Source organism: Novosphingobium resinovorum, from assembly GCF_001742225.1.
In the GTDB taxonomy this organism is placed as follows: domain Bacteria; phylum Pseudomonadota; class Alphaproteobacteria; order Sphingomonadales; family Sphingomonadaceae; genus Novosphingobium; species Novosphingobium resinovorum_A.
This window is the reverse complement of the sequence record NZ_CP017075.1, coordinates 3,358,566-3,413,573: the sequence shown is the minus strand read 5'-3', so window position 1 is coordinate 3,413,573 and position 55,008 is coordinate 3,358,566. Positions and strand designations below refer to the sequence as shown.

At 67.3% G+C, this 55,008-nt stretch carries 61 protein-coding genes (2 of these 61 running past the window's edge); 27 read left to right on the top strand and 34 right to left on the bottom strand.

The genetic code is table 11. The features are described from left to right. Positions 1-527 carry the 5' portion of an A/G-specific adenine glycosylase gene (locus BES08_RS15930; RefSeq protein WP_069708887.1) on the bottom strand. It extends 526 nt beyond the left edge of the window, so the window shows 527 of its 1,053 coding nt (coding positions 1-527); it begins with the start codon at positions 525-527; the stop codon falls past the left edge of the window. A gap of 29 nt (positions 528-556) precedes the next feature. Between BES08_RS15930 and BES08_RS15925 the strand changes: the two genes are divergently transcribed. The 6 genes from BES08_RS15925 (at position 557) to BES08_RS15900 (ending at position 6,918) form a co-directional block, all read left to right on the top strand. Then, complete coding sequence (locus BES08_RS15925; RefSeq protein WP_069708886.1) at positions 557-1,150, top strand: DUF721 domain-containing protein; 594 nt, start codon at positions 557-559, stop codon at positions 1,148-1,150. Beyond that, complete coding sequence (locus BES08_RS15920) at positions 1,150-1,887, top strand: thioredoxin domain-containing protein (RefSeq protein ID WP_069708885.1); 738 nt, start codon at positions 1,150-1,152, stop codon at positions 1,885-1,887. The genes BES08_RS15925 and BES08_RS15920 overlap by 1 nt, the downstream gene beginning before the upstream one ends. 189 nt (positions 1,888-2,076) lie before the next feature. Further along, a complete protein-coding gene (locus BES08_RS15915) occupies positions 2,077-2,838 on the top strand; it encodes a DsbA family protein (RefSeq protein WP_008832358.1) in 762 nt (253 codons plus the stop codon). A gap of 27 nt (positions 2,839-2,865) precedes the next feature. Further along, positions 2,866-6,306 carry an AAA family ATPase gene (locus BES08_RS15910; RefSeq protein WP_069708884.1) on the top strand — a complete coding sequence of 1,147 codons (3,441 nt, stop codon included), beginning with the start codon at positions 2,866-2,868 and terminating at the stop codon, positions 6,304-6,306. Between the two features lie 95 nt (positions 6,307-6,401). Beyond that, the gene (locus BES08_RS31870; RefSeq protein WP_197524395.1) at positions 6,402-6,674 is read left to right on the top strand and encodes a BrnT family toxin; all 273 of its coding nucleotides are present in this window, start codon (positions 6,402-6,404) and stop codon (positions 6,672-6,674) included. After that, entirely contained in the window at positions 6,637-6,918 is a 282-nt protein-coding gene (locus BES08_RS15900; RefSeq protein ID WP_069709299.1) for a BrnA antitoxin family protein, read from the top strand. Before BES08_RS31870 ends, BES08_RS15900 begins: the two co-directional genes overlap by 38 nt. On the opposite strand, the gene soxR is transcribed toward BES08_RS15900, so the two are convergent. Beyond that, positions 6,915-7,349, bottom strand: coding sequence for a redox-sensitive transcriptional activator SoxR (soxR, locus tag BES08_RS15895; RefSeq protein ID WP_069708882.1), 435 nt, complete (start codon positions 7,347-7,349; stop codon positions 6,915-6,917). The two genes, BES08_RS15900 and soxR, sit on opposite strands and share 4 nt — an antisense overlap. Positions 7,350-7,450: 101 nt before the next feature. Here soxR and BES08_RS15890 point away from each other — a divergent pair, with 101 nt between their 5' ends. After that, positions 7,451-7,822 carry a VOC family protein gene (locus BES08_RS15890; RefSeq protein ID WP_036525922.1) on the top strand — a complete coding sequence of 124 codons (372 nt, stop codon included), beginning with the start codon at positions 7,451-7,453 and terminating at the stop codon, positions 7,820-7,822. A gap of 4 nt (positions 7,823-7,826) precedes the next feature. Here BES08_RS15890 and ubiA read toward each other — a convergent pair whose 3' ends face one another. Beyond that, positions 7,827-8,741: a 4-hydroxybenzoate octaprenyltransferase gene (gene ubiA / locus BES08_RS15885; RefSeq protein WP_069708881.1), complete on the bottom strand. Its 915-nt coding sequence runs from the start codon at positions 8,739-8,741 to the stop codon at positions 7,827-7,829. A 130-nt stretch (positions 8,742-8,871) separates the two neighbouring features. Between ubiA and BES08_RS15880 the strand changes: the two genes are divergently transcribed. Both BES08_RS15880 and BES08_RS15875 read left to right on the top strand, forming a co-directional pair. Further along, complete coding sequence (locus BES08_RS15880; protein WP_069708880.1) at positions 8,872-9,618, top strand: 16S rRNA (uracil(1498)-N(3))-methyltransferase; 747 nt, start codon at positions 8,872-8,874, stop codon at positions 9,616-9,618. Between the two features lie 69 nt (positions 9,619-9,687). After that, entirely contained in the window at positions 9,688-11,061 is a 1,374-nt protein-coding gene (locus tag BES08_RS15875) for a glutamate--cysteine ligase (RefSeq protein ID WP_069708879.1), read from the top strand. A 179-nt stretch (positions 11,062-11,240) separates the two neighbouring features. On the opposite strand, the gene BES08_RS15870 is transcribed toward BES08_RS15875, so the two are convergent. The 5 genes from BES08_RS15870 to BES08_RS15850 form a co-directional block, all read right to left on the bottom strand. Next, complete coding sequence (locus BES08_RS15870) at positions 11,241-12,560, bottom strand: methyltransferase family protein (RefSeq protein ID WP_069708878.1); 1,320 nt, start codon at positions 12,558-12,560, stop codon at positions 11,241-11,243. 67 nt (positions 12,561-12,627) lie between these two features. After that, positions 12,628-13,989 carry an outer membrane protein assembly factor BamB family protein gene (locus tag BES08_RS15865; RefSeq protein ID WP_008828924.1) on the bottom strand — a complete coding sequence of 454 codons (1,362 nt, stop codon included), beginning with the start codon at positions 13,987-13,989 and terminating at the stop codon, positions 12,628-12,630. A 25-nt stretch (positions 13,990-14,014) separates the two neighbouring features. Beyond that, positions 14,015-14,803, bottom strand: a complete 789-nt coding sequence (locus tag BES08_RS15860; protein ID WP_069708877.1) for a tetratricopeptide repeat protein — start codon at positions 14,801-14,803, stop codon at positions 14,015-14,017. Positions 14,804-14,924: 121 nt separating this feature from the next. After that, entirely contained in the window at positions 14,925-16,052 is a 1,128-nt protein-coding gene (locus BES08_RS15855; RefSeq protein ID WP_069708876.1) for a glycosyltransferase family 4 protein, read from the bottom strand. A 14-nt stretch (positions 16,053-16,066) separates the two neighbouring features. Then, the gene (locus BES08_RS15850) at positions 16,067-16,945 is read right to left on the bottom strand and encodes an alpha/beta fold hydrolase (protein ID WP_008828927.1); all 879 of its coding nucleotides are present in this window, start codon (positions 16,943-16,945) and stop codon (positions 16,067-16,069) included. Positions 16,946-17,021: 76 nt separating this feature from the next. Here BES08_RS15850 and BES08_RS15845 point away from each other — a divergent pair, with 76 nt between their 5' ends. Then, entirely contained in the window at positions 17,022-18,419 is a 1,398-nt protein-coding gene (locus BES08_RS15845) for a protein adenylyltransferase SelO family protein (RefSeq protein WP_069708875.1), read from the top strand. A 113-nt stretch (positions 18,420-18,532) separates the two neighbouring features. Further along, on the top strand, positions 18,533-19,978 hold the full coding sequence (locus BES08_RS15840; protein ID WP_069708874.1) for a succinylglutamate-semialdehyde dehydrogenase: 1,446 nt from the start codon (positions 18,533-18,535) through the stop codon (positions 19,976-19,978). Between the two features lie 143 nt (positions 19,979-20,121). On the opposite strand, the gene BES08_RS15835 is transcribed toward BES08_RS15840, so the two are convergent. Together BES08_RS15835 and BES08_RS15830 are read right to left on the bottom strand one after the other, a co-directional pair. Further along, entirely contained in the window at positions 20,122-20,835 is a 714-nt protein-coding gene (locus tag BES08_RS15835) for a hypothetical protein (RefSeq protein ID WP_008828930.1), read from the bottom strand. A gap of 283 nt (positions 20,836-21,118) precedes the next feature. Then, on the bottom strand, positions 21,119-21,559 hold the full coding sequence (locus BES08_RS15830; RefSeq protein WP_008828931.1) for a glycine zipper 2TM domain-containing protein: 441 nt from the start codon (positions 21,557-21,559) through the stop codon (positions 21,119-21,121). Between the two features lie 221 nt (positions 21,560-21,780). Between BES08_RS15830 and rarD the strand changes: the two genes are divergently transcribed. After that, entirely contained in the window at positions 21,781-22,695 is a 915-nt protein-coding gene (gene rarD / locus BES08_RS15825) for an EamA family transporter RarD (protein ID WP_083274703.1), read from the top strand. 84 nt (positions 22,696-22,779) lie between these two features. Here the strand turns inward: rarD and BES08_RS15820 are convergent, their stop codons facing one another. Continuing rightward, positions 22,780-24,105, bottom strand: coding sequence for a dihydroorotase (locus BES08_RS15820; protein ID WP_069708873.1), 1,326 nt, complete (start codon positions 24,103-24,105; stop codon positions 22,780-22,782). Between the two features lie 91 nt (positions 24,106-24,196). After that, positions 24,197-24,718, bottom strand: a complete 522-nt coding sequence (locus tag BES08_RS15815) for a hypothetical protein (protein WP_231958055.1) — start codon at positions 24,716-24,718, stop codon at positions 24,197-24,199. 272 nt (positions 24,719-24,990) lie between these two features. Between BES08_RS15815 and rplU the strand changes: the two genes are divergently transcribed. The 4 genes from rplU to BES08_RS15795 all read left to right on the top strand — a co-directional run bounded on the left by rplU (position 24,991) and on the right by BES08_RS15795 (position 27,176). Next, positions 24,991-25,287 carry a 50S ribosomal protein L21 gene (gene rplU, locus BES08_RS15810; protein ID WP_008828935.1) on the top strand — a complete coding sequence of 99 codons (297 nt, stop codon included), beginning with the start codon at positions 24,991-24,993 and terminating at the stop codon, positions 25,285-25,287. Positions 25,288-25,311: 24 nt separating this feature from the next. Beyond that, positions 25,312-25,581: a 50S ribosomal protein L27 gene (gene rpmA / locus BES08_RS15805; protein ID WP_008828936.1), complete on the top strand. Its 270-nt coding sequence runs from the start codon at positions 25,312-25,314 to the stop codon at positions 25,579-25,581. A 282-nt stretch (positions 25,582-25,863) separates the two neighbouring features. After that, entirely contained in the window at positions 25,864-26,424 is a 561-nt protein-coding gene (locus tag BES08_RS15800; protein ID WP_069708872.1) for a GNAT family N-acetyltransferase, read from the top strand. Positions 26,425-26,612: 188 nt separating this feature from the next. Then, positions 26,613-27,176, top strand: coding sequence for a GNAT family N-acetyltransferase (locus BES08_RS15795; protein WP_008830645.1), 564 nt, complete (start codon positions 26,613-26,615; stop codon positions 27,174-27,176). Positions 27,177-27,198: 22 nt separating this feature from the next. Here BES08_RS15795 and ygfZ read toward each other — a convergent pair whose 3' ends face one another. Further along, positions 27,199-27,948, bottom strand: a complete 750-nt coding sequence (gene ygfZ / locus BES08_RS15790) for a CAF17-like 4Fe-4S cluster assembly/insertion protein YgfZ (RefSeq protein WP_008830644.1) — start codon at positions 27,946-27,948, stop codon at positions 27,199-27,201. 40 nt (positions 27,949-27,988) lie between these two features. Then, positions 27,989-28,903, bottom strand: coding sequence for a LysR family transcriptional regulator (locus BES08_RS15785; RefSeq protein ID WP_008830643.1), 915 nt, complete (start codon positions 28,901-28,903; stop codon positions 27,989-27,991). A 115-nt stretch (positions 28,904-29,018) separates the two neighbouring features. Between BES08_RS15785 and BES08_RS15780 the strand changes: the two genes are divergently transcribed. From BES08_RS15780 to BES08_RS15765, 4 genes are all read left to right on the top strand, one after another. Next, the gene (locus tag BES08_RS15780) at positions 29,019-29,717 is read left to right on the top strand and encodes a pirin family protein (RefSeq protein WP_008830642.1); all 699 of its coding nucleotides are present in this window, start codon (positions 29,019-29,021) and stop codon (positions 29,715-29,717) included. A gap of 84 nt (positions 29,718-29,801) precedes the next feature. Then, positions 29,802-30,380 carry a nitroreductase family protein gene (locus BES08_RS15775; RefSeq protein WP_008830641.1) on the top strand — a complete coding sequence of 193 codons (579 nt, stop codon included), beginning with the start codon at positions 29,802-29,804 and terminating at the stop codon, positions 30,378-30,380. 144 nt (positions 30,381-30,524) lie between these two features. Next, positions 30,525-30,857, top strand: coding sequence for a hypothetical protein (locus tag BES08_RS15770; protein WP_069708871.1), 333 nt, complete (start codon positions 30,525-30,527; stop codon positions 30,855-30,857). A 16-nt stretch (positions 30,858-30,873) separates the two neighbouring features. Next, positions 30,874-31,581, top strand: coding sequence for an HPP family protein (locus BES08_RS15765; RefSeq protein ID WP_008830639.1), 708 nt, complete (start codon positions 30,874-30,876; stop codon positions 31,579-31,581). Between the two features lie 109 nt (positions 31,582-31,690). On the opposite strand, the gene BES08_RS15760 is transcribed toward BES08_RS15765, so the two are convergent. From BES08_RS15760 to coxB, 15 genes are all read right to left on the bottom strand, one after another. Continuing rightward, positions 31,691-32,122 carry a hypothetical protein gene (locus BES08_RS15760; protein WP_069708870.1) on the bottom strand — a complete coding sequence of 144 codons (432 nt, stop codon included), beginning with the start codon at positions 32,120-32,122 and terminating at the stop codon, positions 31,691-31,693. 124 nt (positions 32,123-32,246) lie between these two features. After that, positions 32,247-32,687: a molybdenum cofactor biosynthesis protein MoaE gene (locus BES08_RS15755; protein ID WP_069708869.1), complete on the bottom strand. Its 441-nt coding sequence runs from the start codon at positions 32,685-32,687 to the stop codon at positions 32,247-32,249. 1 nt (position 32,688) lies between these two features. Further along, complete coding sequence (locus tag BES08_RS15750) at positions 32,689-32,943, bottom strand: MoaD/ThiS family protein (protein WP_069708868.1); 255 nt, start codon at positions 32,941-32,943, stop codon at positions 32,689-32,691. Position 32,944: 1 nt separating this feature from the next. Further along, a complete protein-coding gene (moaA, locus tag BES08_RS15745; RefSeq protein ID WP_069708867.1) occupies positions 32,945-33,964 on the bottom strand; it encodes a GTP 3',8-cyclase MoaA in 1,020 nt (339 codons plus the stop codon). Further along, the gene (locus tag BES08_RS15740; RefSeq protein WP_036529442.1) at positions 33,961-34,308 is read right to left on the bottom strand and encodes a Rossmann fold domain-containing protein; all 348 of its coding nucleotides are present in this window, start codon (positions 34,306-34,308) and stop codon (positions 33,961-33,963) included. Before BES08_RS15740 ends, moaA begins: the two co-directional genes overlap by 4 nt. Continuing rightward, positions 34,305-34,676 (bottom strand): dihydroneopterin aldolase, encoded by a 372-nt coding sequence (locus BES08_RS15735; protein ID WP_008830633.1) that lies wholly within the window; start codon positions 34,674-34,676, stop codon positions 34,305-34,307. Before BES08_RS15735 ends, BES08_RS15740 begins: the two co-directional genes overlap by 4 nt. 157 nt (positions 34,677-34,833) lie before the next feature. Further along, a complete protein-coding gene (locus BES08_RS15730; RefSeq protein ID WP_069708866.1) occupies positions 34,834-35,721 on the bottom strand; it encodes a class I SAM-dependent methyltransferase in 888 nt (295 codons plus the stop codon). Next, positions 35,721-37,124, bottom strand: a complete 1,404-nt coding sequence (gene thrC, locus BES08_RS15725; protein WP_008831557.1) for a threonine synthase — start codon at positions 37,122-37,124, stop codon at positions 35,721-35,723. The genes BES08_RS15730 and thrC overlap by 1 nt, the downstream gene beginning before the upstream one ends. 252 nt (positions 37,125-37,376) lie before the next feature. Then, entirely contained in the window at positions 37,377-37,931 is a 555-nt protein-coding gene (locus BES08_RS15720; RefSeq protein WP_069708865.1) for an SURF1 family cytochrome oxidase biogenesis protein, read from the bottom strand. 88 nt (positions 37,932-38,019) lie between these two features. After that, positions 38,020-38,841: a cytochrome c oxidase subunit 3 gene (locus BES08_RS15715; protein ID WP_008831555.1), complete on the bottom strand. Its 822-nt coding sequence runs from the start codon at positions 38,839-38,841 to the stop codon at positions 38,020-38,022. Positions 38,842-38,923: 82 nt separating this feature from the next. Beyond that, positions 38,924-39,511: a cytochrome c oxidase assembly protein gene (locus BES08_RS15710; protein ID WP_069708864.1), complete on the bottom strand. Its 588-nt coding sequence runs from the start codon at positions 39,509-39,511 to the stop codon at positions 38,924-38,926. Continuing rightward, entirely contained in the window at positions 39,511-39,636 is a 126-nt protein-coding gene (locus BES08_RS34505) for a cytochrome c oxidase system small membrane protein (RefSeq protein WP_256434530.1), read from the bottom strand. The genes BES08_RS15710 and BES08_RS34505 overlap by 1 nt, the downstream gene beginning before the upstream one ends. A gap of 9 nt (positions 39,637-39,645) precedes the next feature. Next, a complete protein-coding gene (locus BES08_RS15705) occupies positions 39,646-40,572 on the bottom strand; it encodes a heme o synthase (protein ID WP_069708863.1) in 927 nt (308 codons plus the stop codon). A 113-nt stretch (positions 40,573-40,685) separates the two neighbouring features. Next, a complete protein-coding gene (gene ctaD / locus BES08_RS15700) occupies positions 40,686-42,368 on the bottom strand; it encodes a cytochrome c oxidase subunit I (RefSeq protein ID WP_008831552.1) in 1,683 nt (560 codons plus the stop codon). 29 nt (positions 42,369-42,397) lie between these two features. Further along, complete coding sequence (gene coxB, locus BES08_RS15695) at positions 42,398-43,450, bottom strand: cytochrome c oxidase subunit II (RefSeq protein WP_069708862.1); 1,053 nt, start codon at positions 43,448-43,450, stop codon at positions 42,398-42,400. A gap of 210 nt (positions 43,451-43,660) precedes the next feature. Between coxB and pyrE the strand changes: the two genes are divergently transcribed. Genes pyrE through ruvX form a run of 6 tightly spaced genes read left to right on the top strand, consistent with a single transcriptional unit; the run spans position 43,661 to position 48,004 of the window. Then, complete coding sequence (gene pyrE, locus BES08_RS15690) at positions 43,661-44,242, top strand: orotate phosphoribosyltransferase (protein WP_008831550.1); 582 nt, start codon at positions 43,661-43,663, stop codon at positions 44,240-44,242. A 56-nt stretch (positions 44,243-44,298) separates the two neighbouring features. After that, entirely contained in the window at positions 44,299-45,039 is a 741-nt protein-coding gene (locus BES08_RS15685) for a pyridoxine 5'-phosphate synthase (RefSeq protein ID WP_008831549.1), read from the top strand. Positions 45,040-45,064: 25 nt separating this feature from the next. After that, a complete protein-coding gene (gene acpS, locus BES08_RS15680) occupies positions 45,065-45,469 on the top strand; it encodes a holo-ACP synthase (protein ID WP_069708861.1) in 405 nt (134 codons plus the stop codon). Positions 45,470-45,488: 19 nt separating this feature from the next. Further along, a complete protein-coding gene (gene lepB / locus BES08_RS15675; protein ID WP_008831547.1) occupies positions 45,489-46,409 on the top strand; it encodes a signal peptidase I in 921 nt (306 codons plus the stop codon). A gap of 6 nt (positions 46,410-46,415) precedes the next feature. Next, entirely contained in the window at positions 46,416-47,537 is a 1,122-nt protein-coding gene (locus BES08_RS15670) for a DUF3089 domain-containing protein (protein ID WP_069708860.1), read from the top strand. Next, entirely contained in the window at positions 47,513-48,004 is a 492-nt protein-coding gene (gene ruvX / locus BES08_RS15665) for a Holliday junction resolvase RuvX (RefSeq protein ID WP_069708859.1), read from the top strand. The genes BES08_RS15670 and ruvX overlap by 25 nt, the downstream gene beginning before the upstream one ends. A 237-nt stretch (positions 48,005-48,241) precedes the next feature. Here ruvX and BES08_RS15660 read toward each other — a convergent pair whose 3' ends face one another. The 4 genes from BES08_RS15660 to argH all read right to left on the bottom strand — a co-directional run bounded on the left by BES08_RS15660 (position 48,242) and on the right by argH (position 52,074). Next, positions 48,242-49,018, bottom strand: coding sequence for a precorrin-2 dehydrogenase/sirohydrochlorin ferrochelatase family protein (locus tag BES08_RS15660; protein WP_069708858.1), 777 nt, complete (start codon positions 49,016-49,018; stop codon positions 48,242-48,244). Positions 49,019-49,138: 120 nt separating this feature from the next. Next, positions 49,139-50,398: a diaminopimelate decarboxylase gene (lysA, locus tag BES08_RS15655; protein ID WP_069708857.1), complete on the bottom strand. Its 1,260-nt coding sequence runs from the start codon at positions 50,396-50,398 to the stop codon at positions 49,139-49,141. 10 nt (positions 50,399-50,408) lie between these two features. Continuing rightward, positions 50,409-50,693 (bottom strand): hypothetical protein, encoded by a 285-nt coding sequence (locus tag BES08_RS15650; RefSeq protein ID WP_008829988.1) that lies wholly within the window; start codon positions 50,691-50,693, stop codon positions 50,409-50,411. Between the two features lie 7 nt (positions 50,694-50,700). Next, positions 50,701-52,074 (bottom strand): argininosuccinate lyase, encoded by a 1,374-nt coding sequence (argH, locus tag BES08_RS15645; protein WP_069708856.1) that lies wholly within the window; start codon positions 52,072-52,074, stop codon positions 50,701-50,703. A 19-nt stretch (positions 52,075-52,093) separates the two neighbouring features. On the opposite strand from argH, the gene BES08_RS15640 reads away from it, so the two are divergent. Further along, positions 52,094-52,696: a TlpA family protein disulfide reductase gene (locus tag BES08_RS15640; RefSeq protein ID WP_036529461.1), complete on the top strand. Its 603-nt coding sequence runs from the start codon at positions 52,094-52,096 to the stop codon at positions 52,694-52,696. A 689-nt stretch (positions 52,697-53,385) separates the two neighbouring features. On the opposite strand, the gene BES08_RS15630 is transcribed toward BES08_RS15640, so the two are convergent. After that, positions 53,386-55,008: the 3' portion of a ribonucleoside-diphosphate reductase subunit alpha gene (locus tag BES08_RS15630; protein ID WP_236727469.1), read on the bottom strand. It continues 336 nt past the right edge of the window; the window shows 1,623 of its 1,959 coding nt (coding positions 337-1,959); its start codon lies beyond the right edge, outside the window; its stop codon occupies positions 53,386-53,388.

The following is a 55,008-nucleotide window of genomic DNA, read 5'->3' as shown; positions in this document are numbered from 1 at the left end:
GGCGTGATGGTGTCGGCCTTTGCGCGGATAGCGGGCCGTGAACCCGGCAGCGGCTCTTCGATCGCGAAGAGCCGCGAGACGACCCGCTCGACATTGGCATCGACGACCACCGCGCGCCGCCCGAAAGCGATCGCGGCGACGGCAGCGGCGGTATAAGCTCCCAGTCCCGGCAGAGCGCGCAAGCCTTCCTCGGTATCCGGAAACCGCCCGAGCCGCGCCACTTCACGCGCGCAGGCCAGCAGGTTTCGGGCGCGGGCGTAGTAGCCCAGCCCTGCCCATGCCGCCATGACCTCCTCGTCCGCAGCCGCCGCGAGCGCCTTCACGGTCGGCCAGCGCGTAGTGAAGGCGGCAAAGTAGTCCTTCACCGCCGCAACCGTCGTCTGCTGGAGCATCACTTCCGACAGCCAGACCCGGTACGGATCGGGCGCGGGCGTGCCCGGTGCGGCGCGCCACGGCAGGGTGCGCGCGTGCGCATCGTACCAGTCGAGCAGCATCGCCGCGATTGCAGTATCCGAACTGGCGTCCATGCCGCCACTATGGCATTGGATCGCGGGCAATGGAACGGAATAGCGGCAAATCCCCCGGTGAATCGAAGCCACGTCCCGCCAAGGGCAAGACGGGCCTCAAGCAGTTCGAGCGTATGCGCGGCGGACAGGCGCGGCAGATCTCGGACCTGATGCCCGAAGTCGGCCGCACCGCCTTCCGGCGCTTCGGCTTCGTGCAGTCGAGCGTGGTGTCCCGCTGGCCCGAGATCGTCGGCGCCCGCCACGCACGCGTCTGCTCGCCGGAATCGATCCGTTTCCCGCCCGGAGAGAAGAGCGACGGCATCCTCCAGCTGGTCGTCGTGCCCGCTCATTCGCCGATGATCCAGCACGTGATCCCCGAGATCATGGACCGGGTGAACCGCTTCTTCGGCTACCAGGCGGTAGCCAAGGTGAAAATCCGGCAAGGCGAGGTTAAGCCGCCGGTTGCCACGCAGCCGCGCCCGTCCGCGCCGCCTTCGCTGAAACCGGTGCCGTTCGAACTTGGGGAATCGCTGCGCGACATCGGCGACCCGGAGCTTCGCGCGGTGCTCGAATCGCTGGCACGCAGCATGGGCGCCGCCGAAAGCCAAAGTGCAAACAAGCCTGACAGTCAGGAAGACAAGTGATGACCAAGACCGTCTTTCGCGCCGTAGCGCTTGCCGCCTGCGCCGTTCTCAGCATGGCCGCCGCCCCCAAGGGCACCGCGCCCAGGAAAGGGCTGCCCGCCGCCTCGACGAACTGGGCCGCTGCCACCGCCGTCACCGCCGACGGCAGCCACCGGCTCGGCAATCCGGACGCGCCGCTCAAGCTGGTCGAATACGTCAGCTACACCTGCCCGCACTGTGCCCACTTCCACAAGGAAGCTGACCCGGTGCTGCGCCTGACCATGGTGCCCAAGGGCCAGATCTCGGTCACGGTGACCAACTTCCTGCGCAACCCGATCGACCTCACCGTGGCCATGCTGACCAACTGCGGCGATCCCAAGCGCTTCTTCGTGCGCCACAACGCCTTCTTCGCCTCGCAGGACAAATGGCTCGCCAAGGCCGAGGCGACCAACCGCGAACAGCAGCAGCGCTGGTATCAGGGCGATTTCCCCGCCCGCATGCGCGCCATGGCCAGCGATCTCGGCTTCTACGACCAGACCGCTTCGTGGGGCCTCAGCCGCGCGCAGACCGACCAGTGCTTCGCCAACACCGCGATGCTCGACAAGCTCAAGGGCCAGCAGGGCGAAGTGCAGGCGCTCGGCCTGCAGGGTACGCCCAGCTTCACCCTCAACGGCGACCTTCTCGACGGCCACGACTGGGCGACGGTGTCCAAGGCGATCACCGACAAGCAGGCCCAGCAGCGCGCGGGCAATATCTGATCCACGAGCCCACCCCCGGCCCCTCCCGCTTGCGGGAGGGGAGCGAGACTTGGCAGCTTGCTGCCTAGTCGCAGCGGGGTGGGCGTCCCAACACAACGCCGCACTTGTGGAATACCCCCGTCCACGCTTCGTTTTCCCCCCTCCATGGGCTAGCCCTGTGACAAATCCACACGAAGGATTCGCCTCCCGATGACTCGCACCCGTTTCCGCACCATCGCCCTCGGCCTCGTGGTCGCCCCGCTTGCCCTCGGCCTCGCCGCCTGCGGCAAGAAGGACGAGCCCACCGCCGGTGCCACCTCGGGCGCCCCGATCGCCAAGATCGCCGCGCCCGCAGGCAAGTCCTGGGCCGACACGATCGAGAAGACCGCCGAGGGCGGCTACCGCATGGGCAACCCGAACGCCCCGATCAAGCTGGTCGAATACGGCGCGCTCAGCTGCTCGCACTGCGCCCTGTTCGCGCAGCAGAGCTTCGAGCCACTGCGCGACGACTACGTCGCCAGCGGCCGCGTCAGCTACGAACTGCGCTACTTCATGCTCAACGCGCTGGACATTCCGGCCTCACTGCTGGCCGAATGCGGCTCGACCGAGGCGGTGATCCCGCTCAGCGAGCAGTTCTGGGCCTGGCAGCCCAAGATGTTCGAGAACATGCAGGCCGCCAGCAAGGAACGCCTCGCCCAGATCGATGCCTTGCCCAAGGAAAAGCAGCTCGCCGCCATCTCCGAGGTCGCCGGCATGACCGACTTCTTCGCCTCGCGCGGGATCGCCCGCGATCAGGCCGCCGCCTGCCTTGCCGACACCACCAAGGCCAAGGCGCTCGCCGACCAGACGCAGAAGGCGAGCGAGCAGTTCAACGTCACCGGCACCCCCACCTTCATCATCAACGGCAACAACGTCGGCTCGATGGAATGGGACAAGCTGGAGCCCAAGCTCAAGGAAGCAGGCGCGCGCTGACCGGCGTGATCGCCTGACCCGACCTCGATGCGCATCCACCGGCTAAAGCTCAGCGGCTTCAAGAGCTTCGTCGAGCCCGCCGAACTGCGCATCGACCCAGGGCTGACCGGCGTGGTCGGCCCCAACGGTTGCGGCAAGTCCAACCTGCTCGAAGCGATCCGCTGGGTCATGGGCGAAAGCTCGCCCAAGTCGATGCGCGGCGGCGGGATGGAGGACGTGATCTTCGCGGGCACGGACAAGCGCCCGCCCCGCGCCTTCGCCGAAGTCGTGCTGAAGGCGGAAACCGCGCCGAACGCCGAAGGCGTGCGCGACGAACTCGAAGTCGTCCGCCGCATCGAGCGCGGCGCGGGCAGCGCCTACCGCATCAACGGGCGGGACGTGCGCGCCAAGGACGTGGCGTTGATCTTCGCCGATGCCGCCACCGGCGCGCATAGCCCGGCGCTCGTCAGCCAGGGCCGCATCGCCGCAGTCATCGCCGCCAAGCCTGCCGAGCGGCGCGCCATGCTGGAAGAAGCCGCGGGCATCGCGGGCCTCCATGTCCGCCGCAAGGACGCGGAGCAGCGCCTGCGCGCCACCGAAGCCAATCTCGCCCGCCTCGACGACATCATGGCGGGCCTCGACAAGCAGGTCGGCACGCTCCGGCGCCAAGCGAAAGCGGCAGAGCGCTACAAGGCCCTGACCGACCAGATCCGCCTCGCCGAAGCCCGCGTCGTCTTCGCCCGCTGGCGCGAGGCCGCCGCCGCTGCCGATGCTGCTCGCAAGGAAGCGCAGGCCGCCGAGGAGCGCGTCGCCGTGGCGCAGGCGCTCGCGGTGGAAGCGCAAAGCCAGCAGGCCTCCGCCGCCGAAGCACTGGCGGAGGCCCGCGACGAACTCGCCGACCGCCGCGACGATGCCAATGCGCAAGGCCACCGCATGGCGACGCTGACCAGCCAGCTCGAAGCCGCCGAGCAGCGCCTCGCCGACCTCGACCGCCAGCGCACCCGGCTGGAAGAAGACCGCCACGACGCCGACCGCCTCACCCGGGACGCCGCCGAAGCCCTCGCCCGGCTGGAGCGCGAGTTGTCCGAGGGCGAAAAGCAGCTCGCCGCCGATGAGGCGCAGCGCCCGCGCTTCGCCAACATGGTCGATGGCGCCGAACAAGCCAGCCGCGCCGCCGAACTCGATCTCGCGCAGGCGACCGCGAAGCAAGCAGGCGTCGAGGCCGAATGGCGCATCGCCGAAGCCGAACTGACGCAGGCGAAGGCGCGGCAGGCCCGCGTGGCGCAGGACGTCGCCCGGATCGAGGCGCAAGTCGCCGCCCTGCCCGACCTCGGCGACCTCGAAACCGCCATCGCTGCCGCGCGTGCCAAGGCAGAGGAGGCCAGCGCCGTCCTCGCCCGCTCGCGCGAGGGGCTGGAGGACATGCAGGCGCGCAAGACCGCGCTACAGGCCGACCGCGACGCCGCTGCCTCGGCGCTGGCAGGCGCGCGCGCCGACCTCACGGGCATCGAGCGCGAACACGCCGCCCTCGTCCGCGACCGCGAGGCGCGGGCCAAGGGCGCCAAGGCCGCGCATGGCCTGCCCGTCGCCATCGACGCGGTGCGCGCCGCGCCCGGCTACGAACGCGCCGTCGCCGCCGTGCTCGGCCGCGACGCCAAGGCCCCGCTGGGCGTAGTGCCGAATGCCGACGGCCGCTTCTGGACCGGCGCGGAGGCCCCCGCTCCGGTCGCCGACAGCCTCGCCGCGCATGTCGCGCAGTGCCCGCCCGAACTCGCGGCCCGCCTCGCGCTGGTCCATGTGGTCGAGACGGACGACGCGCGCGCGCTGAAACCCGGCGAATGGCTCGTCACGCGCGCGGGCGTGCTGCGCCGCTGGGACGGCTTCGTCGCGCGCGGCGAAGGCGCGGCCGAAGCCGCAAGGCTGGAAGCGGAGAACCGCTTCGCCGAACTCGACGCCAAGCTGCCCCCCTTGCGCGCGGCCGTCACCGCCGCCGAAGCACGGCAGGCCGCCGTGCAGCAGGAATTGGCCGACCTCTCCTCCCGCGTGATTTCTGCCGAACGCGCCATCGCCTCGGCGGCCGAGGCCGAGCGCAGCGCCTTGCGCGCCGTCGATCAGGCCGAGGATGCCCGCGCTCGCCAGCAGGCCCGCCGCGCCGAACTCGACGCCACGCTCGCCGAAACCGCCGACCAGCGCAGCGGGGTGGCCGCCGAAGTCGCCGCCGCAGAGGCGAAGCGCACCGCGCTACCCGATCCCGCCACCGGCCGCGCCGAACTGCAGGCCGCACAAGCCCGCAACGGCGAGGCCCGCTCGGCCCTGCAGCACGCGATGGCGGCGCTGGCGGGCCACGATCAGGCCCTTGCCGTCGCGCGGGAGCGCACCACCACCCAGCGCGCGGACATTCGCGGCTGGCAGGCGCGCTCGGGCGATGCCGCGAACCGCCTCGCGCAGATGGCCGGACGGCTGGAGGAGATCGAGACCGAACGCGCGATCATGGCCGCCAAGCCCCCCTCGCTGATGACCCAGATCGAACAGGGCGAGGCGATCCGCGTGCGCCTGGGCGATGAACTCGCCAAGGCCGAAGCTGCCGTGAACGCCGCCACCGAAGCCGCGAAACGCGCCGACACCGCGCTCTCCGCCGCGCAGGAAACCCTCGCCGCCGCGCGCGAAGGCCGCGCCGGAGCCTCTGCCCGCGCCGAGCACGAGGACCAGCGCCGCACCGAAATGAACCGCCTCTCGGGCGAGCGCTTCCAGTGCCCGCCCCCGGTCCTGCCCGAACGCTTCGCCTTCGCCCCCACCGAAGTGGCCGGCGCCGAGGCCGAAGGCAGCGGCATGGACCGCCTTGTCGCCGAGCGCGAGCGCATCGGCCCGGTCAACCTCGTCGCCGCCGACGAACTCGCCGAAGCCGAGGCGCAGCTCGGCCTCTCGGTCAGCGAGAAGGCCGAACTGACCGAAGCGGTGAACCGGTTGCGCGGCTCGATCGGCAACCTCAACCGCGAGGGCCGCGAACGCCTGCGCGCCGCCTTCGAGGCGGTGGACGGCCATTTCCGCCGCCTGTTCCAGCAGCTGTTCCAGGGCGGGCAGGCGCACCTCGCGCTCGTCGATTCGGACGATCCGCTGGAGGCGGGCCTCGAAATCTACGCCCAGCCGCCGGGCAAGCGGCTGCAGTCGCTCACCCTGCTTTCGGGCGGCGAACAGGCGCTGACGGCGGTGGCGCTGATCTTCGGCCTGTTCCTGACCAATCCCGCGCCGATCTGCGTGCTGGACGAAGTCGACGCCCCGCTCGACGACGCCAATATCGAGCGCTTCTGCGACCTCCTCGAAGCGATGACGAAGGAGACCGACACCCGCTACCTCGTCGTCACCCACAATGCGGTGACGATGAGCCGCATGCACCGTCTGTTCGGCGTGACGATGGTGGAAAAGGGCATCTCCCGTCTCGTCAGCGTGGACCTCGGCGGCGCGGAGGAACTGCTGGCGGCGGCGGTGTGAGGTTGACCGGCATGGTTTTTGTAGTTACTTTAATTTAACTGGCCCATCGTAGCCGATCCAACGATCACCGTCCGCAGACGCTGGAGATGCGGTCATTGCGGATTGAATATGACGAGGCGAAGCGCCGGAAGATTCTGGCTGAACGCGGAATCGACATTGCCGATGCGCATAGGGTCTTTGCAGATACGCATGTTCAGGTTCTGGACGATCGCAAGGACTACGGAGAGACCCGCTATCGCGTCTTCGGGTTTCTCCATGGTCGCCGCGTATCGCTGGTCTGGACACCGCGCGACGGCAACCGTCGGATCATCACGATAAGGCATGCGCATCATGGAGAACATCAAGCCCGCTTCCGAACCCTGGATTGACCCGGACGACGACGACGTCGAATGGACCGAGGAAATGTTCCGCATGGCCGCCATCTACAAGGGCGACCAGCTGATCCGCCCGGCCTCGGGCTCGCTCAAGTCGATCGGCCGCCCACTCGCCGCCAATCCCAAGAAGCAGGTCACGCTGCGGCTCGATCCCGATGTGGTCGAGGCGTTTCGCGCCACCGGCAAGGGCTGGCAGTCGCGCATCAACGCCGAACTGCGCAAGGCGCTCGGGATCTAGCCCAGCACGAAGCGCGGCCCCGGCCCTTGCGCCCCCGCGACGTCATCGGCGTTGTAGAGACGGCATTTCGTCAGGCTGAGGCAGCCGCAGCCGATGCATTCGTCCAGCTTGCGGCGAGTCAGTTCGAGCAACGCGATCTTTTCGTCGATCGACGTGCGCATCGAGCGGCTGATGCGCTCCCAGTCGGCCAATGTCGGCGTGCGGCCGTGCGGCAGGTCGGCCAGTTCGCGCTCGATCTCGGCCAGCGCGAGGCCCAGCTTCTGCGCGATCAGGATGAAACTGACGCGGCGAATGTCGGAGCGCAGGAAACGCCGCTGGTTGCCCGAGGTGCGCAGCGCCTGCAGCAGCCCCTTCTCCTCGTAGAAACGCAGTGCCGATACCGCGACGCCGGTACGCCGCGCCAGTTCGCCGATGGTGATGAAGCGGTCCACGACCAGATCGATATCCTTTCGAAAGTGCTTGATCTCAAGTTAGGTTGAGGTTGCACTTTTGCCAAGCCGGCTGATTCGCCGGTGACGCAGGAGAAAGAAGAATGGCCCAGGGCCGCCTCGAACATGCCAACCTCACCGTCAGCGACATCGAGCGTTCGTCCGCCTTGCTGCAGGACCTGCTCGGCTGGCACGAACGCTGGCGGGGGCCCGCCATCAACGGCGGCGAGACGATCCACGTCGGCGGGGATTTCAGTTACATCGCCGTCTATACCGACCGCCGGGAGCGCGGCCGCTATGGCAAGGGCGCGCCGCTGAACCACGTGGGGCTGGTGGTCGACGATCTCGACGCGGCCGAACAGGTGGTGCTTGCCGCAGGCCTCGAACCCTTCAACCACGCCGATTACGATCCGGGCCGCCGGTTCTACTTCTTCGACTGGGACGGGATCGAATTCGAGCTGGTCAGCTACGCGTAGGCAATCAGATCACCCCGGCGTTGCCGACCACCCAGCAGGCCAGCGCCATCACCAGCCCGGCATCGCGGTTGGAGCGGAAGCGAGCGAGCGCGTTCTCGCCGTCCGCCGGGTCCAGCGTCATGACCTGGAAGCCGAGGTGCAGCGCCATCGGCACCAGCGCGACGAGCGCCACCCAGTCCGGCCGCATCACCCAGAACGCCAGCGCCCACAGCGCCAGCGCGAGCGCATAGAAACCGCCGACCCCGCCCTTCACCCGCGCGCCGAGGCGCCGGGCGGAGGAACGGATGCCGACGATCGCGTCGTCCTCAATGTCCTGAATCGCGTAGATCGTATCGTAGCCGATGCACCACACGATCGAGCCGAGGTAGAGCGCCGCCAGCGCCTCCAGATGATCGCTGCGGATCTCGATCCAGCCGACCAGCGCCCCCCAGGTGAAGACCATGCCCAGCCACGCCTGCGGCCACCACGTAATGCGCTTCATGAACGGATAGGCGGCGACGAGGCCGACGCTGCCCAGAGCCACCAGCTGCGCGGGCGGGCGCAGCTGGAACAGCACGACCAGCCCCACGGCGCATAGCATCAGCAGCCAGGTCCAGGCCGCGCCCTTGCTGACGCGGCCGCTCGCGACCGGGCGCTGCGCGGTGCGGGCGACGCGGCGGTCGAGGTCGGCATCGACGATGTCGTTGAGCACGCAGCCCGCTCCGCGCATCGCGATCGAGCCGAGCAGCAGCCATGCGATCAGGCTCCAGCGGCTTTCGCCACCTGCCAGTAGAACGCCCCAGACGCAGGGCCAGAACAGCAGCCACCAGCCGATCGGCCGGTCGAATCGCGCCAGCATCGCGAAGTCGCGAAACGGCTGCGGCAGCATCGACACGAGCCCGCGATGCTGGCTGTCAGGGACGAGCGAAGGTTCGAGCATCGCGCGATGAGTAGTGCATCGCGCGCGTCCTGTCATGCCCGAACGTGTCTGGTGAACACAGCTTGCCCACCGTTGCATCCTCTTCGCCGAGGCGCGAAAAGGGCGCGTCAGCCTGAGGAACCCGTTGAAGATGCCCGCAACCCCCGCCTGGCCGCCCCGCTCCGCGCCGCGCCTGTTCGTCCCCGGACCGCTCGAAGATGGTGGGCAGATCGCGCTGGAGGGCCAGCAGGCGCACTATCTGGGCAAGGTCATGCGAGTCGGCGCGGGCGACGCGGTGATCGCCTGCGACGACGCGACCGGCGAATGGGCCTGCGAGGTGGTTTCCGCCGGAAAGCGCGACGTCGTGCTCTCGGTCCGCATGAAGCTGCGCGAGCGCGAGGACGTGCCGGACTTCGTGCTCTGCGCCGCGCTGCTCAAGAAGCCGAACTTCGATCTGGTGCTGGAAAAGGCCACCGAACTGGGGGTCGCCGCCGTACAGCCGGTCGTCACCCGGCGCTGCGTGGCCGACAAGCTCAACCCCGAGCGTGCGCTCACCATCGTCACCGAGGCGGCCGAGCAATGCGCCCGCACCGCCCTGCCCCGCGTCGAGGAACCCACCCGGCTCGATGCCCTGCTGCGCGACTGGCCCGAGGACCGCGCCCTGTTCTTCGCCGACGAACAGGGCGGCGCCCCCGCAGCCGCCGCCTTCGCCGCGCACAAAGGCCCGGCCGCGCTCCTCGTCGGCCCCGAAGGCGGCTTCGACGATACCGAGCGCGATCTCGTCCGCGCCCATCCCCAGGCGCGCGCGATCACTCTGGGGCCGCGCATCCTGCGGGCCGAAACCGCCTGCATTTCCGCCATCGGGCTATGGATGGCGGTGTCCGGAGATTGGACATGACAGGAATGTTAGACTGACCGGTACAAAAAGTTCTGGCGCGGCGCCGAAGGGCACACTAATTCCGCGCCCATGAGCACTCGTGAGGTTTCGGATCGCGAAGATCCGGTTATCGAAAACCTGTCCCAACTCGCCGAGCCGATGGCCGCAGGCGAAAAGCCGCGCGAGGCGTGGCGCATCGGCACCGAGCACGAGAAATTCGTCTACGACACCGCCGACCACCACGCGCCTTCGTACACCGAAAAGGGCGGCATCCGCGACCTGCTGGGCGAACTGACCCAGTTCGGCTGGACGCCGATCGAGGAAGGCGGAAACGTCATCGCACTCAAGGGCGCGGACGGCAACGTCAGCCTCGAACCGGCGGGCCAACTGGAACTGTCAGGCGCACCGCTCGAAAACCTGCACCAGACCTGCGCCGAGACCGGTCGCCACCTCTCCGAAGTGAAGCAGGTCGGCGAAAAGCTGGGCAAGGCCTACCTCGGCCTCGGCATGTGGCCCGACAAGACGCGCGAAGAACTGCCGATCATGCCCAAGGGGCGCTACGGCATCATGCTGAACCACATGCCGCGCGTGGGCTCGATGGGCCTCGACATGATGTTGCGGACCTGCACCATCCAGGTGAACCTCGACTATTCGAGCGAAGCCGACATGGTGCAGAAGTTCCGCACTTCGCTGGCCCTCCAGCCGCTGGCGACGGCGCTGTTCGCGAACTCGCCCTTCACCGAGGGCAAACCCAACGGCTACCTCTCGTACCGCAGCCATATCTGGTCGGACACCGATCCGCACCGCACCGGCATGCTGCCCTTCGTGTTCGAGGACGGCTTCGGCTACGAACGCTATGTCGAGTACATGCTGGACGTGCCGATGTACTTCGTGTTCCGCGACGGCAAGTACATCGACGCCGCCGGCCTCTCCTTCCGCGACTTCCTCAAGGGCGAGCTTTCGGTACTCCCCGGCGAGAAGCCGCGCCTGTCGGACTGGCAGGACCACCTCTCCACCGCCTTCCCCGAAGTGCGCCTGAAGTCCTTCCTCGAAATGCGCGGTGCCGATGGCGGACCGTGGGGACGCATCTGCGCCCTGCCCGCGCTGTGGGTGGGCCTGCTCTACGATCAGGGCGCGCTCGATGCGGCGTGGGATCTGGTCAAGGACTGGGACATGGAAGGCCGTGAAGCGCTGCGCTCTGCCGCGCCGAAGCTGGGGCTGGACGCGCCGATCCCAGGCGGCGGGACATTGCGCGACATCGCGGGCGAAGTGGTCGATATCGCTCGCTCGGGCCTCGCTGCACGAGGCCGCCTGAACTCGGCGGGAGACAACGAAACGGGCTATCTCGAACCGCTGGCGGAGATCGTGAAGACCGGCAAGGTTCCGGCCGAGCGGCTGCTCGACCTGTATAATGGCGAATGGGGCGGGGATCTTTCCAAGGTTTACGCGCTCAAGACGTTTTAAGGAAGGAAAGGCAGGGGTTTACCACCCCCTGCACCCTGTATACCGTCGAGGTCACGCGCGCGGCATCGTCATGCAAGACTGTGGGCCGGGAGACAAATAGCCTGCGGCGCCATGTGGGACTGACAGGTCTGCACGCACCACGACGACGGTATGGGGGTCTGGGGCGATGGCCCCAGGACTTACTTGAACTTAAGCTTCTGCCCGATCTTCCCAAAAGTCCGGGTGATGAACGCATTCTCCCCCATCCAGTCGTAATATTCCCGATACTTAGGGTCTTCCGCCAGCAGGTGCGCTTCCTCAGTCCGAGCGCGCCAATAATAGATGCCGCTCACCACGCCCAGCAGCACGGTGTTGCGGATCGCGTCGGTCCATGATCCGTTCGTCACGAGGAACGGCAGCGTCGAAGTCCACCAGAACAGGTTCTTCGACAGGTAGGCCGGGTGGCGCGTGAAGCGGTAGGGGCCGTTCGTCAGCACGCCGCGATAAGTCAGGTTGGAAAAGCGCAGGCCGAAGGCGAAGGTCGCCCAGGCGTAGATCGCGGTCAGCACGACCATCATCGCCGCCCAGCCCCACAGGAGGACGTCGTAAGCCGCCATCCAGTGCGCCCAGCCGCCGGTGTTGACTTCGTAACCGAGGACGTCGGCGTTACCCATCGTGCCCCACACGAAGGGCGGGTAGCACATCAGTGCGGCTACCCAGCCCGCCAGCAAAGGGTTGCCGCTGCGGATGTGGGCGTCGAGCGGGCGGAAGGTGAAGAGGTAGCCGACTGTGCCGATCTGCACGTCTACGAGGAACAGCCCTTCGATCAGCAGAGAGCCCAAGTCCACGGGTTTGTGCGCGATTGCGCCGAAATCCGCCTCTACCACGCGGGCGAAGCCGCCGGGCAGGATCGAGATCATGAAGGCTCCGAAGAAGCCCTTGATCGCCCAGGCGCGCCAGTGCTTCTTCACCTCTTCGGCGCTCCATGGCTCGCGGCCGATCAGCATCGCGCCGAAGTGCCAGGAGGCGTCGCGCGGCTCGACCATGACCCGGTCGAGCCAGAGGACATAGGGCACCGAGAGGACGAACAAGGGTGCCACAACGGCACTCAACACGTCCATAGCGAACAGATACTGCCCCTCCCAGTACCATCGGCACAGGAAGTAGAAGCAGCCTATCAGCGCCCATGTGATCCACAGCCCGGTCAGCTTGGTGATCGAGATGTCGAGCGTTTCGGAGAGCGGGCGACGCTGCGACCAGTCGATGCCGGTGGAGGGGCGCAAGTGCACCTTGTCGACCAGCAGCGACCATGCGGTCATGGCGACGCCGGTGAAGGCCAGCGTGGCGAGCGAGGCGTAAGGGCCGCTCATCGGCTCGCGCGGGGCCTGCAGGCCGAGCAGATCGACGACCGAGCCCCAGTTGCGGCAGAACAGGATCCACAGGACCAGCGCGACGAGGCCGGAGAGGCCCACGCCTGCGGAAACGTCGCTGGCCGGGCGGCGGGTGGATGCGGTGCTCATGGCCGCAGGGCGTAGAGGGAATTGGTTAAGGGGGCGCAAATCTCATGCGATCTGCGCCCCGCCTGATTCAACGGAAGGCGGTGATACGGCCCGAATCGTCGAGGACGTAGAGCGTCTGGTTCGCCACGACAGGCGCCAGCGAAATCGGATCGCTGAGTTCGGTGAATGGCGTCATCGTGCCGCTCGACGGATCGATGGTGGCCACGAGCCCGCGCGAGTTGCCGACCCACAGCTTGCTGCCCGCCAGCACCGGACCGACCCAGAAGATCGGATTCTTGCGCTTCTTGGCGTTCTTGTAGCGCTGCAGTTCGGTCAGCCAGCGGACCTTGCCGGTGCCGCGCGCGATGGCGAGGATTTCGGCGTGGTCGTCCAGCGTGAAGACCCAGTCACCCGCGACTGACGGGGTCGAGATGCCCGCGAGGTTGAGTTCCCAGATGCGCTGGCCGGTGACCAGTTCGTAAGCGGCCATGCGCCCGCCCTGACCCAGAGCATAGACGCGGCCGCGATCGATGATCGGGTCGGCATCGACGTCGGTGAGGCTACCCACTTCGGTCGAGATCGAAGTGCGCGAAAGCGCGTCCGACCAGACCTGACGGCCGTTCTCGTAACGGTAGGCCACCAGTTCGCCCGACGAGTAACCCGCGATCACCGTGCCCTGCCCAAGCGCGGGCGAGGCGACGCCGAACACGCCCGACTGGGTCAGCGAGGCGGATTCCTGCCAGATGGTAGCGCCGTCCGCCGCGTTGAGGACGACGATCTGGTTGTCCTGCGTCATCACGAAGATCTGGTTGAACCCGACCGTCGGCGAACCGCGCAGCGGGCCGGCGGGCTTCTTGGTCCAGAGCTGGCTGCCGTCGGCGGCGTTGAGCGCCGCGACTTCGCCAAGACCGGTGGTGACGTAGAGCTTGTCGCCGTCGAAAGTGACGCCGCCGCCGAAAACCGACTTCGCGTTACTGCCGCTGACCGAGAAGCTCTTGGTCCACAGCTTCGCGCCGCTCTGGGCGTCGAAGGCGTGGACCGTGCCTTCGGTATCCATCGCGTACAGTTTGCCGCCGCCGATGACCGGGGCCGCCGCGAGGCGCGCGCGGGGGCTCGAACCGGCGATCTGCGCGGTCCACACCTTGGTCGGGTTATCCGCCAGCGCGAGGTGGCCGTACGCCTTGTTCGGGGTGTTGCCGCCCTGTGCCCAGGTCGCGTTGACTTCGGCCGGGGGCAGGATCACCGAGACTGCGCCGAGCGTGGTATCGACCTTGGCGCCGCTTTCGATGCGCGACAGGATCGGCACACGGTTGCCCACGGTCGGGGTCTTGGCCGGGCCTTTGCCGCCGCCGAACATCTTGCAGCCGGACAGGCCCGCGACGAGTGCGAGGGCGATCAGCGGCACGACCTTCTTCGCGCGCGAAGACGACGTGTTGCGGGCTGCGTTCATGCGAATGTCCTCACGTGTCATGTTCTCAGTTCGCCACTTCGGCGGGCTGGACGATCTTGGCTATCGGCTTGTCGAGCGGCTCGCCCTTTTCGTTCACCACGTCGTCCACGGCATCGACGCCGAGCACGGCGGCAAGCTGGCGGGCGCGGCTGCGCAGGCCGTCCTCGACGCTTTCGTCCTTGGCGATCGCGGCGAACAGCGGACCGGCCTGGTCCTGCTTGTTCTGCTTCAGGTAGGCCATGCCGACGAGTTCGCCCGCGGGACCGAACCACGGATTGCCGGGCGCGGCCATCGGCTTGAGGCGGCTGACGACGTCCTCGGGCTTCATCGCGTCGAAGTCGGCGCCGACTTCCCGCACGGAGGCGAGGTCGCGCAGCACCTGCGGTGCCTTGCCGTCGGCCGAAATCTCACGATAGAGCTTGAGCGCATCGGCCTTCTTCTCCTGACGCAGCGCGATCCCCGCGAGCATCAGACGGGCCGACACGACTGTCGCGTCCGAAGAATCGGCACCGGCGATCGGCGCCAGCTTGGCCTTGGCGGCGTCGAGATTCTCCGACTGCAGGGCGTCGAGCGCCTGTACGTAAGCCTCCGAACGCGCCTCGCGCTCCTGGGTCTGGCGGTGCTGCCAGTAGATCCAGCCCGCGAAGGCAAGCAGGGCGATGATGATGACGGCGATCAGCGGCTTGCCGTAGCGGCTCATGAAGCCTTCGAGCTGGTCCTGGCGCACGGCGTCGTCGACTTCACGCAGGAAAACGTCCTGCTGGGCGGCGTTACGCGCTGCGGCGGCGGAATTGGTGTCGGGGGGCAGAGCCAAGATAGGGCGCTTTCTAGCGAAAAACGGGACGGTTGCGGGGCTGTTTAGCGGATGGGTGGGGCTTTTCAACGGGGATGTCGGTGCCCGTCCCGCGGTGAAGCGCCGCTGAATGAGCGCGGCGTCACGGAAAGTCGCTTTTGCCCATCGCCGCGCCATAGGTCGAGGCATAACTGCGAATCATCGAGTTTTCATCGTATTGGGCCTGAGCAAGCGCGCGGTTGGCCGCGCCGATGCGCGCGCGCAGCCCTTCATCCGCCGCGAGTTCCGCCAAAGCCCGGCCGAGCGCGGCGTCGTCTCCGGGCGGGGTGATGAAGCTGCGGTTTTCCGCCGGCACCATCGCCGCCACGTCCCCCACCGCGGGCGAGGCGACCGCGAGCCCGGCCGCCATCGCCTCCAGAATGGAGATGGGAAACTGCTCGCTGTCGGAGGACAGCGCGAAGAGATCGAACAGCCCCACCGCGCGCGAGGGATCGGGGACGAAGCCCGGCAGATGCACCCTGTCGGCCACGCCGGATTCCCGCGCTTGCTGCGCGATTCTTTCGCGGTCCGGCCCTTCACCGAGGATCACCAGCTGCCATTCGGGCGGCAGCGTGGCGAAAGCACGGACCAGCCGGGGCAGGTTCTTGACCGCGCGCAGGCCCGCCAGAGTGCCGACCCACTTCGCGCCAGCAGGCTTGGGCAGCCCCGGAATCGCATCGGGCAGGGGCGGCGCGAGGTAAGCGGCGGTGCGGATGCCGTTGATGATCAGCTTCACGCGCGGGCGCGGCTGCGCCCAGTCGCCGAGCGCGATTTCCTCCAGCCGCTGCGAAGGCACCACCAGCGCCGAAGCCCGCGCCAGCGCCACGCGGCGAAACCAGTTGCGCGAGGGCTTGAGGCCACCAGCCTCGTCCTCGTTGAAGCCGTCCTCGTGATGGACCAGCGGCGGCAGGCCCAGCACGCCGCCCCAGACCCGGTGCGCCAGCACCGCGTCCATCGCCCCCCAGTTGTACGTGAGGACGAGGTCGAAATGCTTCATGGCGCGGGCGATGCGCAGCAGGCGAAGCGGTGCCGGGCGGCCCTGCAGGCTGGGAAAATCACTCGGAAAATCGACCGTGAGCGCCGGGTCGAGTGCGACTTTCGCCCCATATGCGCCCGGCTGCGCGGAGACGATGGTATGCGCGACGCCCGGGCCGAAGACGTTCATCAGCCTTGCCGCGCGCAGTTCCTTGCCGCCTGCCGCGAAGCTCGAATGGAGGTGGAGGAGGCGCAAGGCCGGTCTCTGGCTCAGGCCGCTCTGGCCAGCAGCCGCTCGATCGCGGCAACCGATTCGGGCTCGTCGAGCGTCGGGGCGTGGCCGACGTGGGGCAAGGTCAGCCCCTCTGCATTCGGCGAGCGGCGCAGCATGTCGTCCAGCGTCTGGGCAGAGAGCAGGTCGGACAGTCCACCGCGCACCACCAGCACCGGCACTTGCGCCAGCGCGTCCCACACCGCCCACAAGTCCGGCTGGGCATTGACGTCGAGCGCGAGGAAGGGCTCGGCGATCTTCATGTCGTAGTCGAAGACGATGCGCCCGTTACCGCCGACCGTCATCAGCCGCTTGGCCATGCCGATCCAGAAATCCAGCGGCTGTCCGGGATGCGCGGCGCCCTGCACTTCCTCCAGTCCGCGCGCGGCGTGGACCCAGGTGGGCCAGGTGCGTCCCTGCCCGACGTAGTCCTTGATCCGCGCAAGGCCCGCCGGTTTCAGCCACGGGCCGACGTCGTTGACCACGGCGGCGGCGATCCGGTCGGGGATGATGCTCGCCAGCCCCATCGCCATCAGGCCGCCCAGCGAGGTGCCGATGACCACGAAGCGCTCCAGCCCCTCCTGCTCGATCAGGGCGAGGACGTCCTCGCCGTACTGGACCGGCGTGTAGGTAGCCGAATCCTTCGCATATTCGCTGTCGCCCCGGCCGCGCAGGTCAGGGCAGATCACGCGCCGTCCCCTAATGGGATTGGCAGCGAGGCGCGGGGCCAGCACGTCGAAGTCGCGCGCGTTGCGGGTCAGGCCATGGAGGCACAGCACCGGCAGGCCGGTTTCACCCTCTGCTGGACCGGGATAATCGCGGAAATGGAGCTTGAGACCGTCGCGGCTCGACCAGAAGCGATCTTCGAAAACCTTCATGCGCGGGCGGCGACCTCATCAGATTCAACAAAATACCCGGCTTGCTAGCGGGCCGGGCGGTCCCCACTATCGCCCGATGCCAAGCGATCCGCAACCCGCGCCCTATCTTCCCGATCCGCGAATCGAAACGATCGCCCAATGGATCGGCGACCCGGTCCATGCCGCCGCGTTCCCCCGCCATCAATTGCGCTGGCGCAATGACCGCTGGGCGGCCGCGGTGGGCCTCGACGGTTTCGACGAGGCGCGCTGGACCGCGCATTTCGGGCACTTCCAGCCGCTTCCCGGCAATCTGCCGCAGCCGCTGGCGCTGCGCTATCACGGCCACCAGTTCCGCAACTACAACCCCGACCTCGGCGACGGGCGCGGCTTCCTCTTCGCGCAGATGCGCGATGGAGCGGGTCGGTTGCTCGACCTCGGGACCAAGGGTTCGGGCCAGACGCCTTGGAGCCGCGACGGCGACGGCAGGCTGACCCTGAAGGGCGCGGTGCGCGAAATCCTTGCCACCGAGATGCTGGAGGCGCTGGGCGTGAACACCAGCAAGACCTTTTCCGTCGTCGAGACCGGCGAGGAACTGTGGCGCGGCGACGAGCCCTCCCCCACCCGCTCGGCCGTGCTGGTGCGCCTGTCGCACGGACACATCCGCATCGGCAGCTTCCAGCGCCTCTACGTGCTGGAGGAGACCGCGCATCTGGCCGCACTGGTCGACTACAGCCTCGAAACCTACCCCGGCAGCCTTCCGCCCGAGGACGCTCCGGGACGCGACGAACCCGCAGTGATCCTGCTTCACCAGGTCGTCGAGCGGCTTGCCGACCTTGCCGCCGCGTGGATGGTGGCGGGCTTCGTCCACGGCGTGCTCAACACCGACAACATGAACATCTCGGGCGAGAGCTTCGACTATGGCCCGTGGCGCTGGGCGCCGCGCTGGGACCCGCGCTTCACCGCCGCCTACTTCGACCGCACCGGCCTCTACGCCTTCGGCCGCCAGCCCGAAGCGCTGCTCTGGAACTGCCAGCAACTCGCCATCGCGCTGCGCCCGCTGGCCGAAACCGCGCCGCTGGTCGCCGCGCTCGAGCGGTTCGGGCCGCTCTACCAGCAGGCGCTGTGCCGCCGCTTCACCTGGCGCCTCGGCATCGAATCGCGGGGGGTGGAGGCCGACACGGCGCTGGTTCAGGCCGCCGAGCGCAGCATGGTCGAGAGCGGCCTGCCGCCTGAGCAGTTCTTCTTCCTCCATCGCGGTGGCCGCAATGCCGGTGCCGACGACTTCGGCGCGCTGCTGTCCGGCTATGCCCCCGCCGCCGCGACGGCAGATCCGTTCTGGCAGGAAAGCGCCCCTCCGGGCGTGCTCATCGACGAGGTCGAACGCATCTGGGCCGCGATCGACACGCATGACGACTGGAGCGAACTGGACGCCAAAGTCGCGCAGATTCGCAGGCTGGGCGAACAACTTGGGAAGGCACCGTTTACACCCCAATGATTTACGCCAAGGTAGGAATACCTGTGCGATTGGGATGAAATGTCGAACCCTATAAGCTAACGGGTCATTAGCCGTATTTCTGCAGCCGCACCGCGTTGGGACCAGATGATTTCGTGACCGCACAACTCCAGAGGGCCGATAGCCGGCCCGATACCAGGGCGGAGATCGTCTCCCACGAACCTGCCACCGGGGCGGAAGTCTGGCGCGGCCCGGTGGCCGACGTGGACGAGACGGTCGCGCGTGCGCGGCGCGCGTGGCCCTCGTGGGCGGCCCAACCGCTCTCCACCCGCATGGAACTGCTGCGGCGATTCGCCAACGAAGTGCGCAAGGATGCCGAGGCGCTCGCCACCTGCATCGCCCGCGAAGTCGGCAAGCCCTTGTGGGAAGCCCGCGCCGAGGTCGATTCGGTGATCGCCAAGGTCGAGGTCTCGATCCGCTCCTACGCCGAGCGGACGGCCCAGCGTCGCCTCGATTCGGCGCTGCAGGGGGCGATGGCGGTGCGCCACAAGCCGCATGGCGTGCTGGTGGTGCTCAGCCCTTTCAATTACCCCGCGCACCTCGCCAACGCGCACATCGTACCCGCGCTGATCGCGGGCAACGCGGTGATCTTCAAGCCGAGCGAACGCGCACCCGCGACCGGCGAGATGCTGACCCGCTGCTTCCACCGCGCGGGCGTTCCGGCCGCCGCGATCCAGTTCGCCCCCGGCGGCCCGGCCGAAGGTGCAGCTTACGTGGCGCACGAGGGGATCGACGGCGTCCTGTTCACCGGATCGGCCGCCAACGGCATCGCCATCAACCGCAGGCTGGCGGCCCGGCCGGACCGCATGGTGGCGCTGGAGATGGGCGGCAACAACGCGATGGTCGTGTGGGACACACCCAAGCTGACCGACGCCGCCGCGATCGTCGTCCAGTCCGCCTTTGCCACCAGCGGCCAGCGCTGCACCGCCGCGCGCCGCCTGATCGTGAAGGACACGATGTACGACGCGCTGATGGCCGAGGTGAAGGCGCTCGCCGACCGCCTGATCGTCGGCGCGCCCTTCGACGAGCCCGCGCCCTTCATGGGACCGGTGATCGACAATGCCGCCGCCGACGGGTTGACCGAGAGCTTCCTCTACCTGCTCAGTCACGGCGGCCGGGCGATCAAGCACCTCGTCCGCACGCACGAGACCGCGCCCTTCCTCAGCCCCGCGATCATCGACGTGACCGCGATGGCCGAGCGCCCCGACGTCGAGCTGTTCGGGCCGATCCTGCAGGTGGTCCGGGTGTCGGACTTCGACCAGGCGATCGCGCAGGCCAATGCCTCGCGCTATGGCCTCGCCGCATCGCTGGTGGGGGGCACGCCGCAGGAGTACAACCGCTTCTGGGCCAACGTGCGCGCCGGGATCGTCAACTGGAACCGGCCGACGATCGGCCCCAGCCATGCAGCGCCGATGGGCGGGGTGGGGCTTTCGGGCAATCACCGGCCGACCGGGTTCTATGCGGCGGATTACTGCGCCTATCCGGTCGCTTCGGGCGAGATGGAACAACCGCGCGCGGTGATCGGTGTGGGGTTGCGGTAGGGGTTTGGGCTTTGGGCCCACCCCGTCCGGCTAATTCGCTTCGCTCATAAGCCTGCCGGCCCTCCCGCAAGCGGGAGGGCGTGCCGTTGCTTCTCCCCGCCCGCTTGCGGGAGGGGTCGGGGGTGGGCCTTCCCCTTCTAAAATCACTTCCCGCTGGTAACGAGGTCAACTTCGGTCAGCCCGCTGTCCAGCTTGCGCGCGTAGACCACGTAAGCCTTGCCGCCCTTGCTACCGCCTAGCACGCTGTCTCCACCGTCGATCTTGTACTCCGCGCCGTACCCCGCCCCCAGCGCCTTCGTATAATAAAAGCTCACTACGTCGCTGACGCTCACCGGCGTCGCGAAGTTGACCACGCGCAGCGCGCAGCCCTGACCGTCGATCCCGGCCGCTTCCTGCACCGCCCCGCGCGGATAGACCGGCAGTTCGGCGGGCAGCTTGGCCGCCCAGGTGTTGGAATACTGCACCTTGGCCGAGCAGTCCGCCTTGGCGACCTTCGCCTCCGCAGCGACTTGCGCGGCAGTGGCAGCCCCGGCAGCGAGCGCCGCGCCCCCGCCCTGCGCCGGACTAGGGGCGGGCTTGAGCGCGCCGCCGGCAAGCTGCGCCGCCTGCTTCTTGGCGGCGGCGATGGCCTCGGGCGTGCGGTCCTGCGCGGGGACGGTGATCCGGCGCCCTTCGGCGGAGACAGCCGCGCCCTGATCGCCCGCCATCTCGGGATCGACCATAATCTGGTCGCCGAGCGCGCCATTGAGCGCCGGATCGGTATCGGCCGGGTCCGGCTGCTTGTCGCCCGAGCCGCAGCCTGCAAGCATCATCGTGCCCATCAGGCTCAGAACGGTCATTCGGGCCAGAGTCTTCATCGTCGCGGTTCCTTCGGGTGCGGCAGCAAGGTCCTGCTACGCGCAATAGCTTAGGAAAACGCGAAAAGTCGCAAAGGTGCCAGCGGTGGAATCCCCTCGTCCCATTTCGGGATGGTCGGTGCGCCTTGCATTACAAACGCGGCACCGGCCCGCTGGGCATTTTCCAAACGAACGACGAGGGCGCCCGCACGAATGCGGACGCCCTCCCGCCCGAGCTGTTCAGGCCCGGACGGTTCCCCCGCAAGTCGCCGTACGTGCGGGGAAAGCTGTTCTGTCGAATGCCTTAGCGGCAGCGCGATCCGCCGCGATCGACCTCGCGGCCGAGCAGGGCACCGGCGGCCGCACCGAGCACGGTGCCGACAGTCCGGTCGCGGCCGCCGTCGATCTCGCGGCCCAGCAGCGCGCCGCCCGCACCGCCGATCAACAGGCCGGTGGTGCCGTTGCCCCGGCGGCAGTAGTAACGGCCGTCGTTGCCGCGCCACGAGCTGCGGCGATAGTCGTCGCGATAACGGTCGTCACGATAGCGATAGCTGTCACGGTTGCCGTAGCCGCGGCGATAATCCTCGCGCGAGTAACGATAGCGGTCGCGGCCATGCTCGTAGGTCTGCTCGCCCGGCGCGGTGAAACCGTTGCCGTAAGGGGCGATGGCGGCCGAAGCAGGCAGTGCGACGGTCAAGCTGGCAGCGGCTGCGGCGATGGCCGAGGCCTTGAAGAATGCGTTCATCTCAACTCTCCTCTTCTAAGGAAGCGAACCGGCCATCCGAGTCGATCCGCCTTACACATTCATCTTTAAGCCTTCGATTCTGAACGAACCGCAACGCGCCTGTCAGGATTTGATTTTGCGACGAGCCGTTGGCGCACAGGCGATGGAGCGAGTGGTTGCCCCCGTTCCGGCGCCCTTCTAAGGGGCATGCACGGCGGATACCCCCGACCGCCGGGAGAGATATGCAGCCGATGCCCGAGACAATGCCCCGCCAAATGCCCCGGCACTCGCCTTCCGTTTCCGGTCTGCTTCCGGCATTCGGCGCCTACGGCATCTGGTGCCTGTTCCCGCTCTACTTCGCGCTGTTGAAGGACGTCGCGCCGTTCGAGGTGGTCGTCTGGCGCCTGATGTGCACGCTGCCGTTCTGCCTCATCGCGGTCGCCGTGTTGCGGCAAGGCCCGGCACTGCGGGCGGCGCTGACCAACCCGCGCACCCTCGCCACGCTGGCGCTGAGCGGGTTCCTGATCGGCGCGAACTGGCTCATCTATGTCGTCGCGATCATGGAGGGCCACGTGCTCGCGGCTAGCCTAGGCTATTACATCAATCCGCTGATGAACATCCTTGCGGCGACGGTCTTCCTCAAGGAGAAGCTGACGCGGCGACAGTGGATCGCCGTGGCCCTCGCGACGATCGGCGTGGCGCTGCTGGCGAAGGGCGCTCTCGATACCTTGTGGATCAGCCTGATGCTGGCGCTGAGCTTCGCGTGCTACGGCCTGGCCCGCAAGCTCGCGCCGGTGGCCGCGCTGCCGGGCCTGACGGTGGAGACGCTGGTGCTGTTCGTGCCCGCGCTCGCCCTGATGTGGTGGCAGATGCAGGCGCCGGGCGGGCTGGCGATGGGCTCCTCGACGCGGATCAGCCTGCTGCTGCTCTGCGCCGGGCCGCTGACCGCGATCCCGCTGATGCTCTTCGCCACCGCCGCGCGCGCCCTGCCCTTCTCGGTGCTGGGCTTCATCCAGTTCGTGACGCCGACCGGGTTGTTCCTGATGAGCGTGTTCATCTTCCACGAGCCGCTGAGGCCGATCCAGCTGGTCTGCTTCGCCTTCATCTGGGCGGCCGTCGGCGTATTCTGCTGGGACATCCTGTCTCGCAGGAACTGATTGGCGGGGGCTTCGACAAGCTCAGCCTGAGCGGGGCCGGGAAGTTTTCACCACCCCCCGCTCACCCTGATCTTGTCGAAGGGCTCAGAGTGCCCCGGCGAACCGCAGCGCTTCGCCCTGTGCCTCGTTGGCGAGCTGGCCTTCCCACATCGCCGAGTGCCCGCGCACGATGGTGCCGACGACGCGGCCTTCCAGTTCCATCCCGGCGAAAGGCGTCCAGCCGCAGCGGCTCTCGCCCCATTCCTCGGTCACCGTGAAAGTGCCCTTGCGGTCGACCACGGTGAAGTCCGCGTCATAGCCCACCGCAATGCGGCCCTTGCCGACGAGACCGAACACGCGCTGCACCCCCGAAGAGGTCATGTCGATCAGCCGCTCCAGCGTCATGCGCCCCTTGGCGACATGGTCGAGCATCAGCGGCAGCAGGGTCTGTACGCCCGGCATCCCCGAGGGGCTGTTCGGATAGGTCTTGGCCTTTTCCTCGCGCGTGTGCGGCGCGTGGTCGGAGCCGATCACGTCGGGCACGCCCGCGCGCAGCCAGTGCCACAGCCCGTCGCGGTGCGCGGCCGAGCGGATCGGCGGGTTCATCTGCGCGAAGGTGCCGATCCTGGGATAGGCATCCTCGGCCGCCAGGGTCAGGTGCTGCGGGGTCACTTCGCAGGTCGCGACATCGCGGTGCTGCGCGATCAGTTCCAGCTCGGCCGGAGTGGTGATGTGAAGGATGTGGATCGGGCGGCGCGCCTCGCGGGCGAGGCGCAGGATGCGCTTCGTCGCCAGCATCGCGCTTTCGTCGTCACGCCATACCGGGTGGCTGGAGGGGTCGCCCTCCACCCGCAGGTCCTTGCGCGCGTTCATCCGCGCCTCGTCCTCGGCATGGATGGCGACGCGGCGACGGCCGTGGGCCAGCACGCGGGCGAGTTGCTCGTCCTCGGCCACCAGCAGGCTGCCGGTCGAGGCGCCCATGAAGATCTTGACGCCCGCCGTACCGGGAATGCGCTCGAGGTCTGCCAGCGCGACCGCATTGTCGGCCGTGGCGCCTACGTAGAACGCGTGATCGCAGTACATCCGGTGATGCGCGCGCTTCAGCTTGTCGAGAACGCGCTCCTCTGTATCGGTATTGGGATTGGTGTTGGGCATCTCGAACACCGCCGTGATGCCGCCCATCACCGCCGCGCGGCTGCCGGTCTCAAGGTCTTCCTTGTGTTCCAGCCCCGGCTCGCGGAAGTGGACCTGGCTGTCGATGACGCCGGGCAGCACGTCGAGCCCGGTGCAGTCGATCCGCTTCGCTGCGTCCGGGTAAGAGCCGACGCCGAGGATCTTGCCGTCACGCACCGCGACGTCGGCAACCACCGGGCCGCTCGGCGTATGGACGGTGCCGCCGGAAAGGACGAGTTCGGGTGCGGTTGCAGTCATCTGGGACGGCCTTTCTGCGGCAATTTCACGAAGAAGGCCGACCTAGGCCCCTCTCCCGCCGCTTTCAAGGCAATCCCGTCGAGGCGGCCGGTCAGGTCCTGAGGCGGCCCGCCAGCCCCGCCAGCACCTTGTCCTGCGCATCGAGCAGCGCGGCGACTTGCGCGCGGGCGTCGGCGATGGCCTTGACCTCGGGCGTTTCCTCGACCGGCGCCTTGTCGCGCGCGTCGGCATAAAGAACGTCGAGTTCGGCGAGCGCGGTCATGCCCGAGGAGCGGCTCGATTCGAGCTTTGCCAGGGCGACGCTGGCAACGCTCCACGAATCGCTGCCGGTGGAACCTGCCGCGGCACTCGCCCGCTCGGCGGCGGGGCGATTGGACTGGAACTGACGATCCGCCTGCTCCGCGATTTTCACGAGGCCGGCAAGGCGCGTGACGAGATCGGCGCTCGCTGGGGGCAGCGCCGGAGCAGCCTGCCCCGAATCTCCGGGCGCGGCGCTGGCGGTGCCGCTGACGCGCTCGACGTCGCGCTGCGCCAGCGAGGGATAGCCACCGGAAGACGAGCAAGCCGTCATGGCGAGGGAAAGAACGCCGCACAGGATGGCGGGGGCGGTCAAACGGACTTTCGCGCAGATCATCAGGCTGCCATAGCACGGCCGACGCGAAGCGGGAGAGGCTTTGGACCGCCGAAACGGCCCCAGTCACCACCAAGTCCTTGGTTGACACGAATCGGCCCATACCCTAACGGCACCCATCTTTCCGGCACCTCGCATCACGCGGGGCGGTCGGCACGTCGCCCGAAAAGTTCCATGGTCCTTCGGGACCTGAGCGGCCGGGGCAGGTTTGTTTCGGCTCGTTTCGGGCATTTTTGAGATTAGGTAAGGGCACCATGTTCGCAGTTGTGCGCACGGGCGGCAAGCAGTACCGGGTTGCCGCCGGAGACAAGATCGCGGTCGAGAAGCTGGCTGGTGAAGCCGGTGACAAGATCACCCTGGGTGACATCCTGCTCGCAGGCAAGGACGGCGAAGTCGCGGACATCGCGAACGTGACCGTCGCCGCCGAGATCATCGCCCAGGCGAAGAGCGAGAAGGTCGTGGTGTTCAAGAAGCGCCGCCGCCACAACTATCGCCGCAAGGCCGGCCACCGCCAGCAGATGACCCTGCTGCGCATCGTGTCCGTCGGCTGACCCCAGAATTCGGAGTAACCAGCAATGGCACATAAGAAAGCAGGCGGTTCGTCGCGTAACGGTCGCGACTCCGCAGGACGCCGCCTCGGCGTCAAGAAGTTCGGCGGTCAGGAAGTGATCGGCGGCAACATCATCGTCCGTCAGCGCGGCACCCGCGTGTACCCGGGCGTAAACGTCGGTCTTGGCAAGGACCACACCCTGTTCGCTCTCGCGGAAGGCCGCGTGCGCTTCCACGACGGCAAGCAGGGCCGCAAGTACGTCTCGGTAGACGTCATGGCGGAAGCCGCCGAGTAATCGGATGGTCTCTGTAAGGGCCATCCTGACGGGATGGCCCCGCTGATTCTCCCAGGAGAATCAGCAGAATGAGGGAGAGGGCCCCGCCCGTCTCCCTCTTTTCGTATCTCCCTCCAGCGTGTCCGGGAACCGACACGGCGACTTCGGGTTGCACCGCGCACGGTGCGGCGGCGATGGCGCGCGTCCCCTCGGATCTGTTGCGATTACCGCCTTGTAACCACGGGCGTAATTGCAGTGTCACGCCGGCCCGCTAAGCGCGCGCCGGGGGTTGGAGTAACGAAGATGTTCATTCGCAGCGAAAGGCTGTTCCTGCGCCCTGCCTGGCCGGAGGATCGCGACGAGCTGATGACCCGGATCGGCCATGAAGCCGTCGTGAGCAACCTCGCCCGCGTGCCCTGGCCCTATACGGCCGAGGACGCCCGCGCCTTCGTCGAAAAGCCGCAGGATCACCGCCTTCCCAGCTTCCTCGTCACCGCACCCGGTGCCGAAGGTGCCCGTATCGTCGGCGGCTGCGGCCTGTCGATGCTCGATGGCGAGGTCAACCTCGGCTACTGGATCACGCCCGACGAACAGGGGCGCGGCTATGCGACCGAGGCCGCCCGCACCCTGTTGTCGCTGACGCGCGCGCTTGGCCACGACCGCGTCGTGGCGCACCACTTCGTCGACAATGCCGCATCGGGCCGGGTGCTCGAGAAGGTCGGTTTCAGCCGCACAGGCCGTGTCGCCGAGCGTTTCAGCCGCGCACGGGGCTATGCCAGTCCCTCGCGCGAGCACGAGATCGTGTTCGAGAGCCCGGCCGATTGCGGCGGCGGCGATTCGATGAATCGCCGATGCGCGGCCTGATCCCTCCCATTAACCACTGAAAACGGCGCTAGGGGTAATCCCCTGGCGCCGTTGTCATATCCGGTTAACCGGCGCCTGCGACGATTTCATCGCTGATCGCGAAGGATTCGCACCAAACTGCGTGCATCTGCGCCGACTTGCGTGCATGATCCGAGTCGCAGGGCACTAGCACGACGGAGAACCGTGGAATGTTCGTCCGCACGGAGAGGTTGTTTTTGAGACCGGCATGGCCGGAAGACTTCGACGATCTTGTCGAGGCTCTTTCGGACGATGACGTTCAGCGCACTGTCGGCGTGGCTCCTTTGCCCCGTTCGGCGGAGGAACTGCGCATCTATCTGGACCGGCCGCGAGATCCGCGCCTTCCCCATTTCTTCATGTATCTGCGCGCGCCCGGCGGGCCGCAACTGGTCGGAAGTATAGGGTTGGGTCGGAGCGACAGCGCGCTCGGCGCCAAGGAGATCGAGGTCGGCTACTGGATCGTCCCGAGATATCGGGGTCGCGGCTATGCCGGAGAGGCCTTGCGCGCGGTGGTGAACCAGGCGCGCTCGCTCGGCCATCTGCGGGTCATCGCCAGCCACTTCGCCGACAGCCGGGGCACGCAGCAGGTGCTGGAAAGCGCCGGCTTCCACGATACCGGGCAGGTACGGTCGCGCTACAGCGCCTCGCGGGCGATGGAGCATCCGGCGCGCATCTACGTCGCCGATCTCGACCGGCGCCTGAGCCCGCGCATGGAGATGGCCGGAGCCGCCTGACAGGCTGCTCCGGTGCGTTGCCTCAGGCTTCTGCGGCAATCCACTTGGGCATGACGTCGGCCGGGATGTCCTCCACCCGCAAGTGGTCCACCGCGAGCCCCAGTTCGGGGTAGGCGGCGCGGCGGCGCTTCTCGTCCGAACGGGCCAGTGGCACCACCACGAGGCGGCGGTTGACCTTCTGGCGCCAGTTCATGCGCGCGGTGTTCTCCTGCCCGACGTAGCAGCCCTTGGTGAAGCTGACGCCGTGCAGGTCCGCCGCGTTGCATTCGAGCCAGAGCGTTTCGCCATCGCCCAGTTCCGCGCGGCCTTCGGGCACCCGCAGCGCCAGACGGTGGGCGCGCCAGGCGGCGTCTGCGCCGGTCTCTTCCTCGGCCGGATCGGTGGCATCGACCACCGCGACCCAGCGCTCGCCAAGGGCATGGAGGCGCGGGTCCGGCGCGGCGCCGTCGCCCGTGTGCGGCCGCCAGTGCACGGCGAGCCGGTCGTCGCGGGCAATGTCGATCGCCTTGCGCAGCCGGTACATCGACAGGCGCTTCACCAGCGCGTCGGCGACCTCGGCCTCGCAGTCGATGAGCAGCCCCTTGCCGCCCGGCCAGACGATGAAGTCGAACAGCGCCTTGCCCTGCGGCGTCAGCAGCCCCGTCCAGACCGGCAGGGTTCCGGCCACGTCCGAGGTCACGAGCCCCTGCAGGAAATCGACGACGTTCTCATTCGAATCGGGGCGCGGGGACAGCCGGATCACGGCGCGGTCGAACAGGCGGGTAGCGGTCATGCGCCCTAAGTGGAGCAGCCCGAACCGCCCCGCAAGACCCTCACTTGGTCGATGGACATTTCGCGAGACGTTCGCGCATTTCGTCGAGCACCCAGACGGCGGCCGGGCCGGGCCGGCTGTCCTTGCGCCACAGCGCCACGAGCGCGTAATCCAGCGCGGACCGCTCGGGCAGCTTCAGTTCCACGAGGGTGCCTGCCTCCAGGTCCGCCCTCACGGCATGGCGCGGCATCGAGCCCCAGCCGATGCCCTCCTTGAGCAGCGCATGTTTGGCGCCGAGGTCCGCCAGACGCCACGAGCGCGGGCTGAACACGGAGAAATCGCGCCCCTCCGTCAGCGGCGAACGGTCGGTCAGGACAAGTTGCAGGTGCTTGCGCGTCTCGCCCGGCTCGATCCGCTCGAACTTGGCGAGGGCGTGGTCGGGGGCGGCGACGGGAACCATCTCGACCGAGCCGATCGTCTCGCGCTCGATCTCCGCAAGGTCCATGATGTCCGGCCCGGCGATACCCAGCGTTGCGCGCCCGTCGAGCACCAGCGCGGCGACAGCGCCCAGCGCCTCAATGTGGAGGCGCAGCGGAACCGTCGGAAAACGCACCTGAAAGTCGCGCAACAGGCGGGCGAGCACGTTGCCCGGCACCATCACGTCCACCGCCAGCGACAGCTCCGCCTCCAGCCCCTGCCGCAGACTGCGGACCTTGGCGAGCAGGGCGTCGACGTCGTCGGAGATCGCGTGCGCCTCGGACAACAGCGCACGACCGGCCTCGGTCAGCTGCGGACGGCGCGAGCCTTCGCGGTCGAACAGGCGCACGTCGAGCTGGCTTTCGAGCTGGGCGATGGCGTAGCTGACCACCGAAATCGCGCGCCCAAGTCGCCTGGCGGCTGCATTGAAACTGCCCTCTTCCACCACGGCCAGAAAGCACCGCAAGTGATCGAGACTGGGCGGAACGACGTCGACCATTCAACTTTCCTGAATAATTCAGCCGAGTTTATCACAATTTCGCGATAGCCACGCAAGGGCTACATGGCACTCAACAGGGCCTTAACGGCACCTAACGCATACAAAGGAGTGCCCCATGATCGAACTGCGTCCCTTCGAGAGCATCGGCGCCGCCAATCACGGATGGCTCGATGCCCGCCACCATTTCTCCTTCGCCGACTACCATGATCCGGCGCGCACCAACTGGGGGCGCCTGCGGGTCTGGAACGACGACACCATCGCCGCCAGGTCCGGCTTCCCGCCGCACCCGCACCGCGACATGGAGATCGTCACTTATGTCCGCACCGGCGCGATCACGCACAAGGACAGCCTGGGCAACACCGGCCGCACCGGCGCGGGCGACGTCCAGGTGATGAGCGCCGGCACCGGCATCCAGCACTCGGAGTACAACCTCGAGGACGAGGCGACGACGCTGTTCCAGATCTGGATCATCCCAGACCGCCGCGGCGAGCAGCCGAGCTGGGGCGCCCGTCCTTTCCCCAAGGAGGACCGTTCGGGCCAGTTCGTGACCTTGGCAAGCGGCATCGCCGGGGACGACGACGCCCTCCACATCAACGCCGAGGCGCGCGTGCTGGGCGCGACGGTGAAGGCGGGCGACACGGTGACTTACGCCACCGACGCCGCGCGCCACAGCTACCTCGTCCCCGCCACCGGCCGCATCCGGGTCGGTGACGTGGAAGCCAATGCCCGCGACGGCGTGGCCATCACCGGGCTCGACACGATCACCGTGACCGCTCTCGAAGACGCGGAACTGGTGCTGGTGGACGCAGCCTGACATAGCGCAGGGGGGTGATTCGAAAGGATTGCCCCCCTGCTTGCGCACTCTCCCTAAGCCCTTAGCAGACAAGGACATATTTCGATGACCGGACGTATCGCCAATCCCAAGATCGAGAAGCTCATCGTCGACCGCTGGAGCCCCCGCGCCTTCGACGGCAGCGAGATGCCGCAGGAAGACCTCGACGCGATCCTCGAAGCCGGTGGCTGGGCGCCCTCGGCCTACAACGTGCAGCCCTGGACCTTCCTCTACGCCAAGAAGGGCGACGCGAACTGGGACCTGTTCCTGTCGGGCCTGATCGACTTCAACGCCGGCTGGGCCAAGGAAGCCTCGGCGATCGTCTATGTCGTCTCCGACAAGTTCTCGCGCTCGGACAAGGGCACTTTCGAGAACCACAGCCACAGCTTCGACGCCGGCGCCGCCTGGGTGCTCGCCGCGATCCAGGCGCAGGCGCTGGGCTACCACACCCACGGCATGACCGGCCTGAAGTTCGGCGAGGCCGAAGCCGCGCTCGGCATCCCGGAAGACCATCGCCTCGAAGCCGCCTTCGCCATCGGCAAGCAGGGTGACAAGTCGGTCCTGCCCGACTTCCTGCAGGAGCGCGAAGTCGCCAGCGACCGCAAGCCGCTGGCCGAGATCGCCAAGGCCGGCAAGTTCGCCTGATCCTTTCGGCGCCCGCACCCCTCCCCCCTCCAGTGCGGGCGCTCATCGGCCCGGTCCTCCCAACGGAGGGCCGGGCTTTTTGATTCGCCCAATGATCTTCCAGCCGCCCTGAAATCGCCTTGATCGCACGGCCTCCTGCTCTCCATGCCGATCGCCGACCTCCCGCCCGAACCGCCCGCGATCGCAGCGCCGCTGTTCGACCTTGCGCAGATGCCGCAGGACGGGACGGTCGATCTCCATGCCGTCAAGCCGCGCTGCCCGGTCGGCCGCCCCGGAGAAATCGTCGTCTGCGCGACCAACCCGGAAAAGGAGCGCCTGCGTCCGCTTCCCGATACTTACGAAACGCCGGACGGCCTGCCCCGCGCGCAGATGGGCCTGAGCGAAAACTCCTCGCTCGGCGTCGAGCTTGATTCGGCGACGCTGGGCAGCGGCCAAGTCAGCAACCGGGCGATGGTGCGCTACAAGCTGAAGTTCTGATAGCCCGCCTATCGCAATGCGAGGCAAATCCGGGCTCGTCACCCGCACCGCTCTGCGCCATAGCGCCGCCATGGTCCGGCACATTCATTCCCTGCGCCTCCACGCCCTCGGCCGTCTGGGCTGGGCGCGCGGCGCGATCGGCGCGGCGCTGGGGATCGCGCTTTCCGGCTTCGCGACATGGGCCCTGCTCGGCGGCCATCAGGCCCACGCCCTGCCCTTCCTCGTCGCGCCGCTGGGCGCCTCGGCGGTGCTGGTGTTCTGCGTTCCGGCGAGCCCTCTCGCGCAGCCGTGGTCGGTGATCGGCGGAGACCTGCTCTCGGCCGCGATCGGCATTTCGATCGGGCACCTGATCGGCAATCCGTGGCTGGGCGGGAGCATCGCGGTGGGGCTTGCCATCGCGGCGATGTCGGTGGCCCGCTGCCTCCATCCGCCGGGCGGTGCCTGCGCCCTGCTCTGCGCGCTCGGCGCGGGCGGGCAGGTGCCGTGGGACGCGACGCTGATGATCCCGATCGGCGCCAACGTGCTGGTGCTGTGCAGCTTCGGCTGGCTTTACAACAACTTCACCGGTCATGCCTGGCCGCATGTCGCGCCGCCCCCGCCGGTTCCCGTCTCCACGCGTGAGGACGTCGTCGCGGTGCTGGAGGAATGGGACGAAGTACTCGACGTGGACGTCGATGATCTCGACGCCTTCGTGCAGGCGGTGCTGCGACGCCGGGCGTCCTGACGCGAAAAGTCCCACCCCCCGGCCAGAAGGGTGGGACTCCCCGAACGTTCCGACGCAGTCTGCCTGAAGGGCTCCCAGCCCGGTGAACCAGATTCAGGCAGGCCCCGCGTCAGGTGAAGGCGACGATGATCGCGACCGCCAGGCCCCAGCACAGGATCAGCACGGGTAGCGTGAGAACCTGGACGGCCGCTTCGCCCGCCGTGAGCCTTCCGTTCAGAGTGTCGATGCCGCGTGCGGCAAGCTGGCCCCATGTTGGCGCGGCGGCATCGTTGTGGGGTTTCATCTTCACCCAGTACCCGGCCAGCCCGAACGCCATGAGGACGAACCCGGCGAAGATGCCCATCGGGATGGCCAGTTCCGGGTTCATGAACGTGGCGGCCATGACACCGATGAAGGCGAGGTAGAGCGCGACCGTGGCGACATAGAAGCCGGTCGGCAGGCCGAAGCTGCGGTCAACTCCAAAATGCATTGGCGTGCGGGCGGGAACGGCCGTGACCGTAGCCAGACCCTGAAGCTGCTGCCGGGTAAGACGTTGGGACATGATGCTGATCTCCTTGGGTGATCGGCATATGCGCGCCTTCGCGCCATGATTCGTTGATGCGGGTCAAAACCCCCGCCGGAGAGAAGAAATTTCGTCGTCCTGGACTTTATCCGGGACGACGGGGTCACCAGCGCGCGATATCCTCGAAGTCCTGCTCCCGCGGTTCGATCCAGCGCCATTGGCCGCCGGTCTTCTCGCGCTTCCAGAACCACGATTCGCTCTTGAGGTGGTCCATCGCGAAGTCCGCCGCCGCAAAGGCATCGCGCCGGTGCCGGGCAGCGGCGGCAACAAGCACGATCGGCTCGGCCGGGAGCATCACCCCGCTGCGGTGGATCACCAGCAGCCCGTCAAGCGCCCAGCGCCCGCGCACGCGCGTCGCCAGATCTTGCATCGCGGGCAGCGTCAGCGGGTTATAGTGCCGCAGTTCCAGCGCCTCGCAGCCCGCGCCCTCACGCACTTGCCCAAGGAAGCTGACGATCCCGCCCGCTTGCGGGTGCGCGGCGGTGAAGGCGCTCAGTTCCGCTGCCGGATCGAAGCCGGACGTCAGCAGGCGAACGTCGGACATGTCAGCCACCCGAAACCGGCGGCAGGAAGGCCAGTTCGTCGCCATCCGCCAGCACCACGCCGCCCTTTTCGGCGATCAGCGCGCCGTTGAGCGCCACTTTCACCCGGACACCGGCGACGGTCTCGACCAGTTCGGGCGCGCAATGCTCGGAGAGGTGAGCGAGCAGCCCCGCCCAGCCGAGCGGCACATCGACGCTGATGCCATCCGTCCCCGCCAGCTCCTCAAGCCGTCCGAGGAACACCAGTTTCGCGCTCATATCACCCACCCGTCATCGACATGTGACGCGCCAGCGCAGGCGCCTCGCCGCGTCCGTCGATCGCGAAGTGATGGCGCTCAGGCTTGATCCGCATCGCCGTGTCCAGCGCCGCCGACAAGGCGCCTTGCGGATCGTCCGAACGCAGCGCCGCGCGCAGGTCCACCTGCTCGTTGCCGCCGAGGCAGGCATAGAGCTGCCCCGTCGCGGTGACGCGGATGCGGTTGCAGCCCTCGCAGAAGTTGTTTGTCAGCGGGGTGATCAGGCCGAGCCGTCCGCCGGTTTCCGCGACGTCCCAGTAACGCGCCGGGCCGCCGGTGCGGTGCCCGCTCGGCGCAAGCGTCCAGCGCCGGGCCAGATCCTCCTGCACCGCGACGAGCGGCAGGTAGTGGTCGAAGCGGTCTTCCTCCACTTCGCCCAGCGGCATGACCTCGATCAGCGTCGCCTCGAAGCCCTGCCCGTGCGCCCAGGCGACGATATCGGCGATCTCGTGCTCGTTGATGCCCTTGAGCGCCACCGTGTTGAGCTTGACCTTCAGGCCCGACGCCTTCGCCGCCGCCAGCCCCTCCAGCACCTGCGGCAGCGAATCGCGCCGGGTCAGCCGCGCGAAAGCCTCGCGGTCGAGGGTATCGAGCGAGACGTTGATCCGCCGCACCCCCGCCGCGCGCAGATCGTCGGCGAATTCGGCAAGGCGGGTGCCATTGGTGGTGAGGGTCAACTCTTCCAGCCCACCCTGCCCGTCAGCCGCGCCGATCCGGCGGCCGAGCGCCCGGACGAGGTCGATCATGTCGCGCCGGACCAGCGGTTCGCCGCCGGTCAGCCGCAATTTGGTGATACCGCGTGCGATGAAGCCGAGGGCAAGGTCGTGCATCTCGTCGAGCGTCAGCACGTCCTTCTTGGGAAGGAACGTCATCCGCTCCGGCATGCAGTAGGCGCAGCGCAAGTCGCAGCGGTCGGTCACCGACAGGCGCAGGTACGTGATCCTGCGCTGGAACTGGTCGACGAGGGGCTGCGACGTGCTCATTCGGACGGATATAGCACTCCGCCCGCGCCCTTGCCATTGAGCGGTAGTAATTGTCCCGTCACACCGCCTGCACCATCGAGCCAGCGTTGCGCCGCCGCCACAGCCTCCCGCTCATCGCTCTCTACCGCATTGACCCGCGAAGGTGCGAAGCGGCGGGCAAGGCCCTGCACGGCGGCAAGGCGCCAGGCGCGGTGCTCGTGATTCGCGGGCAGGAAAACCAGCGTCAGCGGATCGGCGCCGCCCGACAGCGTCGCCTCGATCCCGGGCAGCAGGCGGGCATGGAAATCGGCCGCAGCCTCGAGCGCGTCGTCCGACAGCGGCCCGAGATGGAGCAACTCGTTCAACGACGTTCCCGCGTCAGGGTCATGCCGATCAGTTCGTTGACCTCGGTGAGCGCCAGCTTGACGATCTTCACCGTCACCGCCTCGACCCGCTCGTCCTGCAGGAACAGCGTCTCACAGACGTGGTCGGCGACCGCCTCGATCAGCTTGAAATGGACACCCTGCGGCAGCGCTTCGGACGCCGCGAACTTGAGGTCCATGTAGTTCTTGCTCGCCGTCAGCGGCGTGTCAGGGGCGTAGTGGTCCGCAGGCCGCAGCTTCACCGTGATGGTGAAACGCAGGGGCTGCGGCTTGCCGGTTTCCTCCGAGTAGATGCCGGTGAGGACATCCTGCTCGAAATCGGCGACTTCAAGGATCAGCGAATCGGCCATGATGTGGGCGCCTTTAGGGGATGGCGGCGCGGATGGGAATGCCCACCCCGTCCGGCTAGGCCCTGCGGGCCAAGCCTCCCGGCCCTCCCGCATGCAGGAGGGCGCAGGGCTGTGCTCTCATTCCCCTCCCGCCTGCGGGAGGGGGCAGGGGTGGGCCTTACGCCGGGTTCGACCAGCGCGCGAAGATCGCGGTCGGCAGCAACCGCCCCTCGCCATCTTCCCGCACCGACAGGTCGCCATGCTCGATCTTCCCGGGAAGTCCGGCGAACAGCTCGTCCATCAGCCCGGCCAGCGCCAGCGAAGACATGCGCACCGCATAGACCGTCAGGAACAGGAACCGGCTGTCGGCATCGAGCAGCTTGCGGCAATCGGCGAGAAGCCCCGGAAGGTGCTCTTCCAGACGCCAGGTCTCGCCGGTGGGGCCGCGCCCGAACTTGGGCGGGTCGAGGATGATGCCGTCGTAACGCTTCTCACGCCGGACTTCGCGCGCGGCGAACTTGGCCGCGTCGTCGATCATCCAGCGCACCGGGCGGTCCTGCAGCCCCGCCAGAGCGGCGTTCTCGCGCGCCTGCGCGACGGACTTCTTGGACGCATCCACATGCGTCACCGGGCCATGGGCCGACAGCGCAAGAGTGCCGACGCCGGTATAGCCGAACAGGTTCATCGTGCTGGCATCGGTGCGCCCGGCCAGCATCCCGCGCATCCAGTCCCACACCGGCGCCATGTCCGGGAAGAAGCCGAGATGACGGAACGGGGTGCACTGCGCGGTGAACGAAACTTCGTTCCACGCCAGCGGCCAGCCATCGCGCGGCACGGCCTTGTCGAACTGCCAGCGGCCACCGCCGTCCTCGTCCGAACCAGGCACGAACTCGCCATGGGCGTCCCAATGCTCGCTCCGCGGAGTCCACATCGCCTGCGGTTCGGGGCGCACGAAGCGGTAGTCGCCGTAGCGCTCCAGCTTGCGTCCGTGGCCCGAATCGACGAGGCCGTAATCCGCCCAACCCTCTCCGGCGAGGATCAGCGGCTCTGTGACAAGCTCAGCCATCAGACTTTCGGGCTGGCGTGCGCCGCCACGAATTCGGTCACGGCCTCGAAGGTGCCGGGCAGCGTTTCGTACTTTTCCTCACGCTCGAACAGGTCGCCCACGCGGGTCGGCAGGGTCGGGCGCTGGCCGGTGGCGCGCTCGACGGCCTCGGGGAACTTGGCGGGGTGCGCGGTCGCCAGCGTGACGACCGGCACGCTCGCGTCGATGCCCGCCGTGCGCGCGGCGAAAAGACCGCAGGCGGTGTGCGGGTCGATCAGTTCGCCGGTCGCCTCGTAAGCCCAGCGGATGGTCGATGCCATTTCGTCCGCATCGGCGCGCGCCGACGAGAACAGCGCCGATGCGCCCTCACGCTGCGCGTTGGTCAGCTGCATCGCCTTGGTAGCCTCGAACCCGGCCATCTGCTCGGCCAGAGCCTTGCCGTCGCGGCCGCCGAGGTCGAACAGCAGGCGCTCGAAGTTCGAGGACACCTGAATGTCCATCGACGGCGCGGCGGTCGGCGTCACCGTCCCCTGCGAGTAATCACCCTCGGCCAACGCGCGGTGGAGAATGTCGTTCACGTTGGTCGCGACGATCAGCCTCTCGACCGGCAGACCCATCTGCGCCGCCACATAGCCCGCGAAAACGTCGCCGAAGTTGCCCGTCGGCACCGAGAACGCCACCTTGCGATGCGGTGCACCCAACTGCAGCCCGGCCGCGAAGTAATACACCACCTGCGCCATCAGGCGCGCCCAGTTGATCGAGTTCACCGCGCCGATGGCGAAGCGATCGGTCATGCCCTTGTCGTTGAATACGCGCTTCACGATCGCCTGCGCGTCGTCGAAGTTGGCGTGCTCCAGCGCGATGTTGTGCACGTTGGGCGCCAGCACCGTCGTCATCTGGCGGCGCTGCACGTCCGAAACGCGGCCCTTGGGGTGGAGCATGAAGATGTCCACCTTCGCACGCCCCGCAACCGCGTCAATCGCCGCCGACCCGGTATCACCCGAGGTTGCGCCCACGATCGTCAGGTTGCGATCCGAACGGCCAAGGAACTCCTCGAACAGCAGGCCCAGCAACTGCAGCGCCACGTCCTTGAACGCCAGCGTCGGGCCATGGAACAGCTCAAGCAACCACTGCTGCGAATCGAGCTGCTTGAGCGGCGTTACGCCGTCATGCGCGAAACGGCCGTAAGCTGCCGTGGTCAGCTCCAGCAGGCGCTCTTCGGTGAGGCTGCCCGCGACGAACGGCGCCATGACCTTGGCGGCCAGCTCGGCATAAGGAAGCCCCGCCCAGCTCGCGATTTCCTCGGCCGAGAAACGCGGCCACTCACGCGGAACGTAAAGGCCACCATCCGATGCGAGGCCGGCAAGCGTCGCGCCTTCGAAATCAAGCGCCGGAGCGCTGCCGCGGGTGCTGATATAGTCCATCGGGCGCGGTTAGCCGTGAAGGCGGGAAATGAAAAGAGCGTGAAGGGTGTGAAGAAGGAAAGAAATGAATCTGGGCCATCGCCCCAGACCCCTTAACCGTCGAGGTGACGCGCGCAGCCTCCTCCCGCGCCCACGATGAGCCGGGAGACAAAACAGCCTGCGGCGCAATGTGTGGCTGAGGCTGCTGCGCGCCCGACGACGACGGTATGGGGGTCTGGGGCGCCAAAGGTATATGGGGGGCCCCAGGACTTCCTACTTCCTCTTCCTGAGCGCCAGAAAGTAGATAACCAACGCCGTAGCCGCGAAGAAGAACCACTGCCCCGCATAAGACAAGTGGTTGTTCGGCAGATCCGCCGGATCAGGGATCGCGTTTTCCTCCAGTCCGCCAACCGCAGGCATCGCCACAAGACGCGGGCCGGGGGCGATCATGCCGGTGACGTCTCCGCCCTGCCATGCTCCAGCGTTGGGCTGGAGCGACCATCCCATCACCACCAGCGCCCTGCCACCGCCCGGCAGCGTGCATTCGGCGGTCTGGGCCACGCCGGGCTCCCCTTTGGCGTTGCTTCCGGCGATGCTGCTGCGGTCGCCTACGCCCGCGCAGACGAGATGGGCGCGGCGATAGAGCAGGTCCTTGCCGACGCCTCGGGATGTCCACTCGACGGGCTCGGGGTTCTTCTGCGCGGCGGCGTAGTGGGCCAGCAGCGCTTCCTTTTCATGGAGGCGGCGCAGTTGCCAAAAGCCCATCGCGATCATCACCGCCACGGCGGCAAGGACGATGAGGGTCGCGAAGACGGGGATGCGGCGCATGTCAGGTCCTGATGCGAAAAAGGCAGCCGAAGCGGTCTTCGGCTGCCTTTTCGGAATGAACGATCTGTTCGATCAGTGCGTGGGCCAATTAATGCGTGGGATAGCCCCAGCCGCCCCAGATGTAGACCGCGACGAAGAGGAACAGCCACACCACGTCGACGAAGTGCCAGTACCATGCCGCCGCTTCGAAGCCGAAGTGCTGGCGGGGCGTGAAGTCGCCGTTGTAGGTGCGCTTGAGGCAGACGATCAGCATGATCGTGCCGACGATCACGTGGAAGCCGTGGAAGCCGGTCGCCATGTAGAAGGCCGAGCTGTAGGTGTTGCCGCCGAAGCCGAACGGGGCATGCATGTACTCGTAGGCCTGAATGCACGAGAACAGCGCGCCGAGCAGGATCGTCGCCCACAGGCCCTTCTTGAGCCCTTCACGATCGCCATGGATCAGCGAGTGGTGCGCCCAGGTGACGGTGGTGCCCGAGCACAGCAGGATCAGCGTGTTGAGCAGCGGCAGGGCGAAGGGGTCCATGACCGCCTCGATCGCCTTGGGCGGCCACTGTCCGCCGATGACGTCCGCCAGTTCGGAGGGGAACAGCGAGAAGTCGAAGAAGGCCCAGAACCAGCCGACGAAGAACATCACTTCCGAAGCGATGAACAGGATCATGCCGTAGCGCTGGTGCAGCTGGACGACGGGCGTGTGGTCGCCCGCATGCGCCTCGTTGACGATCTTGGAGAACCACATGAACATCGAGGCCAGCAGGATCGCGAGCCCGGCCCAGGGCACGAAATGGCCGCCGGGCATCTTGTGCATGAACAGCACCATGCCGGTGGTGAAGGTGAAGGCGCCGATGGTCGTCGCCAGAGGCGCGATGTCGGGCGGAAGAATGTGGTAATCGTGGTTCTTCGTACCTGCCATGGTGCCTTCGTCCCCGTTCATCCAATCTCGTGTGCCGTCTGCCGCCCTGTTTTATCATGGCCGACGGTTCTTGGTACTTCGCTTAACTGCCCGTGCGCGGATGGTCCAGTGCCTTTGCGTCCTCCACCCGCGTGACGTGGAAGGTATAGCTCAGCGTGATCTGCTGCACGTCCTTGTTGTCCGGGTCGGTCAGGATCGCCGGATCGACGTAATAGAGCACCGGCATGCGCACTTCCTCGCCGGGCTTCAGCGTCTGCTCGGTGAAGCAGAAGCACTGGATCTTGTTGAAGTAGCGCGCGGCCTGTTCCGGCTCGACGTTGAAGCTGGCGGTGCCGGTGACGGTCTTGTCGCTGTCGTTCTTGGCCCAGAACAGCGCCATGTCGCGGGCGCCGATCGAGACCGTGTCGGTGCGCTGCAGCGGCTTGAACTGCCAGGGCATGTTGCGCTCGACATTGGCGTCGAAGCGGATCGATATCGTCCGGCCGCTGTCCTTGACGGTGGCAGCCTTGGCCTCGTCGGCGCGCTGGGTGGTGCCGCCGTAGCCGGTCACCTGACAGAAGATGCGGTAGAGCGGCACCGACGCGAACCCCAGGCCGAGCATCGCCAGCGCCGCCGAAGCGGCCGTCAGCGCGACCTTGCGGTTGGAGCGGGATTCGCCCTTCCCCGCCATCAGCCCATCTTCACGATGGAGATGCAGAACACCAGCACCACGAAGGCCGCGAGGCTGAGGCCGAGGGCGCGGTTACGGCTGCGGCGGATCTGTTCGATGGTCTTCTGTTCCTGTGGCGCGGGCATGAAACGTCCTCAAAGCGGAATGTAGCGATCGACCACGAGCGCGGCGAACAGGGCGAAAAGGTAGAGCACCGAGTAGGCGAACAGCTGCTTTTCGGGCTTCATGGCATCGTCATCGCCGCTGCGCGTGCGCAGTCCAACGCGGATCGAGAGGGCGAGGAACACCGTGGAGAGCGCCAGCGCCGAAACGCCGTAGATCGCGCCCGCATGCTCCTTGCCCGGCAGCCACCACGGCAGCGCGCTGAGCGGCAGCAGCAGCACGGCGTAAGCGAGGATCTGGCGGCGGGTCGAGCGTTCGCCCGCGACGACCGGCATCATCGGGATGCCGACCTTGGCATATTCGGTCTTCACGAAAAGCGCGAGCGCCCAGAAGTGCGGCGGCGTCCAGAAGAAGATGATCGCGAAGAGCACGACCGGCATCGTCGAGATGTGGCCGGTCGCGGCGATCCAGCCGATCAACGGCGGGAACGCGCCCGCGCCGCCGCCGATGACGATGTTCTGCGGCGTGCGCGGCTTCAGCCAGATCGTGTAGATCACGGCGTAGTAGACGATCGAGATCGCAAGGATCGCGGCGGCCAGCCAGCTGATCGCGAAGCCCATCAGGAACACCGATGCGGCGCACAGGATACCGGCAAAGTCGCGCGCGGTGGTGCGATCGAGCCGGCCCTGCGGCAGCGGGCGCTTGGCGGTGCGCTTCATCCCGGCGTCGATGTCCGCTTCCCACCACTGGTTGAGCGCGGCGGCGCCGCCTGCGCCCATGGCGATGCACAGGATCGCGGTGAAGCCGAGGACGGGGTGGATGCTTTCAGGCGCGGCGAGCAGGCCGCACAGGCCGGTGAAGATCACCAGGCTCATCACGCGCGGCTTGGTCAGCGCGATCAGGTCGCGCCAATCGGCAGGCACCGCGTTGGCGGCAGGAATCGAATTCGTGGGGGTCATGATGGGCCGCCCATACACCCGGGGACCGATTCAGGCGAGAGCCAGAACGTCTCAGCCCCATCCGGTGAAGGTTAGCGGCCGCCCCGGACAGGTCCGGGGCGGCCCGCAGGGGATCAGTGGTGCACCGTCTCGCCGATGACCGGAAGGGTCTCGAACTGGTGGTACGGCGGCGGGCTGGAGAGCGTCCACTCAAGCGTGGTCGCGCCTTCGCCCCAGTAGTTGTCACCCACCTTCTTACCGGCGGTGAAGGCGTAGATGATGTTGATGAACCAGATCACGAGGCTGAAGGCCATGACCATGTAGCCCACGGTCGCGATGTGGTTCCAGTGGGTATAGGCTTCCGCGTAGTCCGGATAGCGGCGCGGCATGCCCTGCAGGCCCAGGAAGTGCATCGGGAAGAAGATCATGTTCACGCCCACGAAGAAGATCCAGAAGTGGACGTGGGACAGGAACTCCGAGTGCATGCGGCCGCTCATCTTCGGGAACCAGTAGTAGAACCCTGCGAAGAGCGCGGTCACCGCACCCAGCGACAGCACGTAGTGGAAGTGCGCGACGACGAAGTAGGTGTCGTGCACCACGTCGTCGATGCCGCCGTTGGCAAGGTATACGCCGGTGACGCCGCCCACGGTGAACAGGAAAATGAAGCCCATCGCCCAGACCATCGGCGACTTGAACTCCACCGAACCGCCCCACATCGTGGCGATCCACGAGAAGATCTTCACGCCGGTCGGCACCGCGATGACCATGGTGGCGGCGGTGAAGTACATCTTGGTGTTCACCGAAAGCCCGGTGGCGTACATGTGGTGCGCCCACACGATGAAGCCGACCACGCCGATCGCGACCATCGCGTAAGCCATGCCGAGGTAGCCGAACACCGGCTTCTTCGAGAAGGTCGAGATGATCTGCGAGATGATGCCGAAGCCCGGCAGGATCATGATGTAGACTTCGGGGTGACCGAAGAACCAGAACAGGTGCTGGTAGAGCACCGGATCACCGCCGCCCGAAGCGTCGAAGAAGGTGGTGCCGAAGTTGCGATCGGTCAGCAGCATGGTGATCGCGGCGGCAAGGACCGGCAGCGAGAGCAGCAGCAGGAACGCGGTCACCAGCACCGACCACACGAACAGCGGCATCTTGTGGATGGTCATCCCCGGCGCGCGCATGTTGAAGATCGTGGTGATGAAGTTGATCGCGCCCATGATCGAGCCGGCACCGGCAAGGTGCAGCGCGAAGATGCCGAAGTCCACTGCGGGTCCGGGCGAACCGCTGGTCGAGAGCGGGGCATAGACCGTCCAGCCGGTGCCCGCGCCGTTACCCGTGCCGCCCGGCACGAAGGCGGAGCACAGCAGCGAGCAGAAGCCCGCCACCGTCAGCCAGAACGAGATGTTGTTCATGCGCGGGAACGCCATGTCCGGCGCGCCGATCATGATCGGCACGAACCAGTTGCCGAAGCCGCCGATGATCGCGGGCATCACCATGAAGAACACCATGATCAGACCATGCGCGGTGATGAGCACGTTCCAGGTGTGCAGCGTGGTGTTGAAGTCCGGGTTCACCGCGCCGAACCAGCGCGCGAAGGTGTCGAGGTACTGGATGCCCGGCTCGTTCAGCTCGACGCGCATCATGCCCGAGAAGGCACCGCCGATGATCCCCGCGAAGATCGCGAAGATCAGGTACATCGTGCCGATGTCCTTGTGGTTGGTCGACATGAACCAGCGCGCGAAGAACGCGGGCTTGTGTTCGGCGTGATGGCCGTGGTCTTCCGGGTGAGCCTGGAAGTGGTCAGCGGTGGTTGCCATGGTGGGGACCCTGTCCTCTCGTATCGCTATTATTCGGCTTCGGCGGTCGCTTCGCCGGCAGGCGCTTCGGAAGCAGGAGCTTCAGAAGAACCTGGGGCGGGAGCGGCGGCAGGAGCCGCAGCGGCTTCGGCGGCGGCCGCAGGCTTCTTCTGCCCGTCGATCTCCGCGCCGGCATGGGTCAGGACCCAGGCATTATACTTATCACGCGGCAGCGCCTCGACCGCGATCGGCATGTAGCCGTGCTTGGCGCCGCACAGTTCGGAGCACTGGCCGTAATAGACGCCCGGCTTCTCGATGAAGAGGACCTTCTCGTTGATGCGGCCCGGCACCGCGTCCAGCTTGAACCACAGCGAGGGCACCGCGAACGAGTGGATCACGTCGGTGGCGGTGATCTGCAGGCGGATCGGTTCGCCGACCGGCACGACCATGCGGTTGTCCACCTCGAGGTGCGACGGACCGTCCCAGGGCTTGGAGCCGACTTCGCGCACGCCGTTGTTGACCACCGGCTGGCCGGGGATGTTCAGCATGTTCGAGATCACCTCGAAGTCGCCGTTATCCGGGTAGCCGTACGTCCAGAACCACTGGTTGCCGGTGACCTTGACGGTCAGCGCGGTCTTGGGCGCGGGCTTGTACTGCTTGGCGATGAGGTCGATCGAGGGCACCGCGATGCCGATCAGGATCAGCACCGGCGCCAGCGTCCACACCACTTCGAGCACGGTGTTGTGGCTGGTTTTCGACGGCACCGGATTGGCGCGACGGTTGAAGCGCACGATGACGATGGCCAGCAGCGCCAGCACGAACAGCGAGATGATGAGGCAGATCCACAGCAGGCCGTGGTGCAGCCATTCGCCGTATTCACCCGTAGGCGAGAACTGCTGCTGGAGGTTGATACCGCCGTCGACCGGCATGCCGATGCCCGGCGTCGGCTTCATCGGGGTATAACTTCCGGCGGAAGGAGCGGCGGCGTCCTGCGCCATTGCAGGCGCGGCGAACGTCAGCACGCTGGCGAGAGCCCCGTTAAAGGATAGTCCAAGGGCTCTGCGAACCCTTCCTGCACCAATGGAAATCTTGCCCAATGTCATGGTTTTTTGCGCTTCCACTTCCTTCGAACGCCCGTGCCGTATCAACGACTTCAAGCGCACCCCTGTCATGGCGGCGTTTTTCGCCCCCTTTGGGCCGGGCTATACGCGGCCTTGCCGCCCGTCTCAAGCGCCTCTAGGGGAATTTTTGCCGCAAGCGCCAGACGAACTGCGCGCGAACACTCGAAAAACGCTCCAGAGGTATAGTTGCAAATGCTCGAAGAAGAGGTCCTCGCCGAATTCCGCGCCTGCAAGGCGCTGCTGGAAGGACACTTCCTGCTCTCGTCCGGCCGCCACAGCGCGTACTATCTTCAGTGCGCCCGCGTCCTGATGAACCCCGACCGCGCCGCGCGTCTTGCCGTCGCCATCGCATCCAAGCTGCCGCACGACATCCGCAAGCAGATCACCAAGGTCGTCTCGCCCGCGATGGGCGGCGTCATCATCGGCCAGGAGATGGGCCGCGCCCTGCAGGTCGACGCGATGTTCGTCGAGCGCCCCACCGGCACTTTCGAACTGCGCCGCGGTTTCTCGCTGGAACCGGGCGACAAGGTGCTGATGGTCGAGGACGTGGTCACCACCGGCCTGTCCAGCCGCGAAGCCATCAAGGCCATCGAGGAAGCCGGCGGCACGGTGATCGCGGCGGCCTCGCTGGTCGATCGCTCGGCCGGATCGGTGGATCTGGGCGTGCCGTTCTTCCCGCTCGTGGCGCTCAACTTCCCGACGTATGCGCCGGACGAACTGCCGCCCGAACTGGCCTCTTCGCAGGCGGTGAAGCCCGGCAGCCGCGCCCAGTAAATCTCGGAACGTCGCTCCCTGATCGGACAATCCTTCGACAAGCTCAGGATGATAGAATGAACGTGCTCAAGCCCGCCCGCCTGCGTCTCGGCGTCAACATCGACCATGTCGCGACGATCCGCAACGCGCGCGGCGGCGAGCATCCGGACCCGGCCCGCGCCGCCCAGATCGTGGCGCGCGCGGGCGGCGACGGCATCACCGTGCACTTGCGCGAGGATCGCCGCCACATCCGCGACGACGATCTCTTCCGCGTCGCGGAGGCGACCGGCCTGCCGATCAACCTGGAGATGGCGGCAACCGACGAGATGCTCGAGATCGCCCTGCGCCACCGTCCTCACGCCGCCTGCATCGTGCCCGAGCGGCGCGAGGAGCGCACGACCGAGGGCGGCCTTGACGCGGCGGGCCAGCACAATCGCCTCGCGCCGATCGTCTCGCGCCTGTCGGACGCAGGGATTCGCGTCAGCCTCTTCATCGCCCCCGAGCCGCGCCAGATCGAGGCCGCGATGAAGCTCGGCGCCCCGGTGGTGGAATTCCACACCGGCGAATATGCCCATGCCGAGGGCGAGCAGGTGGCGCATGAGCTGCGCCGGATCGTCGACATGTCGGCGCTCGCGGCCAAGAACGGCATCGAGCCGCACGCCGGGCATGGCCTGACGTACGAGAACGTCCAGCCCATCGCGGCGATTCCGCAACTGGCGGAACTCAACATCGGTCACTACCTCATCGGCGAGGCGATCTTCATCGGGCTGGAAGCCAGCGTGAAGAAGATGCGCGCGCTGATGGACGAGGTGCGGTGATGACGAAGCAAGCGGGAGCCCGGGCATGATCATCGGTCTCGGCTCGGACCTGTGCAACATCGAGCGAATCGCCAATTCGCTCGAACGCTACGGCGACCGCTTTCTGGGTCGCGTCTTCACCGAGGTGGAGCGCGCCAAGGCCGCCCGCCGCCCGCACACCATCGCGGGCACGCTGGCCAAGCGCTTCGCCGCCAAGGAGGCGTTTTCCAAGGCGGTCGGAACCGGGTTCAAGGCGGGCGTGTTCATGAAGGACATCGGCGTCGTCAACGCTCCCTCCGGTGCGCCGACGCTGGCGCTGACCGGCGGCGCGAAGGAACGGCTGGATTCCATGATCCCCGCAGGCCATGAAGCCGTGGTTCACCTGACACTCACGGACGACCACCCATGGGCGCAGGCCTTCGTGATCATCGAAGCGCGCCCCCTCTCCTAATCGCCGAGTTCCCCCCCGCATGACCGAACAGACCGCCCGGCCAGACTCCCTCGAACAGGCCAAGCCGGCAAGGCAGCCCCGCACCACCAACTGGTGGCAGGAGCTACGCGGCCTCTTCCTCATGCTGCTGGGCGTGCTGGCATTCCACTCGCTGGTGGCCAAGCCGTTCTACATCCCCTCGATCTCGATGATGCCGGGGCTGCTGGTGGGAGACCGGCTGGTCGTGTCGAAGTATCCCTACGGCTGGAACTGGTCGTCGCTGAGCTTCCACCTGCTGCCGCGCTCGACAACGCGCATCCTCGGCTCCACGCCCGCATACGGGGACATCGTCATCGTCGTGCCCGGCAATCGCAAGGCCGACCTCATCAAGCGCGTCGTCGCCCGTCCGGGAGACCGCATCGCCGTGATCGACGGCCGCATCCGCCTCAACGGCAAGTTCATCCCGCGCGAGATCGAGCCGCCGGTGCAGATCCCCGCCGACGACAAGCTGACCTGCGAAGGGCAGGAGCCGGGCCACTGCTACGACGGCTTCGAGCAATACCGCACCCGCCTGCCCTCCGGCCGCGAGGTCTACGAACTGCCGACCTACCGCGAGACGTTGCCCAACGGGGCCAGCTATCAGGTGATCGACTATGTCACGCAGAGCCTCGACAACTATCCCGAGGTCACGATCCCCGCAGGCCACGTCTTCCTGATGGGTGACGACCGTGACCGTTCGGCGGACAGCCGCGCGCCCTTCACCACCAATTGGCAGGGCCAGCCCGACGGCGGCCTCGGCGGTCCGGTGCCGCTGTCCGACATCGGCGGACGGGCGGAGTTCATCACCTTCTCGCTCGATGGCTCGCAAAGCTGGAACCCGCTGACCTGGTGGAGTTCCATGCGCGACGGGCGGGCCTTCACCAGCCTGCGCCCGCGCGTCGATCCCGCCAAGGCGTACTGACCGGGCATGGCGCGCAAGTTCCTCTACGTCATCGCGGGACTGACGGTAGCGGTGCTGGCGCTGATGCTGGCCCTTTGGTTCTGGTCCGAGGACCTGACCGAGATGGCCTTCGTGCCCAACGTTTCCTTTGCGGAACAGCAGGCGCTGCCGCCCGAATCGTGGAACAACCCGGCGATGTGGGTCGCGCGGCCGGGCCTGAAGGACGATCCCTCCTCGTGGCTCCCTCCCGGCATCGAGGCCCCCAAGACAAAACTCCCGGTCGCGGTCTTCTTCGTCCACCCCACCAGCTACATCGCGCGTGACGCCTGGAACGCCGCGCTGGACGACACAGTCAGCCGCGACCGCGCGAACCTCTTCGTGCAGGGCATGGCCAGCCCGTTCAACGAGGGCGAAGTCTGGGCGCCGCGCTACCGGCAGGCCGCCGTCGGGACCTTCCTGACCGCAAAGCCCGAAGCCGCGCAGGCGATCGACCTTGCCTACGCCGACGTGCTCGCCTCGTTCGAGATATTCACGCGCAACCTGAGGCCGGACCAGCCGATCGCGCTGGCGGGCCATAGCCAGGGCGCGTTCCTGCTGCGCCGCCTGATGCGCGACCGCATCGCCGGGACGCCGCTGGCGCAGCGCCTCGTCGGGGCATGGGTGATCGGCTGGCCGGTCTCGCTGGAGCATGACCTGCCGAAGATGGGCGTCCCCGCCTGCGAGCGCGCGGACGAGCCCGGCTGCATCGTCAGTTGGCTTTCGGTCGCCGACCCGGCGGATACCGCGATGCTGCTCAAGGCCTATGCACGGCGCACCGGGCTCGACGCGAAGTCGGTGGCGGGCAGCGCGTTCCTGTGCACCAATCCGCTGACCGGCGTGCCCGGCAGCGCCGCAGGGGCCGAGGCGAACCTCGGCACCCTCGTGCCCGACTTCAAGGCCCGTAGCGGAACCATGGCCGCGCAGGTCGTTCCCGCGACTTGCAGCCCCGACCACTTCCTCCACATCGGCCCGCCGCCCAAGCTCGACCTCGGGGCCTACGTGCTGCCGGGCAACAACTATCACCTCTATGACGTGACCCTGTTCTGGGCGAACCTCAGGGCCGATTTCGAAAGGCGCACCCAAGCGTGGCTGGCGAAGCAGCAAAAGTGACCCCGACCACCAGCGCGCTGGAGTTCCGCGAGGCCCTGCCGAACAAGGGCACGCTGCTCGGCCTCGACCTCGGCACCCAGACCATCGGCACCGCGTTCTGCGATGCCGGCTGGCGCATCGCCTCGCCCGGCAAGACGATCAAGCGCGGCAAGTTCGGCGCCGACAAGGCGCTGATGGAAAACCTGATCCGCGAACGCTCGGTCAAGGGCATCGTCATCGGGCTGCCGCTCAACATGGACGGCTCCGAAGGCCCGCGCGCACAGTCGAGCCGCGCCTATGCCCGCAACCTGTCGGTACTGGGCCTGCCGATCCTGCTATGGGACGAACGCTGGTCCACCTCCAGCGCCGAGCGCGGCCTCATCGAACAGGACATGAGCCGCGCCAAGCGCGCCACGCGTATCGATTCGGCAGCGGCGGCGGTGATCCTGCAAGGCGCCGTCGATGCGCTGGCCGGGGGGCTGTTCTAGAGGGGCGCTGGACGGAATTGCCGTAGGCGCCCTAATTGCGGACCTCGCCTGATCCTCCCTGTCGCGAAGCGATGGGGAGGGGGACCGCCGACGCAGTCGGTGGTGGAGGGGAAGAACCCCTCCGTCAGCCCTGCGGGCTGCCACCTCCCCATCGCTGCGCGACAGGGAGGATATATGGCAGTTCCCCACCCAAGCCGGACCTTCCGCTCCGCCTGACCCTGCCGAAACCCCGCCACCTCAACCCAGCGTCAGCACCACCGTCAGTCCCGCGCGCGGCGCGGTGTCTTGCAGCACATGCCGCTGTGCGTCAGCGCGGGCGCGGTCGAGGATGGCTGGCGCCACGCGCGGATCGTGGATGACGACATCGGCAGCGCCCAGCAGACGGGCCTGGCGCAGCGTCAGGTCGTCGGGATCATCGCTGCCAAGGGTGATTTCCACAAGCTCGCCCTCATCGGCGATGGCGTCCTGTAGCCAGCCATCGACCCGCTCAGCGCTGCTCGCGACAAGCGGATCGAGCATTCCGCCCGCCGTCAGCGCCGCATCCAGCGCACGGCGGCGGTCGCCTGCTTCGGGGAAACGTTCGCGTAAGCGGCCACGCGCGGCCTGCAAGGCGCTCGCCAGCACCCCCAGCGATTGCGGCAGCAGCGCTTCCAGCCGCAGCCGCAGCTGCTTGGCAAGACCCGCCGAAGCGCCTCCGGTCCCCACCGCGATCAGCACCGGCGAACGGTCGAGGATCGAAGGCACCGTGAAATCGCACAAGGCCGGACGGTCGGTGGCGTTCACCAGCATTCCCGCGCGGCGAGCCGCCGCGACGTCCGCCTCGGCCTGCGCCTCCTCCTCGTGGACGACGAAAGCCAGCCTTGCGCCCGCCGCTACGCCTTCGGAAATGTCGGTGTGGACCACGGCCCCCGCTCGCTCGACCAGCCTTCGCTTGGCTGTGGCCGCCTCCCCCTGCCCCAACACGACGACCGGGCGCCCGGCAATGCGGTGAAAAAGGGGAAGCGCTTCGATCATGCTGTCAGGCGTAGCCCGCCCACCCCGCTGCGACTAGGCGATAAATTGCCACGTCTCGCTCCCCTCCCCCTTCGACAAGCTCAGGATGAGCGGGAGGGGTTGGGGGTGGGCCTTTGTCCTTCAGTCAAGCCAGGCCGGAACCTGCTCGGCGGCGAGGATCGTGGCAGGTTCGATGCGGTTGGCGACAAGCGCCCACTTGTCGCCGTCGACCATAACCTCGGGCACCAGCGCGCGGCTGTTGTAGGTGTTCGCCATCGTCGCGCCATAGGCACCGGCGGTGCGGAACACGCCGAGGTCACCCGCCTTCACCACGTCGATTTCGCGCGCCATGGCGAACGTGTCGGAGCTTTCGCAGATGGGGCCGACGATGTTCGCGGTCATCGTCTCGCCCGAGGGGTGCACGGCCGCGAAGTCGTGCCAGGCATCGTACATCGCCGGGCGGGCGAGGTCGTTCATCGCCGCATCGACGACGATCCACGGATTCGTCGTGCCCTGCTTGACGCGCACCACTTCGGTCACGAGCACGCCCGAGTTGCCGGTGATGACACGGCCCGGCTCGAACATCAGGGTGACGCCCCAGTCGCCGGCGACCTCGGCCACCATGCGGCCATAGTCTGCGGGCGTCGGCAGGTCGTCGGTCGCCTTGTAAGGCACGCCGAGACCGCCGCCGAGATCCATGTGGGTGACGGTCAGGCCCTGCGAACGCAGCGTCTCCATCAGCGCACCCATCTTGATGAACGCCTGACGCGAGGGTTCGAGGTCGCTGATCTGGCTGCCGATGTGGACGGCAAGGCCGCGCATCTCCAGCCCCGGCAGCGCCGAGAGGCGTTCGTAGATCCCTGCCGCGCGGTCGTAGGCGACGCCGAACTTGTTCTCGGCCTTGCCGGTCGAGATCTTGGCGTGCGTGCGTGCGTCAACGTCCGGATTTACACGCAGGGTGCAGGTGGCCCTGGCGCCCAGTTCCGCAGCGATCTCGGAAAGTTCGACGCCCTCTTCCTCGCTCTCGAGATTGAACTGGCCGATCCCGGCGCGCACGGCGGCGATCAGTTCGGCGCGCGTCTTGCCGACGCCGGAGAACACCACGTCCCCGGCCTTCATGCCCGCCGCCAGCGCGCGGTTCATCTCGCCTTCGGAGACGACGTCCGCGCCGTAGCCTTCCTTGGCCAGCAGGCGCAGGACGGCGAGGTTCGGGTTGGACTTCACCGCGAAGGCGATGTGGATGCTGGGCAGCGCGGAGAGCGCTTCGCGGAAGACCCTGGCGTGCCGCGAGAGCGTGGCGCGCGAATAGACGTAAACGGGGGTGCCGACTTCGCGGGCGATTTCGGCCAGCGGCACCTGTTCGGCGTTCATCGCGCCGTCTGTGATTGCAAAATGATCCATGGAAGATTTCTTACTCGGGCTGGCCGGATGCGGCTGTAGTCGGGTCGGGCTGCGGCGCCTCGGGCGGCGGCAGGTCGAAGGGATCGTCCTGCCGCTGCTCGGAACGGGTGCGCAGTTCGACGCTGCGTTCGGGAATGGCGATGGTCGGCAGCGTGAGAAGCTCCGCCGCCGACGGTTTGTCCGCCCGGCCATAAGGCGCAGGCGGCATCGTCTGCCCCGGTTTCAGGCCGAGTGCCGACTGCTGCCCGCACGCGGCGAGGCTGAGGAGCATCAGGACGGGAACGGCCTTCTTCATCGACGTATCACTCCAGACCCAGGGCGTCGCGGGCATCCGCCACGCGCAGGCGCACCTGCTCGGGCGCGGTGCCGCCGTGCGAGTTGCGCGCGGCGACCGAAGCCTCGACCGAGAGCGCGTTGAATACGCGCTCGTCGATGCGGCTGTCGATGGCCTTGAGGTCCTCCAGCGGCAATTGATCGAGCGGCACGCCGCGCTGCTCGGCCAGCTTGACCGCGGCGCCGGTGATGTGGTGCGCCTCGCGGAAGGGAATGTCGGCCTGGCGCACCAGCCAGTCGGCCAGATCGGTGGCGGTGGCGAAGCCGAGTTCGGCGGCGGCGCGCATGCGGTCGGTCTTGAAGCGGGTGTCGGCGACCATGCCGGTCATCGCCGCGATCGACAGCGCCAGCAGGCCCGCCGCCTCGAACACCGGCGGCTTGTCGTCCTGCATGTCCTTCGAATAGGCAAGCGGCAGGCCCTTCATCGTCATCATCAGCGACATCAGGCAGCCGGAGATCCGGCCCGAGTGGCCGCGCACCAGTTCGGCCGCGTCCGGGTTCTTTTTCTGCGGCATGATCGAGCTGCCGGTGGACAGCGCATCGGGCAGCGCCACGAAGCCGAAGGGCTGGCTGGCCCAGATGATGAACTCCTCGGCCAGACGCGAGAGGTGCAGCGAGCACTGGCTGGCCGCCATCAGGTAATCGAGCGCGAAGTCGCGGTCGGACACCGAATCGAGGCTGTTGTCGGTCGGCGCGTCGAAGCCCAGCGCCTGCGCGGTCATCGTGCGGTCGATCGGGAAGCCGGTTCCGGCCAGCGCGGCGGCGCCCAGCGGGCTGCGGTTCATGCGCTTCCTCGCATCGGCGAAGCGCGAACGGTCGCGACCGATCATCTCGTAATAGGCCATCAGGTGGTGGCCCAGCGTCACCGGCTGCGCGGTCTGCAGGTGGGTGAAGCCGGGCATGATGCTGTCGGCATGTTCACCGGCACGGGTCACCAGCGCGACCTGCAGCGCCTGCAGCCCCGCATCGGCCTGGTCCATCGCATCGCGCACCCAGAGGCGGAAGTCGGTGGCGACCTGGTCGTTGCGCGAGCGCGCGGTGTGGAGGCGCCCGGCCGCCGGACCGATGAGCTGCGCGAGGCGCGACTCGGTGGTCATGTGGATGTCCTCGAGGTCCCAGTCCTCGGGCACGCCATGGGCTTCGTACTCGGCGGCGACGGCGTCGAGGCCGTCGCGGATGGTCACCGCGTCGGCGTCCGAAACGATGCCGCAGGCGCCCAGCATCGCGACGTGGGCCTTGCTGGCGGCGATGTCCTGACGCCACAATGCCTTGTCGAAGGGAATCGAGGCGTTTATCTCGCGCATGATTGCCGACGGTCCTTGTGCGAACCGTCCGCCCCACATTGCATTGGAGCCTGTCGCCTTGCTGTCTTCCCGTTCGCTCAAGTCGCTCGTCCTGTGTTCGCTGGCCGGGGCCTCGGCCCTCGTGATTGCGGGCTGCGATAGTAAAGGGAACAAGGACGCGCAACCGGCGCCTTCCGAAGAAGCATCGCAAGCCGGCGCGGCAAAGCCCGCCGAGGCCGGCGGCAAGGTCGATCGCTCGCACAAGGGCGAGCCGATGCCGACCGTCAGCCTAGTCGACAACACCGGGGAAAGCCTCGACCTCTCCTCGTTCAAGGGCAAGCCGCTGCTGGTCAACCTGTGGGCCACGTGGTGCGCACCGTGCATCGCGGAAATGCCCACGCTCAACAAGCTGATCGACCGCGAGGGCGAACTGGGCGTGACGATCCTGCCGATCTCGCAGGACATGGGCCAGACCGACAAGGTCGTCGAAATCCTGCGCCGCCGCGAACTGGAGCAGATCCAGCCCTGGGTGGACGAGCAGGGCGACCTCGGCTTCCAGTACGGGGGCAACCTGCCGGTCACCATCATGTTCGACAGGCAAGGCAAGGAAGTGTGGCGCTATACCGGCGGCAACGACTGGACCTCGCCCGAGGCGCTCAAGCTGATCGCCGAGGCCAAGTAAGCCGGCGCCTTATCACGGGGACGGGTTTACATGGGTGACACGGTCCAGAGGGAAAAGGTGTCACCTTGCTGGGTCCGGGTTCGATGGGCTAAGCATCGCCGCCATGTACCGGACGGGATGGTGTGTAGAAAAGCGGACCTTCGGCAAGCGCCCCAAAGCTGATCTAGCGCTTTGCCCACCCCTGCCCCCTCCCGCAAGCGGGAGGGGAATGAAAGCGCACCGCTTTGCCCTCCCGCTTGCGGGAGGGCCGGGAGGCTTGAGAGCGAAGCGAACTAGCCGGGACGGGGTGGGCCAGCGCAACGTCCGCTCATCCCCCCCTTTTGCCGTCATTCAAACACCATCGTCATCCCAGCGAAGGCTGGGACCGTTATGACCATGTTGCACCCTTTCAGCAGACCCTTTCCAGCTTCATCCCGGCCTCGCCGAGAGGTTGCGACATGACGAGAGCGGTCCCAGCCTTCGCTGGGATGACGATCTGATTTTCGATCGACCGTTCCCCAACCAAAACAGACCTCCAACTCCGCTCAGCCTGAGCTTGTCGAAGGCCCCGAGGCCTGGCGCCACGCTTCCCATGCGGCATGAGCGGCATAAGGCCGGCCAGTTCCCGTCTCATACAAACGAAAACGGCCTCCCGGTTTCCCGGAAGGCCGCTCTCGGTGAAGCCTTGGCGCCTTACTGGCAGGCCCCGCTCACTGGCAGGCCAGGCACTCGTCGTAGTCGGTCGAGCCGCCGCTGGCAGCCAGTTCGAACTTGGGCAGTTCGCTGGTGTTGTCGGCTTCTACGCCGCCCGCGAAACCGGCGCGCTGCACCGACTTCGAGCGCAGGTAGTAAAGCGACTTGATGCCCTTTTCCCATGCCTGGAAGTGGAGCATCATCAGGTCCCACTTGTCGACGTCGGCCGGGATGAACAGGTTCAGCGACTGCGCCTGGTCGATGTAAGGCGTACGGTCAGCCGCGAATTCGAGCAGCCAGCGCTGGTCGATCTCGAAGCTGGTCTTGTAGACCGCCTTCTCGTCAGCCGAGAGGAAGTCGAGGTGCTGGACCGAGCCGTTCTGCTCGAGGATCGAATTCCACACGTTGTTGGAATCCTTGGACTTCGAGGCCAGCAGCTTCTGCAGGTAGGGGTTCTTCACCACGAAGCTGCCCGAAAGCGTCTTGTGGGTGTAGATGTTCGCCGGGATCGGCTCGATGCAGGCCGAGGTGCCGCCGCAGATGATCGAGATCGACGCGGTCGGCGCGATCGCCATCTTGCAGCTGAAACGCTCCATCACGCCCTGGTCGGCGGCGTCGAGGCACGGTCCGCGCTCCTTGGCGAGCATCATCGAGGCTTCGTTGGCCTTGGCGTTGATGTGCTGGAACATCTGCAGGTTCAGCGCCTTGGCCATCGCGCTTTCGAAGCCGATGCCCTTCTTCTGCAGGTACGAGTGGAAGCCCATCACGCCCATGCCGACCGAACGCTCACGCTCCGCCGAGTAGCGGGCGCGGGCCATTTCGTCCGGCGCGCGGTCGATGTAGTCCTGCAGGACGTTGTCGAGGAAGCGCAGCACGTCCTCGATGAAGCGCTTGTCACCCTTCCACTCTTCCCAGGTCTCGATGTTGAGCGAGGAAAGGCAGCACACCGCCGTACGGTCGTTACCGAGGTGGTCGCGGCCAGTGGGCAGAGTGATTTCCGAGCACAGGTTCGAAGTCGAGACCTTGAGGCCGAGATCGCGGTGATGCTTGGGCATCATGCGGTTCACGGTGTCGGAGAACACGAGGTAGGGCTCACCGGTGGCGAGGCGCACTTCGACCAGCTTCTGGAACAGCGAGCGGGCGTGAACCTTGCCGCGCACCGAGCCGTCCTTGGGGCTGCGCAGGGCGAAGTCGGTGCCGTCGCGCACGGCTTCCATGAACTCGTCGGTCAGCAGCACGCCGTGGTGCAGGTTGAGCGCCTTGCGGTTGAAGTCGCCGGAGGTCTTGCGGATCTCCAGGAACTCCTCGATCTCGGGGTGCGAGACATCGAGGTAGCAGGCGGCCGAGCCGCGGCGCAGCGAGCCCTGCGAAATCGCGAGGGTCAGCGAATCCATCACGCGCACGAAGGGGATGATGCCGCTGGTCTTGCCATTCAGGCCGACCGGCTCGCCGATGCCGCGCACGTTGCCCCAGTAAGTGCCGATGCCGCCGCCGCGCGAGGCGAGCCAGACGTTCTCGTTCCAGGTGGCGACGATGCCTTCGAGGCTGTCCTCGACCGAGTTGAGGTAGCACGAGATCGGCAACCCGCGCCCGGTGCCGCCGTTCGACAGGACCGGGGTGGCAGGCATGAACCACAGGCG

Coding starts and splice junctions, on each gene's coding strand:
- BES08_RS15795 (WP_008830645.1), top strand. CDS start 26,613: ATGTTCGTCCGCACGGAGAGGTTGTTTTTGAGACCGGCATGGCCGGAA.
- BES08_RS15760 (WP_069708870.1), bottom strand. CDS start 32,122: ATGTCCCAACGTCTTACCCGGCAGCAGCTTCAGGGTCTGGCTACGGTC.
- BES08_RS15765 (WP_008830639.1), top strand. CDS start 30,874: ATGCGAGGCAAATCCGGGCTCGTCACCCGCACCGCTCTGCGCCATAGC.
- BES08_RS15900 (WP_069709299.1), top strand. CDS start 6,637: ATGGAGAACATCAAGCCCGCTTCCGAACCCTGGATTGACCCGGACGAC.
- BES08_RS15925 (WP_069708886.1), top strand. CDS start 557: ATGGAACGGAATAGCGGCAAATCCCCCGGTGAATCGAAGCCACGTCCC.
- BES08_RS34505 (WP_256434530.1), bottom strand. CDS start 39,636: ATGCCCGCGCCACAGGAACAGAAGACCATCGAACAGATCCGCCGCAGC.
- moaA (WP_069708867.1), bottom strand. CDS start 33,964: ATGAGCACGTCGCAGCCCCTCGTCGACCAGTTCCAGCGCAGGATCACG.
- BES08_RS15850 (WP_008828927.1), bottom strand. CDS start 16,945: ATGAAGGTTTTCGAAGATCGCTTCTGGTCGAGCCGCGACGGTCTCAAG.
- BES08_RS15780 (WP_008830642.1), top strand. CDS start 29,019: ATGATCGAACTGCGTCCCTTCGAGAGCATCGGCGCCGCCAATCACGGA.
- BES08_RS15660 (WP_069708858.1), bottom strand. CDS start 49,018: ATGATCGAAGCGCTTCCCCTTTTTCACCGCATTGCCGGGCGCCCGGTC.
- thrC (WP_008831557.1), bottom strand. CDS start 37,124: ATGGACTATATCAGCACCCGCGGCAGCGCTCCGGCGCTTGATTTCGAA.
- BES08_RS15775 (WP_008830641.1), top strand. CDS start 29,802: ATGACCGGACGTATCGCCAATCCCAAGATCGAGAAGCTCATCGTCGAC.
- BES08_RS15875 (WP_069708879.1), top strand. CDS start 9,688: ATGAGCACTCGTGAGGTTTCGGATCGCGAAGATCCGGTTATCGAAAAC.
- BES08_RS15685 (WP_008831549.1), top strand. CDS start 44,299: ATGAACGTGCTCAAGCCCGCCCGCCTGCGTCTCGGCGTCAACATCGAC.
- lysA (WP_069708857.1), bottom strand. CDS start 50,398: ATGGATCATTTTGCAATCACAGACGGCGCGATGAACGCCGAACAGGTG.
- pyrE (WP_008831550.1), top strand. CDS start 43,661: ATGCTCGAAGAAGAGGTCCTCGCCGAATTCCGCGCCTGCAAGGCGCTG.
- BES08_RS15710 (WP_069708864.1), bottom strand. CDS start 39,511: ATGGCGGGGAAGGGCGAATCCCGCTCCAACCGCAAGGTCGCGCTGACG.
- acpS (WP_069708861.1), top strand. CDS start 45,065: ATGATCATCGGTCTCGGCTCGGACCTGTGCAACATCGAGCGAATCGCC.
- rarD (WP_083274703.1), top strand. CDS start 21,781: ATGCAGCCGATGCCCGAGACAATGCCCCGCCAAATGCCCCGGCACTCG.
- coxB (WP_069708862.1), bottom strand. CDS start 43,450: ATGACATTGGGCAAGATTTCCATTGGTGCAGGAAGGGTTCGCAGAGCC.
- BES08_RS15880 (WP_069708880.1), top strand. CDS start 8,872: ATGCCCGCAACCCCCGCCTGGCCGCCCCGCTCCGCGCCGCGCCTGTTC.
- BES08_RS15720 (WP_069708865.1), bottom strand. CDS start 37,931: ATGCGCCGCATCCCCGTCTTCGCGACCCTCATCGTCCTTGCCGCCGTG.
- BES08_RS15770 (WP_069708871.1), top strand. CDS start 30,525: ATGCCGATCGCCGACCTCCCGCCCGAACCGCCCGCGATCGCAGCGCCG.
- rpmA (WP_008828936.1), top strand. CDS start 25,312: ATGGCACATAAGAAAGCAGGCGGTTCGTCGCGTAACGGTCGCGACTCC.
- BES08_RS15800 (WP_069708872.1), top strand. CDS start 25,864: ATGTTCATTCGCAGCGAAAGGCTGTTCCTGCGCCCTGCCTGGCCGGAG.
- BES08_RS15820 (WP_069708873.1), bottom strand. CDS start 24,105: ATGACTGCAACCGCACCCGAACTCGTCCTTTCCGGCGGCACCGTCCAT.
- ctaD (WP_008831552.1), bottom strand. CDS start 42,368: ATGGCAACCACCGCTGACCACTTCCAGGCTCACCCGGAAGACCACGGC.
- BES08_RS15870 (WP_069708878.1), bottom strand. CDS start 12,560: ATGAGCACCGCATCCACCCGCCGCCCGGCCAGCGACGTTTCCGCAGGC.
- argH (WP_069708856.1), bottom strand. CDS start 52,074: ATGTGGGGCGGACGGTTCGCACAAGGACCGTCGGCAATCATGCGCGAG.
- BES08_RS15650 (WP_008829988.1), bottom strand. CDS start 50,693: ATGAAGAAGGCCGTTCCCGTCCTGATGCTCCTCAGCCTCGCCGCGTGC.
- BES08_RS15845 (WP_069708875.1), top strand. CDS start 17,022: ATGCCAAGCGATCCGCAACCCGCGCCCTATCTTCCCGATCCGCGAATC.
- BES08_RS15750 (WP_069708868.1), bottom strand. CDS start 32,943: ATGAGCGCGAAACTGGTGTTCCTCGGACGGCTTGAGGAGCTGGCGGGG.
- BES08_RS15830 (WP_008828931.1), bottom strand. CDS start 21,559: ATGAACGCATTCTTCAAGGCCTCGGCCATCGCCGCAGCCGCTGCCAGC.
- BES08_RS15670 (WP_069708860.1), top strand. CDS start 46,416: ATGGCGCGCAAGTTCCTCTACGTCATCGCGGGACTGACGGTAGCGGTG.
- BES08_RS15890 (WP_036525922.1), top strand. CDS start 7,451: ATGGCCCAGGGCCGCCTCGAACATGCCAACCTCACCGTCAGCGACATC.
- BES08_RS15755 (WP_069708869.1), bottom strand. CDS start 32,687: ATGTCCGACGTTCGCCTGCTGACGTCCGGCTTCGATCCGGCAGCGGAA.
- BES08_RS15735 (WP_008830633.1), bottom strand. CDS start 34,676: ATGGCCGATTCGCTGATCCTTGAAGTCGCCGATTTCGAGCAGGATGTC.
- ygfZ (WP_008830644.1), bottom strand. CDS start 27,948: ATGACCGCTACCCGCCTGTTCGACCGCGCCGTGATCCGGCTGTCCCCG.
- BES08_RS15910 (WP_069708884.1), top strand. CDS start 2,866: ATGCGCATCCACCGGCTAAAGCTCAGCGGCTTCAAGAGCTTCGTCGAG.
- lepB (WP_008831547.1), top strand. CDS start 45,489: ATGACCGAACAGACCGCCCGGCCAGACTCCCTCGAACAGGCCAAGCCG.
- ubiA (WP_069708881.1), bottom strand. CDS start 8,741: ATGCTCGAACCTTCGCTCGTCCCTGACAGCCAGCATCGCGGGCTCGTG.
- BES08_RS15785 (WP_008830643.1), bottom strand. CDS start 28,903: ATGGTCGACGTCGTTCCGCCCAGTCTCGATCACTTGCGGTGCTTTCTG.
- BES08_RS15865 (WP_008828924.1), bottom strand. CDS start 13,989: ATGAACGCAGCCCGCAACACGTCGTCTTCGCGCGCGAAGAAGGTCGTG.
- BES08_RS15835 (WP_008828930.1), bottom strand. CDS start 20,835: ATGAAGACTCTGGCCCGAATGACCGTTCTGAGCCTGATGGGCACGATG.
- BES08_RS15715 (WP_008831555.1), bottom strand. CDS start 38,841: ATGGCAGGTACGAAGAACCACGATTACCACATTCTTCCGCCCGACATC.
- BES08_RS15730 (WP_069708866.1), bottom strand. CDS start 35,721: ATGGCTGAGCTTGTCACAGAGCCGCTGATCCTCGCCGGAGAGGGTTGG.
- rplU (WP_008828935.1), top strand. CDS start 24,991: ATGTTCGCAGTTGTGCGCACGGGCGGCAAGCAGTACCGGGTTGCCGCC.
- BES08_RS15705 (WP_069708863.1), bottom strand. CDS start 40,572: ATGACCCCCACGAATTCGATTCCTGCCGCCAACGCGGTGCCTGCCGAT.
- BES08_RS15920 (WP_069708885.1), top strand. CDS start 1,150: ATGACCAAGACCGTCTTTCGCGCCGTAGCGCTTGCCGCCTGCGCCGTT.
- BES08_RS15915 (WP_008832358.1), top strand. CDS start 2,077: ATGACTCGCACCCGTTTCCGCACCATCGCCCTCGGCCTCGTGGTCGCC.